This is a genomic window from Lachnoanaerobaculum saburreum DSM 3986 (genome assembly GCF_000185385.1).
GTDB classification, from domain to species: domain Bacteria; phylum Bacillota; class Clostridia; order Lachnospirales; family Lachnospiraceae; genus Lachnoanaerobaculum; species Lachnoanaerobaculum saburreum.
Genome location: NZ_GL622296.1, coordinates 2,562,497 through 2,611,284 on the forward strand (window position 1 = coordinate 2,562,497; position 48,788 = coordinate 2,611,284).

General features: G+C 37.2%; 46 protein-coding genes and 1 pseudogene. 6 read left to right on the forward strand and 41 right to left on the reverse strand.

What is annotated here, in order from left to right:
* From HMPREF0381_RS11860 to mtaB, 24 genes and pseudogenes are all read right to left on the reverse strand, one after another.
* On the reverse strand, positions 1-867 hold an 867-nt coding region (locus tag HMPREF0381_RS11860; protein WP_008752228.1), incomplete at its 3' end, for an RNA-guided endonuclease TnpB family protein.
* 70 nt (positions 868-937) lie between these two features.
* Positions 938-1,027, reverse strand: a pseudogene (locus tag HMPREF0381_RS16105) (IS200/IS605 family transposase); the annotation flags it as partial.
* 78 nt (positions 1,028-1,105) lie between these two features.
* Positions 1,106-1,696, reverse strand: a complete 591-nt coding sequence (locus HMPREF0381_RS11865) for a hypothetical protein (RefSeq protein ID WP_008752229.1) — start codon at positions 1,694-1,696, stop codon at positions 1,106-1,108.
* A gap of 228 nt (positions 1,697-1,924) precedes the next feature.
* Positions 1,925-2,371, reverse strand: coding sequence for a hypothetical protein (locus HMPREF0381_RS11870; RefSeq protein WP_008752231.1), 447 nt, complete (start codon positions 2,369-2,371; stop codon positions 1,925-1,927).
* A gap of 31 nt (positions 2,372-2,402) precedes the next feature.
* Positions 2,403-3,434 (reverse strand): hypothetical protein, encoded by a 1,032-nt coding sequence (locus HMPREF0381_RS11875; protein WP_008752232.1) that lies wholly within the window; start codon positions 3,432-3,434, stop codon positions 2,403-2,405.
* Between the two features lie 15 nt (positions 3,435-3,449).
* A complete protein-coding gene (locus HMPREF0381_RS11880; RefSeq protein WP_008752233.1) occupies positions 3,450-4,454 on the reverse strand; it encodes a hypothetical protein in 1,005 nt (334 codons plus the stop codon).
* A gap of 164 nt (positions 4,455-4,618) precedes the next feature.
* Positions 4,619-5,044, reverse strand: coding sequence for a Fe-S cluster assembly sulfur transfer protein SufU (sufU, locus tag HMPREF0381_RS11885; RefSeq protein ID WP_008752234.1), 426 nt, complete (start codon positions 5,042-5,044; stop codon positions 4,619-4,621).
* Positions 5,037-6,254 (reverse strand): aminotransferase class V-fold PLP-dependent enzyme, encoded by a 1,218-nt coding sequence (locus HMPREF0381_RS11890; RefSeq protein ID WP_008752235.1) that lies wholly within the window; start codon positions 6,252-6,254, stop codon positions 5,037-5,039. The genes sufU and HMPREF0381_RS11890 overlap by 8 nt, the downstream gene beginning before the upstream one ends.
* On the reverse strand, positions 6,235-7,302 hold the full coding sequence (locus HMPREF0381_RS11895; protein ID WP_008752236.1) for a SufB/SufD family protein: 1,068 nt from the start codon (positions 7,300-7,302) through the stop codon (positions 6,235-6,237). Before HMPREF0381_RS11895 ends, HMPREF0381_RS11890 begins: the two co-directional genes overlap by 20 nt.
* Complete coding sequence (gene sufB / locus HMPREF0381_RS11900) at positions 7,302-8,708, reverse strand: Fe-S cluster assembly protein SufB (protein ID WP_034772807.1); 1,407 nt, start codon at positions 8,706-8,708, stop codon at positions 7,302-7,304. The genes HMPREF0381_RS11895 and sufB overlap by 1 nt, the downstream gene beginning before the upstream one ends.
* Positions 8,708-9,466: a Fe-S cluster assembly ATPase SufC gene (gene sufC, locus HMPREF0381_RS11905; RefSeq protein WP_008752238.1), complete on the reverse strand. Its 759-nt coding sequence runs from the start codon at positions 9,464-9,466 to the stop codon at positions 8,708-8,710. Before sufC ends, sufB begins: the two co-directional genes overlap by 1 nt.
* Before the next feature lie 172 nt (positions 9,467-9,638).
* A complete protein-coding gene (gdhA, locus tag HMPREF0381_RS11910) occupies positions 9,639-10,973 on the reverse strand; it encodes an NADP-specific glutamate dehydrogenase (RefSeq protein ID WP_008753796.1) in 1,335 nt (444 codons plus the stop codon).
* A 150-nt stretch (positions 10,974-11,123) separates the two neighbouring features.
* Positions 11,124-11,768, reverse strand: a complete 645-nt coding sequence (gene recO / locus HMPREF0381_RS11915) for a DNA repair protein RecO (RefSeq protein WP_008752240.1) — start codon at positions 11,766-11,768, stop codon at positions 11,124-11,126.
* The gene (gene era / locus HMPREF0381_RS11920) at positions 11,765-12,664 is read right to left on the reverse strand and encodes a GTPase Era (protein WP_008753772.1); all 900 of its coding nucleotides are present in this window, start codon (positions 12,662-12,664) and stop codon (positions 11,765-11,767) included. The genes recO and era overlap by 4 nt, the downstream gene beginning before the upstream one ends.
* Positions 12,665-12,675: 11 nt before the next feature.
* Positions 12,676-15,648: an insulinase family protein gene (locus tag HMPREF0381_RS11925; RefSeq protein WP_008752242.1), complete on the reverse strand. Its 2,973-nt coding sequence runs from the start codon at positions 15,646-15,648 to the stop codon at positions 12,676-12,678.
* A gap of 11 nt (positions 15,649-15,659) precedes the next feature.
* The gene (locus HMPREF0381_RS11930; protein ID WP_008752243.1) at positions 15,660-16,466 is read right to left on the reverse strand and encodes a YdcF family protein; all 807 of its coding nucleotides are present in this window, start codon (positions 16,464-16,466) and stop codon (positions 15,660-15,662) included.
* A gap of 10 nt (positions 16,467-16,476) precedes the next feature.
* Complete coding sequence (locus HMPREF0381_RS11935; RefSeq protein WP_008752244.1) at positions 16,477-17,715, reverse strand: peptidase U32 family protein; 1,239 nt, start codon at positions 17,713-17,715, stop codon at positions 16,477-16,479.
* A gap of 1 nt (position 17,716) precedes the next feature.
* Positions 17,717-18,391, reverse strand: coding sequence for an O-methyltransferase (locus HMPREF0381_RS11940; RefSeq protein WP_242824428.1), 675 nt, complete (start codon positions 18,389-18,391; stop codon positions 17,717-17,719).
* Positions 18,348-18,770, reverse strand: a complete 423-nt coding sequence (locus HMPREF0381_RS11945; RefSeq protein WP_008752246.1) for an endolytic transglycosylase MltG — start codon at positions 18,768-18,770, stop codon at positions 18,348-18,350. The genes HMPREF0381_RS11940 and HMPREF0381_RS11945 overlap by 44 nt, the downstream gene beginning before the upstream one ends.
* A 10-nt stretch (positions 18,771-18,780) precedes the next feature.
* Complete coding sequence (locus tag HMPREF0381_RS11950) at positions 18,781-20,880, reverse strand: ribonuclease J (RefSeq protein WP_242824429.1); 2,100 nt, start codon at positions 20,878-20,880, stop codon at positions 18,781-18,783.
* 41 nt (positions 20,881-20,921) lie between these two features.
* A complete protein-coding gene (locus HMPREF0381_RS11955) occupies positions 20,922-21,194 on the reverse strand; it encodes a DUF1292 domain-containing protein (protein WP_008752248.1) in 273 nt (90 codons plus the stop codon).
* Positions 21,184-21,621, reverse strand: a complete 438-nt coding sequence (ruvX, locus tag HMPREF0381_RS11960; protein WP_008752249.1) for a Holliday junction resolvase RuvX — start codon at positions 21,619-21,621, stop codon at positions 21,184-21,186. Before ruvX ends, HMPREF0381_RS11955 begins: the two co-directional genes overlap by 11 nt.
* 142 nt (positions 21,622-21,763) lie before the next feature.
* Complete coding sequence (locus HMPREF0381_RS11965) at positions 21,764-22,021, reverse strand: IreB family regulatory phosphoprotein (protein WP_008752251.1); 258 nt, start codon at positions 22,019-22,021, stop codon at positions 21,764-21,766.
* 119 nt (positions 22,022-22,140) lie between these two features.
* The gene (mtaB, locus tag HMPREF0381_RS11970; RefSeq protein ID WP_008752252.1) at positions 22,141-23,520 is read right to left on the reverse strand and encodes a tRNA (N(6)-L-threonylcarbamoyladenosine(37)-C(2))-methylthiotransferase MtaB; all 1,380 of its coding nucleotides are present in this window, start codon (positions 23,518-23,520) and stop codon (positions 22,141-22,143) included.
* Positions 23,521-23,655: 135 nt separating this feature from the next.
* On the opposite strand from mtaB, the gene HMPREF0381_RS11975 reads away from it, so the two are divergent.
* Entirely contained in the window at positions 23,656-23,889 is a 234-nt protein-coding gene (locus HMPREF0381_RS11975) for an HPr family phosphocarrier protein (RefSeq protein WP_007593716.1), read from the forward strand.
* Between the two features lie 38 nt (positions 23,890-23,927).
* Here the strand turns inward: HMPREF0381_RS11975 and thiI are convergent, their stop codons facing one another.
* The 8 genes from thiI to HMPREF0381_RS12015 form a co-directional block, all read right to left on the reverse strand.
* On the reverse strand, positions 23,928-25,112 hold the full coding sequence (thiI, locus tag HMPREF0381_RS11980) for a tRNA uracil 4-sulfurtransferase ThiI (protein ID WP_008752254.1): 1,185 nt from the start codon (positions 25,110-25,112) through the stop codon (positions 23,928-23,930).
* A complete protein-coding gene (locus tag HMPREF0381_RS11985; RefSeq protein WP_008752255.1) occupies positions 25,112-26,266 on the reverse strand; it encodes a cysteine desulfurase family protein in 1,155 nt (384 codons plus the stop codon). The genes thiI and HMPREF0381_RS11985 overlap by 1 nt, the downstream gene beginning before the upstream one ends.
* Entirely contained in the window at positions 26,267-27,004 is a 738-nt protein-coding gene (locus HMPREF0381_RS11990) for a 16S rRNA (uracil(1498)-N(3))-methyltransferase (RefSeq protein WP_008752256.1), read from the reverse strand.
* Positions 27,004-27,969, reverse strand: a complete 966-nt coding sequence (gene prmA, locus HMPREF0381_RS11995; protein WP_040461438.1) for a 50S ribosomal protein L11 methyltransferase — start codon at positions 27,967-27,969, stop codon at positions 27,004-27,006. The genes HMPREF0381_RS11990 and prmA overlap by 1 nt, the downstream gene beginning before the upstream one ends.
* Positions 27,970-28,057: 88 nt before the next feature.
* On the reverse strand, positions 28,058-28,237 hold the full coding sequence (gene rpmF, locus HMPREF0381_RS12000) for a 50S ribosomal protein L32 (RefSeq protein ID WP_007593730.1): 180 nt from the start codon (positions 28,235-28,237) through the stop codon (positions 28,058-28,060).
* Between the two features lie 69 nt (positions 28,238-28,306).
* On the reverse strand, positions 28,307-29,509 hold the full coding sequence (locus HMPREF0381_RS12005; RefSeq protein ID WP_008753758.1) for an acetate/propionate family kinase: 1,203 nt from the start codon (positions 29,507-29,509) through the stop codon (positions 28,307-28,309).
* Positions 29,510-29,535: 26 nt separating this feature from the next.
* Positions 29,536-30,537 (reverse strand): phosphate acetyltransferase, encoded by a 1,002-nt coding sequence (gene pta, locus HMPREF0381_RS12010; RefSeq protein WP_008752259.1) that lies wholly within the window; start codon positions 30,535-30,537, stop codon positions 29,536-29,538.
* A gap of 177 nt (positions 30,538-30,714) precedes the next feature.
* Positions 30,715-31,365 carry a YesL family protein gene (locus HMPREF0381_RS12015; protein ID WP_008752260.1) on the reverse strand — a complete coding sequence of 217 codons (651 nt, stop codon included), beginning with the start codon at positions 31,363-31,365 and terminating at the stop codon, positions 30,715-30,717.
* A 175-nt stretch (positions 31,366-31,540) separates the two neighbouring features.
* Between HMPREF0381_RS12015 and HMPREF0381_RS12020 the strand changes: the two genes are divergently transcribed.
* The 3 genes from HMPREF0381_RS12020 to HMPREF0381_RS12030 are packed head-to-tail and all read left to right on the forward strand — an operon-like array spanning position 31,541 to position 33,884.
* The gene (locus HMPREF0381_RS12020; RefSeq protein ID WP_242824430.1) at positions 31,541-32,227 is read left to right on the forward strand and encodes a GntR family transcriptional regulator; all 687 of its coding nucleotides are present in this window, start codon (positions 31,541-31,543) and stop codon (positions 32,225-32,227) included.
* An 11-nt stretch (positions 32,228-32,238) separates the two neighbouring features.
* Positions 32,239-33,081: a 5-dehydro-4-deoxy-D-glucuronate isomerase gene (gene kduI, locus HMPREF0381_RS12025; RefSeq protein WP_008752262.1), complete on the forward strand. Its 843-nt coding sequence runs from the start codon at positions 32,239-32,241 to the stop codon at positions 33,079-33,081.
* Positions 33,081-33,884, forward strand: a complete 804-nt coding sequence (locus HMPREF0381_RS12030; RefSeq protein WP_008752263.1) for a gluconate 5-dehydrogenase — start codon at positions 33,081-33,083, stop codon at positions 33,882-33,884. The genes kduI and HMPREF0381_RS12030 overlap by 1 nt, the downstream gene beginning before the upstream one ends.
* A 131-nt stretch (positions 33,885-34,015) precedes the next feature.
* Here the strand turns inward: HMPREF0381_RS12030 and HMPREF0381_RS12035 are convergent, their stop codons facing one another.
* From HMPREF0381_RS12035 to HMPREF0381_RS12050, 4 genes are all read right to left on the reverse strand, one after another.
* On the reverse strand, positions 34,016-34,285 hold the full coding sequence (locus HMPREF0381_RS12035) for a hypothetical protein (RefSeq protein ID WP_008752264.1): 270 nt from the start codon (positions 34,283-34,285) through the stop codon (positions 34,016-34,018).
* Positions 34,286-34,507: 222 nt separating this feature from the next.
* On the reverse strand, positions 34,508-36,676 hold the full coding sequence (locus HMPREF0381_RS12040; protein WP_040461885.1) for a DUF6449 domain-containing protein: 2,169 nt from the start codon (positions 36,674-36,676) through the stop codon (positions 34,508-34,510).
* Positions 36,651-37,550, reverse strand: coding sequence for an ABC transporter ATP-binding protein (locus tag HMPREF0381_RS12045; protein WP_008752266.1), 900 nt, complete (start codon positions 37,548-37,550; stop codon positions 36,651-36,653). Before HMPREF0381_RS12045 ends, HMPREF0381_RS12040 begins: the two co-directional genes overlap by 26 nt.
* Positions 37,547-37,927: a GntR family transcriptional regulator gene (locus HMPREF0381_RS12050; RefSeq protein ID WP_008752267.1), complete on the reverse strand. Its 381-nt coding sequence runs from the start codon at positions 37,925-37,927 to the stop codon at positions 37,547-37,549. Before HMPREF0381_RS12050 ends, HMPREF0381_RS12045 begins: the two co-directional genes overlap by 4 nt.
* Positions 37,928-38,080: 153 nt before the next feature.
* On the opposite strand from HMPREF0381_RS12050, the gene typA reads away from it, so the two are divergent.
* Both typA and HMPREF0381_RS12060 read left to right on the forward strand, forming a co-directional pair.
* Entirely contained in the window at positions 38,081-39,916 is a 1,836-nt protein-coding gene (gene typA, locus HMPREF0381_RS12055; RefSeq protein ID WP_008752268.1) for a translational GTPase TypA, read from the forward strand.
* 166 nt (positions 39,917-40,082) lie between these two features.
* Positions 40,083-43,049 (forward strand): transglycosylase domain-containing protein, encoded by a 2,967-nt coding sequence (locus tag HMPREF0381_RS12060; protein ID WP_008752269.1) that lies wholly within the window; start codon positions 40,083-40,085, stop codon positions 43,047-43,049.
* A 75-nt stretch (positions 43,050-43,124) separates the two neighbouring features.
* On the opposite strand, the gene HMPREF0381_RS12065 is transcribed toward HMPREF0381_RS12060, so the two are convergent.
* From HMPREF0381_RS12065 to HMPREF0381_RS12085, 5 genes are all read right to left on the reverse strand, one after another.
* Complete coding sequence (locus HMPREF0381_RS12065; protein WP_008752270.1) at positions 43,125-43,913, reverse strand: ABC transporter ATP-binding protein; 789 nt, start codon at positions 43,911-43,913, stop codon at positions 43,125-43,127.
* Positions 43,900-44,799 carry an ABC transporter permease gene (locus tag HMPREF0381_RS12070; RefSeq protein WP_008752271.1) on the reverse strand — a complete coding sequence of 300 codons (900 nt, stop codon included), beginning with the start codon at positions 44,797-44,799 and terminating at the stop codon, positions 43,900-43,902. Before HMPREF0381_RS12070 ends, HMPREF0381_RS12065 begins: the two co-directional genes overlap by 14 nt.
* Before the next feature lie 8 nt (positions 44,800-44,807).
* The gene (locus HMPREF0381_RS12075; protein WP_008752272.1) at positions 44,808-45,866 is read right to left on the reverse strand and encodes an ABC transporter substrate-binding protein; all 1,059 of its coding nucleotides are present in this window, start codon (positions 45,864-45,866) and stop codon (positions 44,808-44,810) included.
* Positions 45,867-46,228: 362 nt separating this feature from the next.
* The gene (locus HMPREF0381_RS12080; protein ID WP_008752273.1) at positions 46,229-47,578 is read right to left on the reverse strand and encodes an MATE family efflux transporter; all 1,350 of its coding nucleotides are present in this window, start codon (positions 47,576-47,578) and stop codon (positions 46,229-46,231) included.
* Positions 47,566-48,788, reverse strand: a 1,223-nt coding sequence (locus tag HMPREF0381_RS12085) for an O-antigen polymerase (RefSeq protein WP_008752274.1), incomplete at its 5' end; no start/stop codon positions are given. The genes HMPREF0381_RS12080 and HMPREF0381_RS12085, both read right to left, overlap by 13 nt.

Sequence of the window (48,788 nt, forward strand, 5' to 3'; positions counted from 1 at the left end):
CGATACATCGCTTATAGATTTTGCTAAATTATGATTTTTCACCATATTTTTTATCTGTAAGTTTTCCGAAACTATCACTTGGTTTTCGTTTATAATTTCACTTGAAATCTTATGCAGATAATCTTTTCTTGTATTAGTTATTTTCTCATAGTATAGTGCTGTTTGTTTCCTTTTTTTCTGATAGTTCCTACTCCCCTTTGTTTTATTTGCTAATTGTCTTTGCAATTTTGTAAGCTTTTTCTCATATTTTTTAATTGTCTTCGGATTTTCATATTTCTTTCCATCTGATGTGATACATAAATCTTTTATTCCTAAATCCAATCCTATTTTCCCGTTTGTTTTTACAAGCGGACTATGTTCAGTTTCTACAAGAACAGACACATAGTACTTGCCGCTTGGTACCTTAGATATAGTTGCAGCCTTTATCTGACCTGAAAATTTTCTATGTAATTTTATTTTTACCCTTTTTAATTTTGGCAGCTTTATCCTTTCTCTATCAAAATCTACAGTTATATTCCCATTTGTAAAATTGGTTGTATATGATTTACGATTACTGTGCTTACTCTTAAACTTCGGATAACCTGCATGTTCTTTGAAAAACTTTTGATAAGCATTATCCATATCATAAATTGCATTTGTTAAAGCAAATTTATCTACTTCTTTTAGCCATTCATAAACTTTTTTCAGCTCTCTATTGCAATAATTATTACAATCTGTTTTACTGACAGACTTTTTTTCTTTTTCATAAGCATCTTTTCTGTACGCAAGGGTTTGATTATACACAAAACGGCAACAGCCAAATGTCTTTACTAACTGTATTTCTTGTTCTTTGTTTGGATAAATCCGATATCTATATGCCTTTAACATTAAGCTCACCCGCCTTTCTACCCTTGATTTTTTATATATTGCTTTAACATTTCTTCAGAAATATCGCATACATTTCTTTTAATGCTAAAAGCTTTTTTCTGTACTTACATACAAAAATAATATGATACTGTAATAAATATTTGTGTCTATTCTTTGATTTCTATACTCCCATAACGCCGGTTATTGTATCACAAATATCTATTTTTGCCACCTTAATCCACCGTCTAAAGCCAGTGGGTTAAGGTAGCATTATTTCAAAATATGTTTCATCTTCAATATTGATAAATACAGCCTTTCCCTTATCTTCATATCCATTTTCTATATCTTTGCTTGTTTTTTCAGATCGCACCATAATGTACGGTATACCGTCATATTCTAATGCCATTGCTTTATATGGTCTGTCAGGTTTTATATTATCATCATTATCAAAGATACTTTTCACATCTATTGTTTTGAGCTTTTCCCCTGTTTTAATATCATATATATCAACATTAAATTTATCAAGCTCCGTAGTTTTTAAATTAAATCCCAAAGGGTTTCCGTTTTCATCCCAAAAAGTATCCAAATACCTTCCCTGTAGGTCATTATCTATAGCGTATTTATTGGGAATTATATCATCATCCTCACCTCCCCATCCCATATTATCACCGACTCCATTATATAAATAGATTACATATAATGCATTGTTATCCTCATTAATTTCACTTGCATAATAACCGGTTTTATATGTAAGATCATATCCTCCTCTCTCAACCTTATCTGCTTTTTTAGTACAAGCACATAAGCATAGGCAAAGTAATATACTGATAAAAATTTTATTTTTTTTCATTTATTTCCCCTTTATTGTTTGAATTTCCCAATATCTCCATAAATGATATCCTTGATTTTGAGGTATCCTCATACTCGTTTTCCAAGATATGTATCTGCTCGAATTTTTTCCCCGGTTCTTCTAAAATATTACATCCACCGCTCCACAATTTTCTTCTAAGTTCCTTATCCTCCTCGGTACCTACATTTCCAAACTCAACAGTAGGATTTTTAATACCACACCCTACTCTTAACAGCTCTTTAAATCCTCTCTCATTACAGGTCTTATTATGCTGTTTAATGCTTTCTCAAAATTATCATTATCCGCCATACTTAATCTAAGAATATATTCCGCTATAAACTCTTTGGTTTCTTTCTTCTTTGGAACTTTCAAAAATGCCTTATCAAAATTTTTGTTTGCAAGTTCTATGATAAAATCGTCTTCATTACATTCTTTCAAAGAAGTATACATACCTGATAACTCCTGTGGTGAAAAACCCAAACTTTGTATTTCATTTATTTCACCATCTGTCAATTTATCTCTTAGTGAATCATAGTTACTTATATCACCGTCTATTTGCAGATTTGACTCAATGTATTTTACCTCAAATTCATATACCGGTCTATTATTCTTATTTACATAAAGGTATAAGATAACCAATACAAAACATGCAATAAAAAATATAACTTTTTTCATACACTGACTTCCTTTTTCATTCCTTAATCATCTAATTTTTACCGGATTTTATATATCTCCTTAACTCTTCCATGCTGTACACTTGATGATTAAAACCGTCATAAGAATCCTCCGCTTTTACTATAACGCCGTCAAACACAAGCTTATGACCTTCAGGACTCAGTAGTTCCAGTATATCCTCAGCTTTTATATCTTTCGGAAAAACAAATATAATATTTGCAAAAATATTTTTTCTTTTAAGATAAGCTACCTCATCTTTCAGTTTAGGAAACATTGCATACAATTTTTCGTTATTATATGGCAAACTCCTCACCGATGTAATTATTCTAATTTTATCATCGTAAATCGAATCATTTATTCTAAACATGTTTTTTACAGCTATATTTAAAGTAATTAGATTTTTAGGTAATAGCTTTTTGATTGGTATATATTCTTCTATACTTTCACTTGAATCTGAATATTCTACTTCATTAGGAAGCTCTCCGTCATAAAAACTCATATCATCAAGGCATAAATAAAATCTTCTGCTACTATCGGCGTATCTGTCTCCACTGAATTCAAAATTTTTTACCATAAAGCAAACAAAGTTTTTCCCATTGAACTTCGTTATAAAAAATTCTTGGTCTGAATCCGGTTGAATATTATCTAAACCCAATCTTTCAAATTTATTTTTCATATCTATTGTTCTTATTTTTCTACCTGTTTTTATATTATATACATCTACAGTAAATTTTATAAATCCATTATTTTCAACATAATATGTATCCGGCGCATCATTACCTGTATGCTTTCTAATTATTTTTACTCCTACTTTCGTATGAATATCAAATGTGTAGTTATTATCAGTATCAATACTTACTATATATCTGTCATCATATTTGTCGTCATATAATTGGATAGCATAACTGTTATTACCTTCTTTATCTGACTCACATGATACATATCCGGTATCTTTACTCTCAATATAATAACTTTTGTACGGTTCGACCAACTTACCGTTAAACCAAGGGCATACTATTATACCAATCAAAAAAATTATAAAATAAGCTTTTCGTTCATCCACTTATGCAGCCTCCTCTCACTTTAAAATATCCGACTCTATTATATCTATAATCTCATCATCACTTGGATTTCCACTAAGTACTATATCTAATGAAAAATCCTTATGATACTCATCACTTATTTTTTTATAGTTCTCCTTCAAATCAGGAAACATATAGTTTATTTTTTCATTATTTTCTATAGTGTTGTATACATCTGTCAGATGTATCTTTCTATAGCCTTCCCAAAACCCCAAATTTTCTACTGAATATCTTTCCTCACTGCTATGTGAATCAGAATTTCTTTTATTTTCTGCCATAAGACTGTTGATTTTTTTCATAAGAACAAAATTATCCTTATTTTTATTTTCAATTTGTATTCTCAAGTCCTCATATTTTTCTTCAAAAAGTTCACCGGATTTAAGGTCAATATATATTGTCTTTTTTGAATTATCATATACGTCATCAAGTGTTGTTGCTATGTCTTTCACATCAAAAGCCAGGCATGGTTTATCCTTGTAATTACATGTTGCAAAACCGGTACAATCAACCGGCATAACATTCAAATCATGCATTTTAAATATTTTGTCTATATATATAGTATTTAACAACTCTCCGGTTTCCAAATCAAATACTGAAGCAACAAATTCATCCATCTCTCTTTCTATGACAAAATCTCCGGACTTTCCTTCAGTCAGGTCTAATTCTCTTTTAGATACCATCTCAAGGTTCACTTCTACAGCGTATTCTTCAGGAACTGTCAACATATATGTTACTTCTGATTCTTCACTACCGCTGTCAATATCCTGTATTGTATAATAAGATCTTTTATCACTGCTTATCCCACTTGCACGGAATTTATTTTTTATACCCCAAGTTATATAATTCGGTAGATCCTCTGCATTCTTAAGGTCATGTACTCTTACATTCTCTTGGAATTCTCTATATTTTCTATTTTCTTTAGAATTATTCCAGTTTGTTATATAAATTACTATGCAAAGCGAAAATATCAATATTACTGATATCTGTATATCTCTTTTCATCCTGCCTCCTGTAAAATAAACTTACTCACGCCTAATCTTATTATACTTTTTATATAAATAATGTAAACCGTTAATATTTATTATGAATTTACTTTCATTGTTTCTACTATAATAATATTTTTTCACATAAAAAGACAGGGTTATTTATCCCTGTCTTTTTATATTTATTTTAATAACTCATCCATTGTATGCCAGCCCAGTACTGCGCATTTTACTCTGGCGGGCATATGTGAGATATCTCTTAAGGCTCCCGCCTCGTCAAGTTCTTCTATCTCTTCTTCACTTGCCTCTCCCTTTATCATTCGCAGGAAAATATCGGAAAGTCTCATAGCCTCATCTTTTTTCAGCCCTATTATCATATCAAGCATAATATCGGCTGAAGCCTGTGAGATAGCACAGCCGTCACCTACAAATGCACCGTCTTCTATGATGCCCTCATCATTTACTTTAAGTTTTAATGTAATATGATCACCACAGCTTGGATTGATACCGTCAAGTACAAGGTTTGCATCCGGCAAATCATGCTTATGATACGGCCTTAGATTATGCTCTGTCAGAATTTCATTATAAAAGGCTCTGTTATCACTCATCGTATCCCATCTCCTTTCTTATATCCGACAGAGCGGCTGACAATGCATCTATCTCTTCTTTTGTATTGTAGAAAGAAAGACTTGCTCTTGTAGTCGCATTTATCTTAAGATGCTGTAAAAGCGGTTGTGCACAGTGATGACCCGCCCTTACCGCAACACCCTTTGAGTCAAGGATTGTAGACACATCATGTGGATGCACGCCCTCCAATACAAAGTTGATTATTCCACTGTGTTTATCCGGATCCTTTGAACCGAGTATCCTTACATACTTATTCTTTGAAAGAGTCTCAATGGCATATGCACTTAATTCTCTTTCTATAGCCTCTATCTTGTCATAGCCGATGCTTTCTACATAATCAATAGCTGCCGCAAGACCTACCGCACCTTCGGCATTTACGGTACCGGCCTCAAATTTATGAGGAAGCTCTGCATATGTTGCCGTATCTCTGCTTACATACTCTATCATCTCACCGCCGCTAAGAAACGGAGGCATGGCATCAAGCAACTCTTTCTTTCCATAGAGTACACCTATACCCATAGGTCCGCAAAGTTTGTGGCCTGAGAATGCGAAGAAATCCGCATCTAATGCTTTTACATCTATTTTCTTATGAGGTATGCTCTGTGCGCCGTCTACCACCGCTACGGCACCCACACTGTGTGCTTTTTCAATAATATACTCTATAGGTGTAGGTATACCGAGTACATTTGAAATCTGTGTGCAGGCCACAATCTTTGTCTTTCCGTTAATTTTTGAGTCTATCTCGGCCTTTGTAATCTCACCGTCTTCCTCGCAGTCAAGGAATACAAGCTTTGCACCTGTAGCTCTTGCAACCATCTGCCATGGAAGCAGATTGGAGTGATGCTCAAGTATGCTTACCGCTATCTCGTCACCTGCTTTTATATTATTTAAGCCATAGCTGTAGGCTACAAGGTTAAGGCTCTCTGTCGCATTTCTTGTAAAGATAATTTCTTCACTGCCTGAAGCATTGATAAATTTTGCCACCTTGGTTCTGGCATTCTCATAGTCCTGTGTGGCTTCCACACTCAACTTATATACTCCTCTTAAAGGATTGGCATTGTGGCGCTTATAAAACTCATCTATAGCATCAATTACTACCTGCGGTCTTTGTGAAGTTGCCGCACTGTCCATATATATCACATCACTTGAATCTAAAAGCGGAAAGTCGGCTCTATATACGCTCTTGCTCATCTTCACTACCTCCCAGATAAACATTTATCTTCTCTTCAAGTGCCACATTTTCAAGCTTTTTTCCTATAGCATCTATTCTCGCTCTTGCCACCATCCTTGTAACACTTTCCTTGTCCATTCCCCTTGATGTAAGGTAGAAAAGCATCTCTTCATCAAGATTTCCGATTGAAGCACCATGTGTTCCGACCACATCTTCCTCGGCACACAATATTATAGGTATACTTTGATTGTGTATATCCTGACCTAAAAGCAGTACATCTTCACTTTCTTCTCCGACAGCTTCCTTTGCACCTCGTTTAAAATCTATCGTACCTCTAAGAAGCTTGCTTGAATTGTCATTCAGCACTCCCGATGTTATCATTTTTGATTTGCTTGATTTTGCTATATGGTCTGCCACATAGTTCAGATCTATCTGATCCTTTGCCTTGCCATAGTATCCAAGTTCGGACTCGAACTCACTTCTTTTTCCTACCAGACTTGTTCTGGCTCCTGCAAAGATTTTATTTCCGCCAAGTAAAAGTTGTACAAGTTCAAATGAAGCATATTTATCCACACTTGCACCGATATCATTTAGCGAAATATCACCGTCGGACTGTAATCCTGCCTGATAAAGCCTTACCTTTGCATTATTTTGTGCAAAGACAAATGTCTGTACAGCCAAAGCACCGCTGTTTTCTTCATTTGAAGCATAGTCCATCCACACGCTTACATCACTGTCTTTTGCCGCATAGATATATACTCTTACCTTTGCAAGGTTTTCCTTATCTCTGCATATACTTATATGATTTTTTGAAACTTGTCCTGCAAGTGTATTTATAATAATATTTTCGCTTCCTTCGCTCATAAGTTCACTCATACTTTCACCCATTCCTGTAGGCAGCAAAGTCATCTTTTCAATATTCTCATTTGAAAGCTCATTATTTGCATTTTCATTTAATACTTTTATGTTTGCGGTACTTGTCTCACTTGGAACAGATAAAGCAGTCTCATTCATCTTCAGCCATCTCCAGGTAAGAACCGGCATTTTATTTAAAATAATATCTTTCATTAACCAATACTTCCTTTCATCTCCAATTGAATAAGATTGTTCATCTCTACCGCATACTCAAGAGGCAACTCCTTAGATACATTGTCTGCAAATCCGCTTACTATCATTGCTCTTGCATCTTCTTCACTGATACCGCGGTTCATAAGATAGAACACGGCATCATCACTGATCCTTCCTATCCTTGCCTCATGGCCTATATCCGCATCTGCACATCTGATATCCATTGCCGGTACGGTATCCGAGCGTGATATATCATCAAGCATCAGTGACTCACAGGATACTGACGACTTTGAGTTTTTTGCCTTTTCAGATACTACTACAGCATTTCTGAATGTGGATATGCCGCCTGCTTTTGATATTGATTTTGTACTTATAACTGATGATGTGTCAGGTGCCGCATGTACTACTTTTGAACCTGTATCAAGATTTTGTCCTTCACCTGCAAATGTGATTCCGGTAAACTCCATTCTTGCACCTCTACCCTTTAGTATACTCATAGGGTAAAGATATGATACATGTGAACCGAATGAACCTGATACCCACTCAATTCTTCCGCCTTCTTCCACTACAGCCCTCTTTGTATTGAGATTGTACATATTTTTTGACCAGTTCTCAATAGTTGAATATCTAAGTCTTGCATTCTTTCCTACATACAGCTCTACACAGCCTGCATGAAGATTTGCCACATTGTATTTCGGTGCCGAACATCCTTCTATAAAGTGAAGGTCTGCGCCCTCTTCCACTATAATAAGTGTATGCTCAAACTGTCCTGCTCCTTTTGCATTAAGTCTGAAATAAGATTGCAAAGGAATATCCAGATGTACGCCCTTCGGCACATATACAAATGAACCTCCTGACCACACCGCACCATGTAATGCCGCAAACTTATGGTCATTCGGCTTTACAAGTTTCATAAAATGCTTCTGAATCATATCCGCAAATTCACCATGCATCGCACTTTCAAGGTCGGTATATACAACTCCCATCTGTGAAACTTCATCTCTTACATTGTGATATACAAGCTCTGAATCATACTGTGCTCCTACACCTGCAAGTGACTTTCTTTCCGCCTGCGGAATACCGAGCTTCTCAAATGTATCCTTTATCTCCTCCGGTACATCCGACCACTTGGTCTTCATATTTGTATTCGGTCTTACATAGGTAACTATATTGTCCATATCAAGACCTTCTATAGACGGACCCCATGGCGGAACTTCCATCTGATTATATATTTGTAATGCCTGTAATCTGAAATTCTGCATCCATGCAGGATCATTCTTTTCTTTTGAAATCTGAGATACAAGTTCAGGTGTAAGACCTGCGGCTATCTTGAAGTTGTCTGTATCTTCATTTCTAAAGTCATAAATGCTCCTGTTGATGTCTTCTACATATGTCTTTTCCTTCATCATTTGCTCTCCTGAATATACTTTTCAAATCCGTTCTCATTGATTTCGTCAACTAAGGAAGCATCCCCTGTCTTTATGATTCTTCCTTCCACCATAATATGTGTATAGTCAACTTTTAATGACTCAAGTATTCTGGTACTGTGAGTGATTATAAGAAGAGCACCGTCTTTTCTCTTTTGATATTCCTTAACACCTTCTGAAACTGTTCTTACAGCATCCACATCAAGTCCCGAATCCGTCTCATCAAGTATTGCAAGCTTTGGTGAAAGCATAAGAAGCTGCAAAATCTCGGCTTTTTTCTTCTCACCGCCTGAAAAGCCTACATTCAAAGCTCTGTTGGCATAGTCCTTGTCCATATTTAAGACTTCCATGTTCTTTTCAAGTTCTTTTTTGAACTGCATCATCCTTACTCTCTTGCCCGAAACAGCCTCTACCGCATTTCTTATAAAGCTGCTTAGAGGAAGTCCCGGTACCTCAAGCGGATTTTGGAATGATAAAAACATTCCCGCCTTTGCACGCTTATCTGCCGACTCATCAACTATATTCTTTCCGTCAAATATAATTTCTCCACCGTTTGTAATATACCTCGGGTTGCCCATCAGTGCATAGCCTAGAGTTGACTTGCCGGCTCCGTTCGGTCCCATCAGTACATGTGTCTCACCCTTTTTTATTTCTATATTTACTCCATGAAGAATCTCCTTTAAATTCTCATCATCTTCTATGGAAACTGTTAAATTATTTACATTTAATAATGACATCGATCTTTCCTTTCACTTATCCCATGAGCATGGGTAATCTTGTAACAGATCTATCTCTGTTACTTGCATAATGGAATTTTAAAGCTTAATTCCCAGTAAGTCAATAGGAATTAAAAAAAAGCCCTCATAAAAGGGCTTTTAAATGCTTATGTATTTAATTTTGTACAATATATTATACAATACCCTGTGCAATCATTGCATTTGCAACCTTCTCAAATCCGGCAATATTTGCACCTGCCACATAGTTGCCTGCCTGATTATATCTCTTGGCTGCATCATCCACCTTTTTAAAGATATCCTTCATGATGCCTTTAAGCTTCTCATCAACTTCCTCAAATGTCCATGAAAGTCTCATAGCATTCTGGCTCTGCTCAAGGCCTGAAACAGATACGCCGCCTGCATTTGAAGCCTTACCGGGCATAAACAGCACACCGTTATCCTGAAGATACTTTGTAGCTTCAAGTGTTGTAGGCATATTTGCACCTTCCGCTACGGCAAAACATCCGCCCTCTACAAGTGCCTTTGCACCGTCAAGGTCAAGCTCGTTTTGAGTAGCACATGGAAGATAGATATCACATTTGATATTCCAGATTCCTTTTCCTTGTGTATACTTTGCAGAAGGTACTCTGTTTGCATACTCTGAGATTCTCTGTCTCTTAACTTCCTTGATATCCTTAACAATATCTACCTGTATACCGTTCTCATCATATATATAACCGTTTGAATCACAAAGTGCCACCACCTTTGCTCCAAGCTGCTGTGCCTTTTGTATTGCATAGATTGCAACATTTCCTGAACCTGTAACTACTACAGTCTTTCCTTTAAGTTCCTTATTGTTTGCCTTAAGCATCTCATCAAGAATATATACAAGACCGTAGCCTGTAGCCTCTGTTCTTGCAAGAGAACCGCCAAACGGAATACCTTTACCTGTAAGCACACCCTCAAATAATGTTGAAAGTCTCTTATACTGACCGAAGAGATAACCTATCTCTCTTGCCCCTACACCGATATCTCCTGCCGGTACATCCGTGTCTTTTCCTATATGTTTATAAAGTTCACTCATAAAGCTTTGGCAAAATGCCATCACTTCTCTGTCTGATTTTCCCTTAGGATCAAAGTTTGAACCGCCTTTTCCTCCGCCCATAGGAAGACCTGTAAGTGAATTCTTAAGCACCTGCTCAAATCCCAGGAACTTTAAAATAGATTGGTTAACTGTAGGATGGAAACGAAGTCCGCCCTTATAAGCACCTATTGAGTTGTTGAACTGTACACGATATCCTTTGTTTACCTGTACATTCCCCTTATCATCTACCCATGGAACTCTGAATGAAATGATTCTCTCAGGTTCTACAAGTCTCTCCAATATACCGTTCTTTCTGTAAACTTCCTCATTAGCGTCTACAACTACCTTCAATGACTCCAAAACTTCCTTCACCGCCTGATGAAACTCAGGTTCATTCGGGTTTGCAGCTACAACTTTTTCTAAAATCTCTTCTACATATGACATAAATATACCTCCGAGGCTTTCTATACTTTGACAGTTCAACATACAAACTGTTCACAAAAAAAGGCAAAGACTCCCTATCTAAGCGTCTTTGCCGAACACAAGTCATTCTATCAGATATTTTTCAAATGTCAATAGTATTTAAAATATGTTTTATACAATATCCTGTAAAATTTCTAAAGAATGGAATTTTCTGTCAATATACTTTTTCATCATAAGATCCAGAGTCTTTTCTATTTCAGACAGTGCCTGTTCCGTTATTACAAAGGTAAAAAGCTTCTCAGGTCTTGTGCAAATGATATATTCCCATGTATATATTGCGGTTTTATCCTTCATCTTCGGGCTTGGGTTATAGTCACTGTTTAAAGCCATAATTTTTAACTCAAATATTCTTCTTACCAGTCTGTTTGGAATAGATTTTTTGGTAAGAGCAAGCAAAGTATAATATATAAGCTTCAAGCTCTCCATATCTACAAGTGCTTCTTTGGTATAGTAGTCAAGCATCTCCAAAAAATATGTACCGTAGCATGTACTTTCAATGTCATCACTTATTTCTTCAAAGTAGTTGGCTATATCGGCACTTATAATATTGTAGGAGTCTCTGCCCTCATACAGCTTAAACTTGCCATAGGCAAATATCCTGGCATAACCCATCATCTGGTTGTTTATCCTTCTGGCTCCTTTTGCAAAGGCATAGATTTTGCCTCTTTCTTTGGTAAATATAGTAACTCTTCTGTCAAAATCGCCGACAGGCATTGATTTTATTACAATGCCTGTCAATTCTATATTATCTCTCACATTATATCCTTCGGATTGTAACCGAAGTTTTTCATCTGTACATCTGAATCTCTCCACTTCGGTCTTACCTTTACCCACAATTTCAAATTTACCTTGCACTCAAGTAAGTTCTCTATATCTTTTCTGGCAGCACTGCCTATTTTCTTCAGCATACCGCCACCTTTACCTATAATGATACCTTTATGTGAGTCCTTTTCACATACAACAGCAGCCTCTATATCTACCATACCGCCGCCTTTTCTGTAGCTCCATGTATCTATCTCCACAGCAATACCATGCGGTATCTCATCCTGTAAAAACTTAAGTGCCTTTTCTCTGATAAGTTCCGATGCTATCTGCTTTATCGGCTGGTCTGTAACCGTATCTTCATCATAATACATCGGCCCCTCAGATAAGTATTTGAATATAACCTTCAGCAATTCATCTGTATTTGTTCCCTTTAGTGCGGATACCGGCACTATATCGGCAAAATTCATCTTAGATGAATACTTTGCTATCACCTCAAGTATATCATCTTTTTGTTTCAGTGAATCCACCTTGTTGACGGCAAGAATTACCGGTACCTCTACATCTGAAAGTATCTCAAATATATGCTCATCACCCTCACCTATAAAGGTACCCGGCTCTACCAGCCAAAGCACTAAATCCACATCACGCAAGGTTCTTGTAGAGACCTTTACCATGTACTCTCCAAGCTTATTCTTTGCCTTATGTATACCCGGAGTATCAAGGAATACTATCTGACCTCTCTCATCTGTGAATACAGTCTGTATTCTGTTTCTTGTAGTCTGTGGCTTGCTTGATGTAATAGCTATCTTTTGCCCTATCAGCGTATTCATCAATGTTGATTTTCCTACATTCGGTCTCCCTATAAGGGCAACAAAACCTGATTTCATATATTCTCCTATCAATCCTTAAACAGATGTTTTACCTCTTTGAAAAGTTTCTTATCCTTTTCTATCAAGTCTTCATTTCCGACAGCACAGATAAGCTTATCACTAAGTACCGCCTCAAGTAAAGGAGCCAAGCTTCTGATATCGGCTTCACTTGTATTTAATACCTCTTCTCTTTCCTTTTGCATATCCTCATGTCTTACCTTTGAGTAATATGCACTCAGCCCCTTCATACCCTCTCTGGCAGGTGTAAGCGGTATATCCATTTCACTTATAGCACCTATTACAGACTTGGTCATCTCTCTGTCACCGGCGGTAAAGTTCTTTGCATAGTCCACTATACCCTCATATATTTTGTTTGTATTGGCTACATTCGGGTCACGAAATGATACAAAGCCTGCATTTCCGCTTCGTGAAAAAACAGCACTACAGCCATAGGCACCACCCTTTACTCTTATATTGTTCCATAGGTAGTCATAACTTAACAGTACTTTAAACACTCTAAGTACTCCTGTATATTTGAAGCCATGATTTACAAAGTTACCGAATCTGGCGACATAGTTTACCATTGATGAAGTTTCAAAGCCCTCATTTTTTATCTCCGTTGTCAGACTTGATTTTTTATCAGGAGCATCACTTTTTTCAAGGCTGTTTGCAAAATCTTCAATACCGTCAAATGTATGCTTATATCCTTTGTCATCACATATTGTATGTATCAAAAGATTATTTATATTGAATGTCTTCTTTGACAGTTCACTTAATTTTTCGTAGAGCTTATCAAAGTCTTTTTCAAGGTCAATTGACTCAAGGAATTTAAGATATTCAATACCCTTTGTCAAATCATTGAAAAGCAACTCCTTTGAAATATATGAACCTGCTCTGGTAAGTGCAGTCATATGTCCGGATGATACCAATCTGTCTTTACCTGCCAGTACTTCAGCTATTATATCCTTGATTCTTTTCTTATCTTCAAGCTTTGATGTTGTAAGTACTTCAGCCACTATTGAATACAGCCAAGGCTCTTTGCCGTACAAAATCTTTGAGTTGACACAAAATCCGAATGTAAAATCAATAGGGTTTGCATTGGTGGCATATGCCTCAAGTGAGTATGATATACCGCCTGAATTTAAGTTTACATTGGTAGCCAGTGATGCATATGTCTCTTTTTTCGTATCAATATATCCAAGTATTTCCTTTAACAGTGCAAGGTACTTTATTTCTTCCTCATTCGCAAAATCAATATTGAAAATAAACTTCATATAGTTGATACCTGCTGTAAATACTTTGGAATGTACCACCTTTATATTCTTTTTGCAAACTTTCACACTGTCTTCTTCAAACTTTGGCATCTTCACTTCTGTGCTTATATCATCTCTGCTAAGCAGAGGAATCTTAAGCAGTGCTTCTTCGCTTGACGGTTCAGACTGATACTTTTTCAGTGCTACAGTATCATCATATATCTTTCTAAGCTCCTCCTTAGATAATCTAGCCCTGAAATCGGCAAGCTTTTCTTTAAGTTCATTATCTTTTTTTGTAGTAAGACCCTTTTTCGGTGTCATTGTGACTATTGCGGTATTCTTATTGTCAAGCAGGTATTTTTCTATCAGGTCTTCAAAATACCCCTTTTCAACTTCATCTCTAAGTGTCTTAAAGATATTTTCAAATCTAAGATGCATTGTCGGGTCCGCATCATACAGCCATGAATCAAAGCTTGAAAGACCGTACATAAGCCCCTTAGGATATGATCCGTAGTCGGCTTCTCTTGCTCTAAACTCAAATACATTGATAGCAGCTTTTATAGCCTCTTTATCAAGCCCTTCATCTGCAAGCTTTCTTAGAGTACCACCTATGACAGCCAAAAACTCGGACTTTCTGTCAAGATTGCTGTTCTTTGCAGTTACACCGAAATACGGTACCGATATACCGTTGGCATATCCTCCGTATACATCCTCACCTATACCGGCATCTATAAGTGCCTGCATAAGAGGTGCCCCAGGCGCATCTATCAGTACATACTCAAGTATCTGAAAGCCCATATATACTGTCGGATCAAGCTCACCGCCTACAAGTGTATTCCATGAAAGATAAGTCGCATTTTCCTCGTTCTGGCTTTCAGTAATAGGATACTCGAAGTTTCTTTCTTTCATCTTCTCAAGCGGTTTTACTTCCTCTATCTTTGAATCCACAAACTTGTATTCAAACTTACTTAGATATTCCCTGTCTATCCGGTCAAGTTTATTTGCCATATCCATATCTCCATACAGATAAATATATGAATTTGACGGATGGTAGTACTTTGAATGCATATCCAAAAAATTCTCATATGTCAAAGTAGGGATAATATCAGGGTCTCCGCCCGACTCCTCTCCATATGAATGTCCTTCAAATAGTGTCTTTGTAATGGACCTTTCAAGTACACTGTCGGCAGATGAAAAGGCTCCTTTCATCTCATTATATACTACACCGTTTAGAATAACTTCTCCGTTCTTATCAGGGCTGCCCTTATCATCCACTAATTCATAGTGCCATCCTTCCTGCATAAATATCTTCGGTTCGGTATATACATTCGGATAAAATACCGCATCCAGATATACTTCCATAAGATTGTCAAAATCCTTGTCATTGCAGGATGCAATGGGATAAACAGTCTTATCCGGATATGTGATAGCATTAAGAAAGGTATTTAGTGAACCCTTTACAAGCTCTACAAAAGGATCTTTTGCCGGGAATTTCTTTGAACCGCAAAGCACCGAATGTTCCAAAATATGTGCCACTCCTGTAGAATCCTTTGAAGGGGTTCTGAAACCTATAGTAAATACCTTGTTATTGTCATCGGTAAGCAATGCAAAAATTCTTGCCTTTGTTTTTTTATGCTCCAATATAACCGCTTTTGCACTTAATTCATCAATATCTGTAATATCCGCTACATTATATGTAGACAGTTTTTTTATTTTATTTACCTGTTCTTCAATATTGTAAACTTTCAATTTATTTCTCCTTATATGTATTCCAAAAATTTGTACTTAAAAATCGCAAATGTCTCTCTCACAAGCATATGTAAATATAAAACCCTGTTAGATCTTGCACTGATCGGATAAACTTGTGTATATCCTACTCTTTTTGCAATCAACATTGATCTGAAAATATGAAAATCGTTTGTCAAAATACCTATAGTTTGAGGTTTGTCTTCAACCTCAAGCACCGGTCCCATATCATTTACTATTGTAATATCCGTTCTTCTTTTGATATCGGAATTATACCTGTCAATCAACGCTTTAGAATATATCAAATTTTGTCTGGTATTATGTGACTGTATTTCGACCAAAATATTATTTTTATCTATACCGTTTTTTATAAGGTAATCCGCCATCTCCATAGACTCTATTTTTTTATCTCTACCGATTCCACCGCTTATAACTATTATTGTATCAGGATTATTGTCAATATATTCTATGGCCTTATCCAGTCTATATTTACATTCGCTTCCTTTCTTTTCTAAATCCGGCTTTGTTCCTAAAATAATCAAAAAGTCAAGCCCCGGCTCATCTTCTTTCGGCAATGAAAGACTTATCTGTATTGATGTTATAATAAAAATAAGAATTCCAAGAGTCGCCAAAGTATAGACAGATACCACAGACCACAATGGAATTCTCTTATTCAGATAAAATTTGATTAGTTTGCCCATAGCAAAAAATACAAATGCAAATCCATACCATATATAACTTTGTAATTCCACAAATCCTGTCATAGAAATAACAATCGTTCCATATATCCCACATAATATTGCCAGTATAAATGCAACCATTATACCTCCATTACTGCCCTTCAGGATTATAAACTCTTAGTATATCTCCTTCTTCGACTACCTGCTTATCAAATGTAACCTTCAAAAGTTGCATAGGATGCGGAGCACTCTCCATCTTATCATCCTTTTCATTTTCTATAGACTCTACTTTAAGTGATATATTTTCACCGTTTTTTTTCATAACTTCAATACTGTCGCCTACAAAAAATCTGTTCTTTTGATTGAATATTGCTCTGCCCTCTTTATCTACACTGTTTACAGTACCTATATATATGTAGTTCTTCACATAGGTATTGCTGTCATATATCTGTGTGTCACTGTCGGGCTTGCCGAAGAAAAATCCTGTGGTGAACTCTCTGTAGGTACACTTCCCTATCTCTGACTTGTACCACTCCAGATTTTCTTTAAAAGTTTGCACCGACTTTAAACAGTCATCTATAGCCTTTCTGTATGTCCTTGCTACTGTGGCTACATAGAGTGCAGTTTTCATCCTGCCCTCTATCTTAAAACTGTCAATCCCCGCCTCTATCAAATCCGGAATATATTCAATCATGCAAAGATCTTTTGAATTGAAAATGTATGTGCCTCTTTCATTCTCATATACCGGCATATATTCACCCGGTCTTTTCTCCTCCACCACGGAATACTTCCACCTACAGGAGTGAGTACATTCACCTCTGTTGGCATCCTTTCCTGTAAAGAAGTTACTGAGCAGACATCTGCCCGAGTATGACATACACATAGCTCCATGTACAAATGTTTCAATCTCCATTTGCTCAGGTATATTTTCCCTTATTTTCCTTATCTCCTCTAGTGAAAGCTCTCTAGCCGTAACCACTCTACTTGCTCCAAGCTTCCACCAGAAAAGATATGTGGCATAGTTTGTATTATTAGCCTGTGTGGAAATATGTATATCCACCTGTGGCCAGACTTCCTTTGCTATAGTGAATATTCCGGGATCCGATATTATAAGGGCATCCGGTCCGATTTCTTTTAATTCATTAAAGTAAGACCTTGCCGCTTCCAAGTCATCATTATGTCCAAGGATATTTGCCGTTACATAGACCTTTTTACCTCTGTCATGTGCATATTCTATACCTGCTTTCATATCCTCTTTTGTGAAATTTTTTGCCTTGGCTCTCAGGCTGAAAAATTCACCTCCTATATATACCGCATCTGCACCATAATCTATCGCCACCTTCAGGTTTTCAAGATTGCCTGCCGGTATCAAAAGTTCCAAATTTCTCAATTTACCTCCTGCTTCTACTCAGTAAAACTCCATCTCCTATTGAAAAAATCCATGAATCCAGTGTCTCATCATGTAAAAGAAGATATATATACTCTCTCATTCTCTTATATATTGTCTTGTCTCTTTTTCTTATTGCAAAGGAAGACTCCAATAAGTCTCCCTCTTGCAAACAATTATCTGAGAAAATCATTCCCGCCTCTTTTAAAAGTTCCTTTACTATGGGTAACCACATGATATACTGTGCCTTGGCGGCATCCATAAAGATAAAATCAAATTTCTTATGCTTATCCGCCAGACTCTTCAGTATATCATCGGCATCACCTTCCAATATCTTTATTCTGCTTTCAAAGCCGGCATATTTTATATTCCTTTTCGCTTCCTCAACTCTATCAGGCATTTTTTCAACAGTCCATATATTTGCATTTGAATTTTCAAGCATAACTATAGCTGAATACCCTATTGCACAGCCAATCTCCAAAATAGAACCGGGATTTTGCATCTTCAAAACAAACTTTAAAAGATTTTCAGTATCTCTTTTTATAATCGGTATATAGTTTTTTTTAGCCTTGGCTCTTATCTCTTCCGCCACACTTGAATTCAGAGGAGAGATAATATCAAGATACTCCAACACTTTAGGATTTGTTATCATTGTTCTTGTTCCCCGACTTACCGTCATCAATCATCTCAAGTATCTGTCTTGATGTCTGTGATGTGTTGAATGTATACTCACCTGAATGCATTCTGATATCAAAAAATTTAGCCTGTATCTCAAATGAGAGTTTATTTCCTATAACGCCGTTTTCATACAGCTTATCTGCCAATTTGCCGAAACTCATACCGTCTTCTATAGTCATTTCTACATTTCTTCCCGGAGGTGAGTCCACACTTGATGCATAAAATATACTATGTCCGAATTGGAAAGAAAACGGTATGCCCACCAGCATTATCAGCAACATTATATATGTTACAATTCTTCCCAAAAAAGAAGTTACTCTTTTTTTTGTCTTCTTTTTAGATATATTATTAGATATATCAGATGTAGTTTCTTTGCTCATTTAGTACCCTTTAATGTACCTCCATTATTATCGGCAATATTACCGGATTTCTCTTCATCCTCTTCCACAAAAATTCGCTCAAAGAATCTCTTACCACATTCTTTATCTTTGCCCAGTCTGTGATTCTGGCATGAAGACAGTCCGCTACCGCTTCCCTTACTACTGCACTTGCCTCATTCATCAAATCTGTAGACTCTCTCACATATACAAATCCTCTTGATACTATGTCGGGACCTGAGAGAAGTCTGTTGGTTCCATGCTCAAGGCTCATTGCAACTATTATTATACCATTTTGTGACAGGCTTTGCCTATCACGAAGTACAATATTTCCAACATCACCTACACCAAGTCCGTCTACAAAGACTCCGCCGGCTTCTACATGACCCACCGTCTTGCAGGAATATTCACTAAGCTCCACCACATCACCGCTTGACATTATCAGTACATTTTCACTTGGTATACCCACAGCCTCTGCAAGCCCTCTTCCTGCCATCAGATGTCTGTATTCACCATGTACAGGCAGTGCAAACTTAGGCTTTAAAAGTGAGTACATAAGCTTGATTTCTTCCTGACAGGCATGACCTGATACATGTGTGTCCTGAAAGATAACCTCCGCTCCCTTCATAGAAAGCTCATTAATGACCTTTGAAACCGCCTTTTCATTTCCGGGGATAGGTGTCGAACTCATAATTACAACGTCCTCGGTTGATATCTCCACCTTTCTATGTACAGAAGAAGCCATTCTTGAAAGTGCGGCCATAGATTCTCCCTGACTTCCTGTAGTGATAATAACTGTCTTTTCCTGCGGATAGTCCTTTAAGTGGTCTATATCAATAAGTGTACCCTCAGGAATGTCGATATATCCGAGGTCTGCGGCAGTTCCTATAACATTGACCATACTTCTGCCTTCCACCACCACTTTTCTGTCATATTTATATGCAGTATTGATTATCTGCTGCACTCTGTCCACATTTGAAGCAAAAGTAGCCACAATTATCCTGCTGTCCTTATGTTCGGCAAATATCATATCAAAAGTCTTACCTACAGTTCTTTCAGACATTGTAAAGCCCGGTCTGGTCGCATTTGTAGAGTCGCAAAGCATTGCAAGGCAACCCTGCTTTCCAATCTCCGCCATTCTTCCAAGATCCGCCGGATCGCCGAATACCGGCGTATAGTCCACCTTAAAATCACCTGTATGGAAAACGGTACCTGCCGGAGAGTGTATGGCCAGTGCCGCAGCATCCGCTATGGAGTGGTTTGTCTTTACAAATTCAACCTTAAAATCCCCAAGCTTTACCACATCACCATACTTTACTACATTTAATTTTGCAGTATCATCTATCTGATGTTCTTTCAGTTTCTTATCAATAAGCGCACAGGTAAGCTTTGTACCGTAAACCGGCACATTCAGTTGCTTTAAAATATATGGTAAAGCACCTATATGATCCTCATGACCATGTGTTATACAAAACCCTTTTACCTTCAAATAATTGTCCTTAAGATATGTGATATCAGGTATTACAAGATCTATTCCAAGCATATCGTCACTTGGGAATGCAAGACCGCAGTCAACCACCATGATACTGTCCTCATACTCAAATGCAGTGATATTCATACCTATTTGCTCAAGTCCGCCAAGCGGTATTATCTTTATCTTCTTACTTGTCTTTTTGATTCTGCCCCTTCTTTTTTTGTTGGTATTTTCCATAAGTATATTTGACACCTGCTCCGCCAAAGTCGGTACAACCCTGTCTGTAGGAGCTACATATCTGGCTACAGATTTTTTCATCTCACCCGATACCTCATTTGTATCAACCGTTTCCTTGTTTTCAGCATTCCTCACTCTTTTGGCGGCAGTTCTTCTTACAGGCTTTTTTTCAGCCAACTTTTCTTCTGCAATATTTCCTGTGCCGACTTCCGATGCATTTCCTTCATTGGCGGTGTTTTTTCTTCTAATCCCCTGTTCATGCTTTAGCCTCGCATTTACAGTTCTTTCTTTTTTGACCTTTTTTTCAGGTGTATCACCTGTTGTCCCGGCCTCACTTAATTCCTTGCTCTCTTGCATTATTCTTTGCATATTCAGCAAAGGATTTTTTTCATTCTCGTTCAAAACTTATTCCTTTCTAACTCTAATATATCAAAAGATACAGACTATCTTACAATATCTATATCATCATCATTCGTCATCTTTTCAAATATCTCAAATGCAGAATTCAGCTCTTCTTCATCTTCTACAAAGATATATTCGGCATCTTTTGCTTCACTGTTTGAAATATCCTTCATTATATAACATTCTCCGTTTTCATCTTCAAAGCTGTCTGTAACAAGTATATAGCTTATACCGTTTATCTTTGTTTCTTCTATAATGCTGAACTCAATATTTTCACCGTCTTCCGATAAAAAAGATATCCTGTTATTTTCCATTTTCTTTCTCCATATATTCTCTCAAAATAATACCTGCCGCAACCATATCAATAAACTGCTTTCGATTCTCTTTCTTTACGCCGGACTCATCCAGTATTTCATCAGCCTCCACCGTAGTCAGTCTTTCATCCTGCATTATAATAGGTACATCCACTCTTTGTTTTAACTTCTCTACAAACTCCAATGTAAGTGACACCCTTTTTCCTCTTCTACCGTTCATATTGACAGGCAGTCCTACCACTATTTTTTTTATATTTTTTTCTTCTACAATCTTTGCAATCTTTGCAAGAGATCTTCTAAGTTTATTTTCTTTACTTCTCTCAATGGTTTCAAACGGCTGTGCTGTAAGTCCCAATGAATCACTTATAGCTACACCTATAGTCTTTGAACCATAATCAAGTCCCATGATTCTTTCTTTTAAATCCACCTTTTTCTCTCCAAACTATAAAAAGAAGCCTACCTTCAAAGCAAACTTCTTCATACATCTTACCCATATTTAAAATATGTTTTATTGTATGACCCAGCCTCATAAGGTCCATCACGCGGCTTTAAGATTTATCTTAAAAAGTTCAGCTAAGATTTTTCTCAATATAACTTTTTAATAACTCTTCAACTATCTCATCACGCTCCACCTTCATGATAAGACTTCTTGCACTCTTGTGACTCGTGATATAAGTCGGATCTCCTGACATCACATAGCCAACTATCTGATTTAACGGGTTATATCCCTTTTCTGTTAAAGCCTTATAAACTCGCCTCAACACTTCTTTGACATCCATTTTATTTTCTTGTACTGCTCTAAAATATTGTGTATTTTGAACATCCATGTTATCACGCTTCCTTCTCTAATAAAGTTTATTTTACCACGATTGCAGGTTATATTGCAATATAATTTAAAAGTTCAGAAAACAGAATTATAGTATATGTATTTTCATACTATTATATGTTAATCCGCCTCTTTCTCCATCAACAGTATATCATCAGTCAGAAATTTTACTATTTTACCTCTAACAATATCATTTGCCTTAAGTTCACCCTTTAAAACGGCAACCTTTACATATTCCTTTGTATAACCTGTATAATACTCTATATTATCCTTTATGAAGTTCTCTTCACAGAGCATTTCATCCGCCTTACCAAGTCTAAGTTTTCTAAACTCTCTTTGATTGACGAGATTGATTTCACTTAAGATATTTGCCCTTTTTGCCTTTTCATTGCCGTCCACCTGCGGCATATTTGCCGCCTTTGTACCTTCTCTTATCGAGTACGGGAAAATATGTGTTTCATAGAATTTTACTTTTTCTATAAAATTTTTGCTCTCTTCAAAGTCAAGCTTACTTTCTCCGGGAAAACCTACAATAATATCTGTAGTGATTGCCGGAGAGTCAAAATATTTTCTTATAATTTCCACTCCTTTATAAAACTCATCTACACTGTACTTTCTGTTCATACTCTTTAGAGTTTTATCACATCCGCTTTGCAGGCTTAGATGAAAATGCGGGCAAAACTTATCTATATTACCAAGACTCTTTATAAAATCTTCTTTGATGATTCTCGGTTCAAGTGAACCTATACGAATTCTTTCTATGCCGTCTACTTCAGATATATTTTCTATCAAATTAAGCAACTCATTTTTTTTAACAAATTCCTCATCACTTTCCTCTCTTGCGGTAAGCCACTCCATTCTCTTATTATATGACTCATCTAAGAAGTCAATCCCATAAGAAGAAAGATGTATCCCTGTAAGCACAACTTCCTTATATCCTGAATCGGCAAACTTTTTCACTTCTTCTATGATATTCTCCATCTTTCTGCTTCGCACTCTCCCCCTTGTAAAGGGGATAATACAGTATGAGCAAAACTGATTGCAACCGTCCTGCACCTTGATAAAAGCCCTTGTGTGGTCATTTATCTTACTTATATGAAACTCCTCATAATCTGAACTTTTATTTATATCTATTATAAATTTATTTTCATTCTTGTCCTGCAAATACTCATTTATTATATTTACAATTTCATTTTTGTTATTGTTTCCTACAATTATGTCGATGCTTAGATCCTCATCAATTCTTTTCTTTGCAGATTCCACATAACATCCTGCCGCCACTACTATGGCATCCTCATTCATCTTTCTTGCCCTGTGAAGCATCTGTCTTGACTTTCTGTCTGCAATATTTGTTACGGAACAGGTATTGATAATATATATATCCGCTTTCTCGCCAAAATCCACACATCTATAACCTGCGGCTTCCATAAGCTGTTGCATGGCCTCTGTTTCATAGGTATTTACCTTACAGCCAAGTGTATGAAAAGCAACCGTTTTCATAAAAATCCTTTCTAACTTTTTCAAATATCATTGACTTTACTATAAAATTTATATAGGATATAGGCAGAACTAAATGCGCAAATACTTTTAAGTATCTGTTGCATTTACATAATATTTTTTATAATGGAGGATTATATGAAAACAGTTCAGATTTCCCTTAATTCTATTGACAAAGTAAAGTCATTTGTTAATGAATTGGCTAAGTACGATGTAGACTTTGACTTGGTTTCAGGAAGATATGTTATAGATGCAAAGTCAATAATGGGTATCTTCAGCTTAGACTTATCAAAGCCTATCGATCTTAATATTCATGCTGAGGATAATGTAGAGCAGATACTTGAGGCACTCTCCCCATATATCATCAAATAATATTCTTTCAGTCTGACAGATTTTTCTGTCAGACTTTTTTAGGCTTTCACTAAAATTCTTTCCTTACTTTCCAACGCCCTTTCTAAAAGTTCGTCTATAATTCCCTCAAGTTTTTCTTCAGACCTTTCGATATCAGCCAATATGGGCTTTGTCACCGGATGCTTTGCCACAAATATTGTACAACAATCCTCATACGGCTGTATAGAAGTCTCATAAGTACCTATTTTTTCTGAAATCTCCACAATTTCCTGCTTATCAAATCCTATCAGCGGTCTGAATACAGGCAATGTGGCAGCCGCATCTGTGCTAAACAGTGACTGAATTGTCTGGGATGCCACCTGTCCTATACTCTCCCCTGTAATAAGTGCCTGATCTCCGTTTTCTACAGCTATTCTTTCCGCAATCTTCATCATATATCTTCTCATAATGATTGTCAGCTCATCATGTGGACAGTTCTCATATATTGCAAGTTGAATATCCGTAAAATTGATTATATGCAAGTTGAGAGGTCCGTTGTACATTGCTACAAGCTGTGCAAGCTCTATTACCTTTCTCTTTGCTCTCTCAGAGGTATAAGGAGGTGCATGAAAATATACCGCTTCCACTCTCACACCTCTTTTTGCAATCATATATCCTGCTACAGGCGAGTCGATACCGCCTGAAAGCAAAAGCATTGCTCTGCCGTTTGTGCCTACAGGCATTCCTCCGGGTCCCTCTATCTCAAGTGAATATATATTGATATATGTCCTTATCTCCACCTTGATAAGTACATCAGGCTTTCTGACATTTACTTTTATTTCGGGAAAGGCATTTAAAATAACTTCTCCAAGCTCTGCATTTATGCTCTCGGAAGTTCCGGGGAAGCTCTTGTCCGCCCTTCTGGTATCCACCTTAAAGGTAAAGTTCTTGTCCGGATATACTTCGTCTACATATTCAACCACTCTTTTTTTCAGGTTTTCATAATCTTTTGATTCAATTCTTACCATCGGACATATACCGACTATTCCGAACACCCTGCCAAGTCTGTCTATGGTATCCTCATAGTCATAATCTCCGTCCGTATCCACATAGATTCTGCCAAGCTCCTTTGATACAAAAAATTTGCCGTCAACATCCTTTAGTGCAATTCTTATTTGCTTCATCAGAGCATCTTCAAACATATATCTGTTCTTGCCCTTTACACCTATTTCACCATATTTAATTAAAAATGATTTGTACTTCATTATTTCCTCACAAATTTTCTAAGAAGCGGCAAGAGTTCTCTTAAGTTCTCTATACAATACTTAGCCTCTTCCATATTATTGAGTTCTGATAGAGAAATCCTTATAGTCGCATCCAATAAATCTTCTCCGACTCCTACAGCCTTAAGCGTTCCCGATATACCCGGATGATTTGAAGAACAGGCAGAACCGCTTGAAACATATATTCTTCTGTCTTCCAAGGCATGTAATAAGACCTCTGCACGAATATCTTCAAAAGATACACTGATAATCTGCGGTGCAAAATTCTCACCTCTGCCGGTATTTAATACGGCTCCGTCTATTTTCTCAAGTTCATCCATCAGATAATACTTAAGACTCTTTATCTTTTCCACTCTCTTTTCAAACTCGTCATAGGCTTCCTTTGCCGCCACCGCCATTCCGGCTATTCCGGTGGTGTTTAGAGTACCGCTTCTCATTCCCCTTTGATGTCCGCCTCCGAAGATAATAGGATTTATCTTCACATTACTGTCAATATATAAAAAACCTACTCCTTTCGGACCATGGAACTTATGAGCCGATACCGAGAGCATATCAATTCCCTGTATTTTAGGATTTATTCTGAACTTTGTATATGCCTGTATAGCATCTACATGAAAGAGAGTATTTGCATTCCTGCTTTTTATTATCTTTGATATTTCATCAATAGGCTCTACGGCTCCGATTTCATTATTTACATACATGACTGAAACAAGTATAGTATCTTCTCTTATGCTTTCTTTTAATACCTCAAGGTCCACTCTCCCTGTTTTGTCTACAGGTAATACAGTCAACTCAAAACCCTCTTGTGACAGAAATGTTGCCGGCATATATACGGCAGGATGTTCTATTCCGGATATTATTATATGCTTTCCAAGTCTTTGTTTTGCCATAGCGGTGCCTATAATTGCCATATTATTTGACTCGGTTCCACCTGATGTAAAGATTATTTCATTTTTTTTTACTTTGAGAGTCTTTGCTATTGTCTCAGAGGCATCCTTTATATATTTTTCAGCCTCCACTCCCTTTATATGCTTTGCGCTTGTATTTGCATAGTCCTCTCTCATAGTCTTTAACATTATATCTATGGCTTTTTCACTTACTTTTGTAGAAGCCGAGTTGTCAAAATATGCGTTCATCTATTCTTCTTCCAATCTAATCATTATATTACTGAGTAATGCAAGTCCCGCCGTTTCAGTCCTTAGGATTCTTTTACCAAGTGTAATCACTTCAAAACCTGAGTCTGTAGACTTTTTTACTTCAGCCTCTTCAAAACCGCCTTCAGGTCCGATAAAAACAGCTATATTATTTTTGCTATTCAGACTGTTAAGTATATCCTTAGTCTTTTTAATCCCGTCTGCATTCTCATAAGGTAATAATTTTACACCATAATCCTTTACTATTTCAAGTGCATTATCAAGAGTCTGTGGATTTAATACTTTTGGAATAATACTTCTTTTTGACTGCTTTGCCGCACTCTGTGCAATAGCATTCCACCTGTTTACTTTGGCTTGTGTCTTCTTTTTATCTATCCTTACTACAACTCTGTTTGTCTTCACAGGTATTATTTCACTTACACCCAGTTCTATCGCCTTTTGTATTATCATTTCAATTTTATCCGATTTCGGGATACCCTGTAGCAATGTAAGCTTTATCGGCAATTCTCTTTGTTCCATACTCTCAAGTAATTTTAGGTTCACCCTGTCATTTTCTATCTCTTCTATTTTACAAAGATAATCCCAATCGCCTTTTACACTGATTAAAAGTTCTTCACCAATCTTCATCCTCAGGACATTTACTATATGATTTACATCACTGCCGGATATATATGCATTTTCACCATTTACCTGTTCTTCTTCTACAAAAAAATGATACATTATCCCCTCTTTTTTGCCACAATACTGACCCACTCTCCCAGATGATTTATATCAAGGATTTCAAAGTCCTCACTCTTTTTAAAAGCAAGTACTACATCAGCTTCCTTTGTATCTATTATTCCGGATGTAATGAATATTCCGCCTTTTCTCATATGTTTTGCTACGGTCTTTATAAGTTCTATGATAACCGGAGCTAAAATATTTGCCGTCACTATATCAAACTTTTCATAGCCTGCCATATCCATTATATTCTCATCAGTCAATATATCTCCACATACCGCTACAAATTCAGTCATGCCTATTTCATTGCTTATCATATTCTCCATGACAGCATCTATCGCCATATCATCAAGGTCCGTTCCGAATACACACTCCGCTCCAAGCTTTAATGCCGCAATACCGAGTATTCCGCTTCCGGTTCCTATATCAAGTACCTTAGCCTCAGGCTTTGTCCTAAGATACTTTTCAAGTGCCAGTATACACAACCTGGTGGTCTCATGTGAGCCTGTACCGAATGCGGTTCCAGGATCTATCTGTATAATTGTCTTATATTTTGCACCTTTCGGTATCTCTTCCCATGTAGGCTTTATCAGTATATCACCTACAAAAAAAGGCTTAAAGTACTGTTTCCAGTTGTTTATCCAGTCCTTGTCCTCAGTTTCAGACTTTATAAGCACACCGTCACCGATATCACAAAATTCTTTAAGTTCTTCCAATGTATTTTGGATATCTTCCAAAAGTCTTGTATTGTCCGCCTCAGAGTCCAGATAAAAGCTTACCTTTGCTATACCTTCATCCTTTGGAAGCTGCGGCAAAATATCTATAAACATTCCCTTTGTTTCCTCGGCTGTCAGCGGTACATTGTCTTCTATCTCAATACCTTCCACACCTACATCTCCAAGTGATGCACTGATAATATCCACCGTATCAGTCTTTGTAATAAGAGTATACTTCTCCCACTTCATATAAGCTGTTTCCTCTCTTTTAATCATGCCATAAAAGAATAACAGGGTTGCCATGTGGCAACCCTGTTATTCCAATCAGTAGAAAATATCAGTCTACTGTTACTATTTCACGCTTGTTATATGAACCACATGCCTTACAAACTCTATGAGGAAGCATTAACTCTCCACACTTAGGACATTTTACAAGACTTGTAGCCGACATCTTCCAGTTAGCTCTTCTCTTATCTCTTCTACCGCGAGATGTTTTATTCTTTGGACAAATTGACATTCTTTCACCTCCTTATCTCGAGTCACAAAACTTGTTTCATTATAATAGTAAAGGTTTCTCTTGTCAATATTATTTTTTTGCCAATCTGTAAGCGTCTCTGGCTATAGCCAATTCCTCATTTGTCGGCATAAGGATAAGCTTAATCTTAGAGTCGGGAGTTGAAATCATAGTTCTCTTGCCGCGAACATCATTCGCCTTCTCATCAATCTTGGCACCGAGATATCCGAAAGCATTTCCTACAATCCTTCTTGTTTCCTTATCATTCTCACCTACACCGGCAGTAAAGCAGATGGCATCCACTCCTCCCATTGCCGCTATATAAGCACCGACATACTTGATAATTCTATATCTGAATGCTTCAAGTGCCACCTGTGCAAGCTCATTACCGTCTGCTGCGGCATTCTCCACATCTCTGAAGTCTGATGATATACCGCCGCTCATTCCGAGAACACCCGATTTCTTATTAAGAATATCAAGTACCTCATCAACACTTCTGTTCTCTTTGTCACATATATACTGTACAATTGCAGGGTCGATATCACCTGATCTTGTACCCATGATAAGACCCTCAAGCGGAGTAAGACCCATTGATGAATCTACACATTTACCCCCGACAGATGCTGAAATTGAAGCACCGTTTCCGAGATGACATACTATAACTTTTGCACTGTCTTTGTCAAGATTTGCAAACTCAACCGCCTCATGTGATACATACATATGGCTTGTACCATGGAATCCGTATCTTCTGATATGATACTTGTCATAGTACTCACTTGGAATAGCATACTTATACGCTTTCTGTGGCATTCCCATACCGAAAGATGTGTCAAATGCCGCCACATTTGTAATTCCCGGCATTGCCTTTTCTACAGCTTCAATGCCCATAAGGTTTGCAGGATTGTGAAGCGGTGCAAGGTCACAGTACTTTTTTATCTCCGCCTTTACCTCATCATCGATAACAACAGACTCGGGATACTTTACTCCACCCTGTACGACTCTGTGTCCGACAGCGGCAATTTCACTTGCATCTTTTATTACTCCATGCTCCTTATCTGTAAGTGCCTCAAATACAAGTGCAATAGCTTCCGTATGATCCTTTACATCTTTTTCCACAATATACTTATCCCTGCCGATAGGCTCATGTGTAAGCTTTGATCCGGGGATTGCTATTCTCTCAAATAATCCCTTTGCCAGAGGCTCTTCATTTTCCATATTTATAAGCTGATATTTAAGTGATGAACTACCACAGTTTATAACTAAAATATTTTTCATAAGAAACTCCATTCCTTGTATTTAATTTATTTATCTTCTCCGGCAGCCTGAATTGCTGTGATTGCAACTACACCGACTATGTCCTCAGCCGAACATCCTCTTGAAAGATCATTTACAGGCTTTGCAATACCTTGACACATCGGTCCGTATGCATTTGCCTTTGCAAGTCTTTGAACAAGCTTATATCCGATATTTGCGGCATCAAGATCAGGGAATACAAGTACATTTGCATGTCCCGCTACAGGTGAACCCGGTGCCTTTGCCTCTCCTACCTCGGGAACAATTGCGGCATCAAGCTGAAGCTCTCCGTCAAGACAAAGATTCGGGGCAAGCTCTTTTGCAATCTTTGTAGCCTCTACAACCTTTGTTACATCATCATGCTTTGCACTTCCTTTTGATGAATGGCTGAGCATTGCAACCTTCGGTTCTTTTCCTACCAAAAACTTAAAGCTTTCCGCTGATGAGAGTGCAATAGCTGCAAGCTTCTCAGGGTCGGGATTTTGCTCAAGTGAACAATCCGCAAATACAAATACACCGTTCTCACCGAACTCACAGTTCGGCACTTCCATCACAAAGAATCCCGAAACAAGTTTTGTACCGGGTTTTGTCTTAATTATCTGTAATGCAGGTCTTAATGTATTGGCTGTTGAATGACAGGCACCGCTTACAAGTCCGTCCGCATCTCCCGCCTTAAGCATCAGACATCCATAAGTTGTATAATCACTTAACATTTGCTTTCTTGCATCTTCATGAGTAAGTCCCTTTGACTTTCTAAGTTCTACAAAGAGATCCTCATATTCTTCTGTTTTCTCATAGGTATTCGGATCAATTATAGTTGCTCCCGTAATATCAAACCCTTTTGAATACTCCTCCACTTCCTGCGGTGTTCCTATAATTATCAGGTTTGCCAAACCGTCTTTCAAGATTGTTTGGGCAGCCTTGAAGGTTCTCTTATCCATTGACTCCGGTAATATTATAGTTTTCTTACTCTTTTTTGCTCTCTCTCTTAGTTGATCCATCATTGACATATGACATATCCCTTTCCGTTAACAGCATATAGCTGATGTTTATCCCGCTTTATTGCAGGGCAAAAGCTCTCACAAGCTAATATATCTTATAGTATAGTAAAAAAAAAGCCACAATACAAGCATTAAGATTGGTTAATAAAATAACAAAATGTCTAAAATCATGTACATTACTCTTTTTTATTCATTCTCTTCATTTATATATTTATCAAAAACCATATTGAACTGGCTTGCCTGAAACAATGATATTCCTGAACCCAGTACCAGCACAAGCATAGACATTACTCCGGGCAATCTCATTATCAGATAATACACAACTACAAGTATAACAATACTTCCTGAAAGTATTATTACAGTTCTTACAAGATGCTTGATTGACATAAACAGCGCAAGCTTGAAAGTCTGTTTTATCGGATTGATAAACTTTGCCTGTATAGGAAATACATATAGAAATATAAATAACCATAACAGCATCAAAAAGCAGGTGACTGTAAATATTATCATTCTTATAAATGTATTTTGTATAGGTGCGTAAATACTGAAAAACCTTATATCAAAGAAAAGTATACCGCCTGTCACAGCCATTATTATCCAGATGAGAGTAGACTGCTTTATATTGTCTTTAAAGCTGTGAAAGAACATCCTAAACATTCCTCCGCTGTCACGGTCTTTTGCTACTTTTAAGGTGCAGTAATACATTGCTGTTGTAGCCGCTCCGAAGGTTATTATCGGTATAGAGCATATCACCCAAAGCAAGTTTAAAATAAACAGATCCCATATTCTTCCCACAAATCTCCATACAGGATTATCATAATTAAAAAATCCGCCCATATATTTCTCCTTGTTAAAATTTATCAAACAGTTATTCCGGTTTCTTGGATACAAGTTTATTTAAATCTTGGATACAAGTTTTCGATTGACTTATTAAAATCTCTGTTATATTATGGTCTTATAAGCCTGTTAATCATAGCATAAAATAATGCTTGCATACAAGGTTAATTTGTGTATGAAAGGGGGTATGAGTATTTCTACCGTTCAAAATATATACTCGGAAATAGAAAATGATATATTGATGTTAAACTTAAAGCCCGGCAGACTTATAAGTGAAAACAGCCTATGTACAAAGTACAATGTTTCCAGAACTCCCATACGTGCAGTGCTTTCAAGGCTTTCCGGAGCGGGGCTTGTAGATATTATTCCAAAGAGCGGTTCAAGGGTATCCATGATAAATATGGAAATAGTCAAGCAGATAATCTATGAAAGATTTGCACTTGAGAGCATGGTACTCAAAGATTACATTGCTGTTGCTACAGACAGTGATATAAAAAAACTTGAAAAGACCGTTATCAGACTGGTTAAAAGCTATGAAAACACTAAAAACTTTAAGCCGGATAAATTTAAGGAAATCGATTTGTCTATGCATGAATTGTGGTATAAGAAAACCGGACATACCTATCTGTGGGAACAGATAAGAAAATCCGACTCCAATTACACAAGATTTTGCATGCTTGATATGCTTGAATGTGAAAACTATGAGCATGTAATACTTGAGCATAGACAAATGTATGAGGTAATTAAAAGCAGGGATACCTCTAAGATAGAGGAAATAGTTAAAAAGCATCTTTATGGCGGTATTGAAAGGGTCAATGCAGCCTTAAATAACAAATTTGATGAAATGTTTACAGCATATTAAAGGAGGATTTTATGGACATACGTTATTCAGCAAATCAAAGAGACTTTAAGCATTACACAACAGGTGAAATAAGGGATGAATTTCTTATTGAAAATCTTTATCAGCCCGATAAGGTAGTTGCGGTTTATTCACATGTGGACAGAATGGTAACTCTTGGATGTATGCCTGTTAATGAGGCGGTGCCTATTGATAAGGATATTGATATATGGTCAAATTTCGGTACAAAGTATTTTCTTGAAAGAAGAGAGATAGGTATTTTTAATATCGGAGGAAAGGGCGAAATAGCAGCAGATGATGAAACCTTTACACTTGACTATAAGGATTGCCTCTATATCACTAAGGGTACAAAAAATGTTACTTTCAAAAGCCTTGATAAAAGCAATCCTGCAAAGTTTTATATGGTAAGCGCTCCTGCACATATTTCATATAAAACAAAATTTATATCAATAAAGGATGCCGCCAAAAAGCCTCTTGGAGATAATAAGACTTCAAATAAGAGAGTGATAAATCAGTTTATACATCCTGATGTATTACAAACCGCACAGCTTTCTATGGGTATGACCGTTCTTGATGAGGGAAATGTATGGAATACAATGCCTGCACATACACATGAGAGAAGAATGGAAATTTATATGTACTTTGAGGTTCCAAAGGACAATGTTATCTTCCATCTTATGGGTGAGCCTAATGAAACAAGACATGTTGTAATGAAAAATGAAACGGCAATCATATCTCCTTCATGGAGTATACATTCGGCAGCAGGTACATCAAACTATACTTTTATCTGGGCAATGGGCGGCGAAAATCAGGCATTTGATGATATGGATGTTATTAAAAATGAGGATTTAAGATAATGGAAAATATTTTAAAAAGTTTCAGACTTGACGGAAAAACGGCCCTTGTCACCGGTGCTTCACATGGGATTGGATTTGCAATGGCAAAGGCACTCTATGATGCGGGCGCGAAGATAGTGTTTAACAGCAGTTCAGAAGACGGACTTGAAAAAGGTCTCACATCATATAGAAAAGAAAATATTGAGGCTCACGGTTATATATGTGATGTAACCAATGAAGAAGAAGTAAAAAAGATGGTAGCCGATATTGAAAAAAATATCGGCGAAATAGATATTCTTATAAATAATGCCGGAATAATAAAAAGAATCCCTATGACCGATATGAGTGTCGAGGAGTTTAATTCAGTTATAGATGTAGATTTGATAGCTCCATTTATTATGGCAAAGGCTGTTTTACCCGGTATGGTAAAAAGAAGAAGCGGAAAGATTATAAATATCTGCTCCATGATGAGTGAGCTTGGCAGAGAAACCGTTAGTGCCTATGCAGCTGCAAAGGGCGGTTTAAAAATGCTTACAAAAAATATTGCTTCAGAATACGGTGTATACAATATTCAATGTAACGGTATAGGCCCCGGGTATATTGCCACCTCACAGACTGCACCGCTTCGCAAGATACAGCCTGACGGCAGCAAACATCCTTTTGATTCCTTTATACTTGCAAAAACTCCTGCAAACAGATGGGGAACACCTTTTGACCTTGCAGGTCCTGTAGTATTTTTAGCTTCAAGTGCTTCAGACTTTGTAAACGGACATATACTATATGTGGACGGCGGAATACTGGCATATATAGGAAAGCAACCATAAAAATAAAAAAGGGACTGTGGAAAACTGACAGCTTCAATATATCAAAGCTATAACCAATTTTACCCACAGTCCCTTTAGTAAGTACCATTCACCTCTACTTTAGAAATGCTTATTTGTATCGGTTAATGATGTTACCTAAAATACCTGATAAGGACAACACTCTGTAATATAATACTTATAATCCCAACAATTAATCTGAAAATAACCATATTCTTACCGATATTTGTTCCCAAAATGATTGACCTTATTCCTTCATAAGCAACAGAAACAGAATACAAGAACAGTACTGCCATGGTCACCTTTTCTCTGATATTTAATGTATTTACAAAAAATATAACTATATCAAGAGCAGAAGTTATAACCCATAGTATACTTACCAATATATTAGCTTTTCTATCCATAAATTTATTATCCCTCTTGAGAATATACTCTCTTTACAACTGTCAACAATGTATATTATTTTTGTATAATTGTCAATTATTAATATCTTAAAATACTTTTAATAAACAAATATTTAAGATATTGTCTTTAAATGTGTAAAATATTATTTCATTGTATATTTTTATAATTAATTCTTTTATACTTAGATAATTTTTAATACAAAGTGAATAGTTTCTATGCCCTTACTTTGCTATATTAGGTACATTCCCCTTTTTAAAGTGATATGATGTTGAGCCTCCATAAGGATTATCTTTATCGGCCTTCAGATAAATATAGACATTAAGATCCATATCTTCATTCAGGCTGTCCTTATACGGACTGTCACAAAAAGCCAAGGCACCAAGAATTTTATCTATATCTTTTGCATCTTTAAAGACTTTCACATTGTCCTCATTGTAATACTCATCTGCCCGACTTGGTGTATAATAACGGCTTACTTCTATTCTGTCTATATCCTCTATAGGAAGTGTTTTTGCGGCATCAACTCCCATTTCATTAAGTATGGATATTGTATCCTTAAACTCAGGATAGACGGGATAATATCCCACCTCCTCCATTACATTCGGATATTTCTTATCAATTGAATCATAACCGTCGTTGGAAATACGAATATAGTCTTCCAAAGCTTTTTGCATATATTCATTATTAAATCTGATTGAGGATATAGGATAACTCTTCATTCTGGTATCATAGCTTAAACCAAGCAAATCTTTTTTGTATGCATCCATAAGTCTGTTTTTTAAGTTATTATCCTTTAATGCTATATGACCGTCATTATCCTTTATTCCGTTTAAGTCTATACTTACTATATCATCGTTATCCTCTGTAAGTATGGGATAAATACTTTTTTTATAGCCTTCATCATCATATATTTTTGACAGCTGTGAAATCATATCTTGAAAACCTATATTATAAGCTCTTTGTACAGTTCTTCCCGATTTCAGCTTATATGATATTACCACTCTCTGTGAGTCCTCATAATAATCACTCACTGATGCAACTCCAAGTTTTGCCAGCTCAAGTACGGCTTCCTTATTTCCTATATCCGTCTTACTTAACAATGATGATTCTATACTGTCGGTATCTGCATAGTCCACATATACATTCTTGCCGCCGGCATAGAAAGAATCCTTGCCGACTTTAATTTTATTATAGTATAGTGATTCATTGCTTTCCAAAATATCAGATATTACAGCCACACTCTTTATATCCGATACCTTAGGTATATATCTGTCATATCCAAGCAAATCCATTTGGAATATACCGACAAGAATAAGTGAAATCACTATACAGATAAGCATCTGTATTTTTTTTGCAAAAATCTTCTTAAAATCCTGATTATAAATTATTTCCATTGTACAGTGAGTAATTACTCCGCTTACAACCGCTCCGAAAATACCCCATGCCGTGCTTTCCATCATAATTTCATATGCAAGCAGATACATCATCATACTCATAAAAATCACTGTCATAAACTTTACAGGTACTTTTATTATTGTGAAACTTATACTTTTACCCGCAGTTTCCGAAGCTCTCTTCCTGTACAGCAACAGGTTTGCAAACATTAGAAGAATACCGGCAATCAGTGAAATCACAATTTCACTGATTTCACTAAGCTTAAATGCATTGAATGCGATCATAACGCTTGATACATTCGGTAAAAACTTTTCAAGGAAGGAACCGCAATTGTAACAGGTCTTTAAAAACATTTTTTGATATTCCATCAAAATAAATGAAAGTGACGGGAAATAAAAGTCAAAAAATACACATGCCAAAATTCCTATAAGCATATTTCCTGTAAGCATTATTGCAAGCAACACTACAGAATAGTTCAGAAAAAACACCAGTGACCATCCGATAATTCCCCATATGGTTGCCATAATAACACTTGGCTGTGCTGTATTTATAAATATCATCAAACAGGCGATTAAAGCACATACAATAAAAGGTACAATTGCTATAATAATTCCGTTTATTGCCTTTATAAAAAACAATGTTTCTCTTTTTACAGGCAAACTGTGATACATATCCACTTTCTTTTTTGAGTACAGATATGAAAATCCCGACAGAGCCGTTACCATTGCAAGACCTATAAATACAAGTGAAAAGAAGGGATTTGTAATACTTATATATTTACAAAAAGCTTGAGCAAACTCAATTTTGCTTAACTCTACATCACTTGCAATACTTACATATTCGTATATTCCGCTGTTACTCATATGCATGCTTATCATCATAGCCGTCGCTACAATCACTGAAAAGAAAAATGTAAGGATGCTTACAGCAAGAGTCCAAATCCTTATTTTAAAATCCTCTTTCAACAATCTAAAAAATAAGCTTTTTGATGTCATAACCATGCACCTCCGTTTCACTTATAAAAATCTCTTCAAGGCTAAGATCCATTAACTCATAAAACACCGGATTAAGTTGCTCCATCTTAGCTTTTACCTCATCTTCATCACCCTTCACAGTGATTGTATATACACGACCGCTGTTTTTTATCTGCATGATATCAAATGATTTTAATCTGTCCATATCAAAATCATTTTCAAATACACATTGTATTTTATGAATATTCAGCTTCATATCGGATACATCCTTTGAAAGAAGTATTCCGCCTTTGTGTAAAAGTCCCACATGGTCACATATATCTTCAAGTTCTCTCAAATTATGTGAAGCTATTATAGGTGTCAACCCTCTCTCATCCATCTCCTTTGCAAAGAGGCTTTTCACCGCCTGTCTCATCACAGGATCAAGTCCGTCAAATGTCTCATCACATAGCAGATACTTTGTATTTGACGCCACTCCCATTGCAATACACAGCTGTTTTTTCATTCCTTTTGAGAAAGTATTGACCTTTCTGTTAAGTCCCAAATCAAGAGCATTTAAAAGACTTTCGCATTTCTTTACATCAAAACTTTTGTAAACGGATGAATAAAATTTTATCATCTCTTTTGCAGTCGTATTTGCAAAGAAATATTGCTCATCACAAATATAAAAAAACTTATCTTTTGCTTTTATATTTTCAAAGACATGTTCATTATCAATAAGTATCTCTCCGCTGTCAGGCTTTAACACTCCTGCAAGTGTCTTTAAAAAAGTACTCTTTCCTGCTCCGTTGGTACCTATAAGTCCGAAAACATCACCGTCTCTTATACTTGCATTGATATTGTCAAGTGCTTTGATGTCTTCAAAACTTTTACTTAAGTTCTTCGCCTCTATCATGCTCCCTCCTTTACTTCATGTCTTAGATAAAATTCCTCTACTTTTTCACAAAATTCTTTCTTGGCTACAATCTTCTTTGCCTTTTCTATAAGCACTTCAAGCTCATTAAACAATACTCTTTTCTTATTTGTCTTTATTGTATCCATATTTGACACAAAACTTCCGATACCCTTCACACTGTATACATATCCTTGATGCTCCAGTTCAATATATGCTTTTTGTATTGTATTCGGATTTATTGAAAGTTCCATCGCAAGACTTCTTACAGACGGCAGTTTATCGCCTTCCGACAACACACCCACAAGCATTAAATCGGACAACTTGTCCACTACCTGCTCATAGATAGGTCTTTTATCCCTTGAGTCAATCACAATCATAGATTTCTCCTTTAACTGTATTATCCATAATAGTACAGTTAATATAACATTTTTATGTCTTTATTGCAATATATAAGTAGCAATTTTCTATATGGCAAATCCGTCAGAATAATGCTATAATAGGTACTCGTAAATTTTTATAAGGAAGTATATATGATAACAACAAGAGAAGATATAAGAAATATTGCCATTATCGCCCATGTAGACCATGGCAAGACTACACTGGTTGACCAGCTCCTAAAGCAAAGCGGTGTCTTTAGGGCGAATCAGGAAGTGGCAGAAAGAGTAATGGACTCAAATGATATAGAAAGAGAAAGAGGAATAACCATTCTCTCAAAAAATACCGCTGTACACTATGGTGATATAAAAATAAATATTATAGATACGCCGGGACATGCAGACTTCGGAGGCGAAGTTGAACGTGTTCTGAAGATGGTAAACGGTGTTGTACTGGTGGTTGATGCCTATGAAGGTGCTATGCCGCAGACCAAATTCGTACTTAGAAAAGCGCTTGAGCTTGACCTTGATGTACTGTGCCTTGTTAACAAATGTGACAGAGAAGAAGCCAGACCTTTAGAGGTGGTTGACGAGATCCTTGAGCTTTTACTTGACCTTGATGCCAATGAACGACAGCTTGACTGCCCGTTTTTATTTGCAAGTGCCAGAGGCGGTTGGGCAAGATACAATATTGATGATCAAAATATGGATATGAAACCTCTGTTTGAAACCGTTATCAAGCATATACCTGCACCTACAGGTGATGAGGATGCACCGCCGCAGGTACTTATCAGTACAATCGACTACAATGAGTATGTAGGCAGAATAGGTGTCGGTAAGGTTGACAACGGTATTATTAAGGTGAATCAGGAAGTGGCTTTAGTCAATCACCATGATCCTGATAAATTAAAAAAGGTAAAGATTGGTAAACTCTATGAGTATGAGGGACTGAACAGAGTAGAGGTAAATGAAGCAAGAATAGGTTCTATAGTAGCTATATCGGGTATCCCGGATATACATATCGGAGATACGCTTACATCGCCTGAAAGCCCTGAGGCAATACCTTTCCAAAAGATTTCAGAACCTACCATTTCTATGAATTTTATGGTAAATGACTCTCCTCTTGCAGGAAAAGAGGGAAAGTTCATTACATCCAGACATTTGCGTGAAAGACTCTTTAGAGAGCTGAATACCGATGTCAGCCTCAGAGTGGAGGAAACCGAATCTCCTGATTGTTTTAAGGTATCAGGCAGAGGTGAGCTTCATCTTTCAGTCCTTATCGAGAATATGAGAAGAGAAGGCTTTGAGTTTGCAGTCAGCAAAGCTGAAGTTATTTACCGCTATGATGAGAGAAATCAAAGGCAGGAGCCTATTGAACTGGCATTTGTGGATGTTCCTGATGAATTCTCAGGTGCGGTTATACAAAAGCTTACTTCAAGAAAGGGTGAACTTCAGGGAATGAGCCCCACACATGGCGGATATACAAGACTCCAGTTTCTTATCCCGTCTCGCGGTCTTATAGGCTACAGAGGGGAGTTTATGACTGACACAAAGGGAAACGGTATACTGAATACCGAATTTGAAGGATATGCACCATATAAGGGTGATATGTTCTACAGAAAAACCGGCTCCCTTATAGCATTTGAAAGCGGTGAGTCTATCACCTACGGTCTTTTTAATGCACAGGAGCGAGGTACTCTATTTATAGGTCCCGGTGAGAAGGTATATGCCGGCATGATTATAGGAAAAAACGGCAAGGCTGAGGATGTGGAGATCAATGTCTGCAAAACAAAGAAGCTTACAAACACCAGATCATCAAGTGCGGACGAAGCACTCAGACTTGTTACACCTAAAATAATGAGCCTTGAAGAATCTCTTGAGTTTATCGATACGGATGAGCTTTTGGAAGTTACTCCTAAGAGTCTTCGTATCCGAAAGAAGATCCTTGACCCTACACTTAGGAAGCGTTCAATGATCAAGTCAAAACAGTAATATATGGCATCCACATCGGATGCCTTTTTTTATATTTACTAAATCTGATAAAAAAATAAAGATTATTTAAAGCTGATAGCCTATATCAAACTAATGTTGTATAATCTAGTCTAAGAGTGAGTACTCTTAGTTACTTTTGTAAATTTATTTTGAAAAGGAAAAAGTGATGAATAAAGAGAATGAAAATAATACTCCCAAAAAGAACACTGTATCATCCGGTTCAAAGAAAAAAAGATATATAAATAAAGCCATATTTAAGGCGGTAAAAACATTTTTTCTTGCATTACTGGTAATAGCGGTTCTCGGTGGTGCCATGGGTATAGGCATGATAAAGGGTATCATTGACAATGCTCCCGATGTGGATGTTGACAGTATTGTACCGCTTGGATATGCCACTACAATATACAATGCCTCAGGGCAAGTCACAGATACTTTGGTAATGGCAGGCTCAAACCGTGAAGAAGCCACATATGATGAATTGCCGAAAGTACTTATTGACGCATTTGTCGCCATAGAGGATTCAAGATTTTGGAAACATAGAGGTATAGATACCAGAGCGATACTGAGAGCAATCAGCGGTGTAATCACCGGCAAAAGTTCTTCCGGCGGCGGCTCTACCATTACACAGCAGCTTATAAAAAACAATGTATTCAATGGCGGTAGAGAAAGAAGCTTCGGCGAAAAAGTAGAGAGAAAATTCCAGGAGATGTATCTGGCGGTAAAGCTTGAAAAACAAATGGACAAAAAGCTAATCCTTACAAACTATCTGAATACTATAAACCTTGGAAGCAATTCACTTGGTGTAAAGGTGGCGGCCAGAAGATATTTCGGAAAAGAGGTTTCAGATTTAACTCTCTCGGAAGCAACCGTTATTGCGGCTATAACCAAGGGACCTACAAAATACAATCCTATCACAGGTCAAACAGCAAATTCGGACAGAAGAAAAATAATTCTTCAATATATGTACGACCAGGGCTATATCACCAAGGAACAGCAGGAAGAAGCACTTGCAGATGACGTATACTCAAGGATTCAAAATATAAATACTCTTGCAAAGGAAAAAAACAGTCCGTACAGCTATTTTACAGATGCACTGATTTCACAGGTAACACAAGCTTTTATTAATGAAATGGGCTATACCGAAACACAGGCACATAATCTTTTATACAGCGGCGGTTTGTCCATATATACCACTCAAGACCCCAACTTGCAGCAGATAGTTGACAGTGAAGTAAACAATCCTGCAAACTACCCCGATACAAAGTACTCACTTGAATATAGGTTGACTGTCACCGACAGTGAGAAGAATACACATAATTATTCTGAAAAAGATATCAATAAGTATCATAGCGAGACTCTTAAGGACGGCTTCAACGGGCTTTACCAAACAGAAGAAGCGGCAAAAGCCGATGCCGAAAAATATAAGTCCGCCATATTAAAAGACGGCGATACCATAGCAGGTGAAACTCTAAAGACCGTACTTGAACCGCAGGTGTCATTTGTGCTTATGGATCAAAAAACCGGTACGGTAAAAGCAATCAATGGCGGTAGAGGTGAAAAAACCACTTCACTTTCACTTAACAGAGCCACTGATACCACCAGACAGCCCGGTTCCACCTTTAAGGTGATATCATCATTTGCACCTGCACTTGATACCAGCGGTGCTACTCTTGCCACTACCTATTATGATGCCGAATATACTCTGGGAGATAAAACTTTCAAAAACTGGTATGATAAACAAGGTTATCTCGGATGGTCAAGCATTCGTGACGGTATCATATATTCTATGAATATCGTAGCAATAAAGACACTTATGGAAACTGTAACACCCAGAGTCGGTGTGCAGTATGCCACAGACTTCGGTATAAGTACACTTACCGATCAGGATTATAATGCTTCACTTGCACTTGGCGGTCTTACAAAGGGTGTTACAAATCTTGAACTTACAGGAGCATTTGCAACTATAGCCAATCAAGGTATATATACAAAGCCGATGTTCTTTACAAAAATTGTAGACCACAACGGTAAGACAATCCTTGACAACACTTCGCCTCAAACACATAGAGTTATAAAGGATTCCACTGCATTTCTGCTTACTGATGCTATGGCAGCATCTACACAAAATAACAGAAAGTTTGCAAGCAGCGGAATCAATGTAAACTCTACATCTACCAGGGCACATCTTGACCATATGAGTGTCGCAGGTAAATCAGGTACCACATCAAACAATGTGGATGTCTGGTTTGTAGGTTTTACACCATATTATACAGCCGGTGTATGGGCAGGATGTGATGAAAATCAGACTCTTTCAGACAATGGAGGTACAAGCTTCCACAAAGATATCTGGCGAAAAATAATGAACAAGGTTTCAGAAGGCGCACAAGATATAGGTTTCCCTGCACCTGACTCTGTAGAAACAGCTGTAGTTTGCAGGAAATCCGGCAAGCTCCCTATTCCGGGAGTCTGTGAACATGATCCGAGAGGGGATTCTACATATACCGAATACTTTGCAAAGGGTACCGTACCTACCGAGGTCTGTGACCACCACACTACAGTTACAGTTTGCAGAGACAGCGGTCTTTTGCCGACACCTAACTGTCCTACCACTACAAGAGTGGCTCTTATAGTTCCAAGCGGCCAGCCAAAAACAGATGATTCACAGTATGCCGCACCGTCTGCCACCTGCAATATACATGGCGGTGTCAACCCTATAATAGACTCCTCTGCGCCTACTTTAGGTGATGAAGGGGATGCAGGTGTAGGTGTGGCTCCAAAGAGCAGCCATCCTATAGTAACACCCAGACAAACCGGCAATGCCCCTACAAGTGCAGACACTAATAATGAACATGTGGGTGCGGCTCCAAGTCCCGTTATTAAACCTACAAAACCTGATAAAAAGAATAAGTCTAAGGAACAGCCCTCAGAAGCCACAGCTCCTGAAACCACCGCTTCTTCACATATAAAGACGACCGCTCCTACAAAGAGTGATACCGATTCCGATGTACTACATGGACCCGGAGTGACCAATCCGCGAAATGACGGACCTGTTGCAACTCCCGGACCTTCAGTATCCACTGACGGTCCCGGCGGTCAGGCATCACCTATACTTATAGGTCCCGGTGGAGGAGAATAAAACAAAAGGACTAATTCTCACATATCAAACCGTGTGAGATATTGGTCCTTTTATTATAGAAGTTTTATAAACTTTTTAACCGAGTATCATCTTATCGCTAAGCATGGCATCTGTACCCGAATACAATTTCATTACATCCGCAATTGTCATATTCTTTCTCATATCTCCCTCTAAAACAGTCAGTATACTTCCGCCGTTCATTACTATAGTCTTGTTGCCGAAATCAAGTGCATCTCTGATATTATGTGTTATCATAAGCGTTGTAATATGATTTTCAGACACAATCCTGTTTGTTATTTCCATTATTTTCTTACTTGTCTTAGGGTCAAGTGCGGCGATATGCTCATCAAGCAAAAGTAACTCAGGTGTCTCCATAGTCGCCATCAAAAGTGTCAGTGCCTGCCTTTGTCCGCCGCTAAGTCCACCTACTTCATTCTTTAATCTGTGTTCAAGACCGATACCAAGCTTTGCACAGACTGATTTGAAATACTCTCTGTCACTTCTTCTTACTCCGAAGCCGAATCGTATATTCTTGCCGCGGCTGTAAGCAAGTCCCATATTCTCCTCAATGGTCATATGCGGTGCCGTACCTTTTAAAGGATCCTGATAAAGCCTTCCTATAAATCTTGCCCTCTTATGTTCCTTCATATATGTAATATCCTGACCGTTATTATATATTCTGCCGCTCTCCACCTCTATATTTCCGGCTATCGCATTTAACATAGTGGATTTTCCGGCTCCGTTGCTGCCGATAACAGTGGCAAAATCACCGTCGTTTAGTATAAGACTCAAGTCACATAATGCTTTCTTTTCATTTACAGTATCCTTATTGAATATGACATTTACATTTTTAATTTCCAGCATGTACCTTCCTCCATCTTACAAGTGCAGGTTTTATTAAAGGTATACTTATTGCAAGCACCACTATAACCGCTGAGAAAAGTTTTAAGTATATTGCAGGCAATCCGAGACCGAATGCAACAGCAAGCATTATACGATATATTATCGCACCTGCCACTACGGCAATCAGATGCCTTAGCATCCCTCTCTTTCCGATAACGGTTTCACCTATTATTATACTTGCAAGCCCAAGTACCAACATTCCGGTTCCCACACCATGTGTAGCGGTCATATTGTACTGTGCATATATAGCACCTGAAAATGCCACTAAAAGATTACAAAGTGAAAATCCAAGTATTTTCATTGCATCAGTGTTGATACTTGAACTTCTAACCATTGCTTCATTATCACCTGTGGCACGAAGTGACAGACCTATCTGAGTCATCAAAAATAATTTGAGTCCCGCAACCAATACCGCCACTATAATCAAAAGCAATATAAGCTTTCCTATATCTACTCCGGCAAGGAAAAACCTGCCTTCAAACGGAGTAAATACAGTCTTTGCACCATAAAAGAAAATACTCGGCTTATCACCCATTAAAAATAAATTTATGGAATACAGTCCTGTCATGGTCAATATTCCGGCAAGTATGGCATGTATTTTTAATTTTGTATGCAGTATACCTGTTACGATACCGGCAAACATTCCTCCGATTGCTCCTGTTACAATTCCCATAAGCGGATTTTCAGCTACAGACCACACCGCACTGTATGCAAGTCCTGTAACAAAACTTCCGTCTACAGTCAGATCCGGTAAATCCAAAATTCTAAAAGCTATAAATAATCCAAGTGATAATATTGCAAATATCAGTCCAAGTTCAATACTACCCAGTAATGTTGACAGTGTCATTTTTTCCCCTACTTATTTGATTTGATTTCCACAAACTTCTTATCATTCTTGATGCTGTCAGGTATCTCTATACCAAGTGCCTTGGCCGTATCGGTATTTACATATATAAAAAGGTCATCCTTAAATACTTTTACAGGGATTTCATTTACAGGTTTACCTTTTAATATCTCATCCACCATCTTTGCGGTCTCCTTACCGAGATCGGTATAATCAATACCTACTGTAGCAAGACCTCCGTCCATTACCATTGAGTCGGCACCTACATATACCGGCTTTTTTGCCTTTATTGCCTCTGATGTAAGTATAGGCATCGCTTCCGCTACCGTATTGTCGTTTGACACAAAGATCATATCCACCTTCTCAAAAAGTGATGCGGCAGCAGTCTGAAGATCTGCACTTGTTGAGATACTTACCGTCTCAAGTTCAAGATTTTTCTCCTTTACATACTTTTCAAGTAAACCGAGATTGGTCACTGAATTATCCTCTCCGGGATTGTAAATAAATCCTACTTTCTTTACATTTGGAGTAATTTCAAGTGCAAGATCCATTATCTTATCTATCTGTACAGCATCGCTTGTACCTGTCATTCCCTTATCAGGCGCATTCATATCTGTAAGCACACCCGCTCCTATCGGATCCGTTACTGCCGAGAATACTACCGGAGTTGTTTTTGTAAGACTCATAGCCCCCTGTGCTACAGGTGTTGCAATACCTACCACTACATCCTGCTTATCTCCCTCAAATCCCTGAACAATACTTGTAATATTTGACATATCTCCCTGTGCATTCTGAAAGGTAATCTTTACATTCTCACCGTCCACATAACCCAGATTTTTCAGTTCATCTTTAAATGAATTGTATATTATATCAAGTGACTTATGCTCTACAAGCTGTATTACACCGATTTTTTTCATATCTTTGTTTGTATCCGCTGTCACACTCTCCGTCTTAGATGATTCTGTAGTCAAACTCTCTGTACCGCTCTGTGTTGTGGCGGACTTCGGTGTGCAACCTGCCATAAGCATTGCACCTATTGCTATAATTCCAAGTTTCTTTATTAAATTCATTTCTCCTCCTTAGGCATCTTATATAGGGATAAATTTACCACATGATAACGGCAGTGACTTATGCACTAAAAAACGCAGGTTTGTCATCCCAAAGGACAAGCAAAGCCTGCGATACCACCTTCATTAGTAAAAATACTCTCTCTACAAAAATGCCGACACATTTTCTGCCTGATAACGGAAGCTGCCGTCTTAGCTACTTGTTTCCTTTCACCTTGCCCTCATAGGTCCATATTAAAATCGTCATCTCTATCGGTTCTCAGCACCTCCGACTCTCTGTAAGTAACTAATTTCTTTTCTCCTAATCAACGGTTTATTCTTTTATACTTTAAAATCAATAAATTGTCAATATTTACCAATGAAATTTATGCATTTATTTTCTTAAAGAACCCCAAAATCAAAGGCAACACTATAATAAATGAAATTATATCAGATACCGGTTGAGCCAGCTGTATTCCATATATTCCAAAGAACCTCGGAAGTACGGCAACCATCGGTATAAAGGTAATTCCGCTTCTTAAAAAAGATGCTATTGACGAAGCGAGGTTTTCACCTGCCCCCTGAAACATCATACTTGCGGCCAATGTAATAGGTGATATAAATAAAACTATACATTGTGCTCTAAGTGCAAAAGTTCCTATTCTTATAACATCCGCATCATCTCTGAAAAGCCCTATTATGTGACCTGAAAAAATAAGTGAAAGCACACTTAAAACTCCAAGGATTATCATACTTAGCCCACAGCAAAATACAAACGCCCTCTTTACACGCTTAAACTTCTTCGCACCGTAGTTAAAGGCGGATACGGGCTGAAAACCCTGTGATATACCTAGCGCGATGGCAAATATGAAATTACAAACCCTGCTTACAATACTCATTGCGGCGATGGCTGCATCACCATACGGCATGGACATATAGTTAAGCACCATTGTAGACACACTCATCATTCCCTGTCTGATAAGACTTGGCAAGCCTGTATATAATATATTAAGAATATCCTTTATATCCCATGAAACTGCTGAAAACCTAAGTCTTGATACGGTTCTGTCTCCTCCGAACATAAAAAGCAAAACAAAGAAACTTATGACCTGTGAAACGGCTGTAGATATACCGGCTCCCAAAGTACCCATATTGAGTCCGAATATAAATATCGGATCTCCTATAATATTCAAAACACCTCCCAGAGTAAGTCCCACCATTGCAAGAACAGCTTTACCTTCATATCTGAGAACATTATTCAGCACACAGCTTGCTGTCATAAACGGAGCGGATAACAGTATACATATACCATAAGATTTTGAATATGGAATTATGGTATCCGTACTGCCCATTATCCTAAGCAGAGGCTCCATAAATATTATACCGGTAATCATTATAAGTACACCCAAAAACAGTGACATGAAAAATCCGGTGGATGCAAACTTGACAGCCTCATCTCCCTGCTTATTTCCAAGTTTTCTGGATATATTGGAGCCGCATCCATGACCGCACATAAAGCCAAGTGCCTGATTTATAGTCATAAGTGAAAAAACTATTCCTATAGCGGCGGATGCACTTGTTCCAAGCCTTCCGACAAAGAATGTATCCGCCATATTATAAATATTTGTAACAAGCATGCTCACAATAGTGGGAACACTCAGTCGCAGAATCAATTTCTCTACAGGAGTCTCAGTCATTTCCTTATATTGCCTGTCCAAAACGCTCATATTGTCCATAACTTACCTACCCTCTTCTCACAAATAAGGAATATCACTACAGTTGCACTAAAATAAAACCATGTGGCAGGATTTGAAAACCATGTAGTGAAAAATGACAGTGCAAGATATACAAACCATTGTGCATATATCATATAAAAAACTGCATGCCTTGTGCTTCTTATCCACTTTTCAAAGAAAAAACTTACCGCTCCGAGTATGGCGGAAAATGCTCCGACACCGACTATACCGAAATCATAAAAAGCGTCATAAAACAATGTTACAGTTGTAAGCTCGGTCTTATTTACAAAGATAGGAAAATCCACAAGTTTAGGATATATAAACTTCAGTCCTGAAAGTGCCCACAGCGGAAACAGCCCCTTAAGTCCGAAGCTGTGCTTAGGCAATTCCTTAATCAAAGTATCCAAATTGTCATAATTATTTGCAATATAGATATATGGTTGAGTTATAAAAATCGGCAAATTGTACTTCATCTCGAAAATACCGTTAAGATACTCTACATTATGACTTCTGGCTACCGACAAAAGCAGATATACCGGCACTATAATCACAACTACCGCTATAAAATAAAGCGGTCTTATCTTTTCTCTTTTTAGAATAAGCAAGGTAACAAACGCCATCAGTATTGCAAACATAAATTGAAATCTTGACACACAGAGTATCGGTATCAGCATGGCAACAATATTTGCAAGTACAAGAAATACTGATTTTACAATATTCAAATTCCTCTCCTCACTTAGATATATTATACTGAGTGAAGGTACCAATATGCAACTGACAGTAAAATAATGTACTCCTGAAATATGAAAATATGAGTATGCGTGAGGTACTCCTCTCAAAAGAAAGGGTATAAAGCCAAGCTTAATAGCCTCAATATTAAATGCAATTACAGAAATCATTGCAAGTATAACTATACATACATACAACCTGTTCTCATTATTCTTTTCAATGATTCTTTCTTCCTTATTTTTATAAGGGTTTCCAAGATATCTTTTTAACCATTCAAACATCATATAGAAACAGCCGAAAGCCAGACAAAGGCAAATCCATGTAGTATCACTCCATGGTTTTGCCAAATGTGACAGTTTCAGTGCGGAAATCCCCTCTCCGCCTACAAATGCTAATGAAAATATTCCGCGAAGATTGACCAAAGAATTTGAATATCTATATTCTTTAATATAAAGATATAATGCCACCAAAAAAAGAACAG

Coding starts and splice junctions, on each gene's coding strand:
- HMPREF0381_RS11865 (WP_008752229.1), bottom strand. CDS start 1,696: ATGAAAAAAAATAAAATTTTTATCAGTATATTACTTTGCCTATGCTTA.
- HMPREF0381_RS11870 (WP_008752231.1), bottom strand. CDS start 2,371: ATGAAAAAAGTTATATTTTTTATTGCATGTTTTGTATTGGTTATCTTA.
- HMPREF0381_RS11880 (WP_008752233.1), bottom strand. CDS start 4,454: ATGAAAAGAGATATACAGATATCAGTAATATTGATATTTTCGCTTTGC.
- sufU (WP_008752234.1), bottom strand. CDS start 5,044: ATGAGTGATAACAGAGCCTTTTATAATGAAATTCTGACAGAGCATAAT.
- HMPREF0381_RS11890 (WP_008752235.1), bottom strand. CDS start 6,254: ATGAGCAAGAGCGTATATAGAGCCGACTTTCCGCTTTTAGATTCAAGT.
- HMPREF0381_RS11895 (WP_008752236.1), bottom strand. CDS start 7,302: ATGAAAGATATTATTTTAAATAAAATGCCGGTTCTTACCTGGAGATGG.
- sufB (WP_034772807.1), bottom strand. CDS start 8,708: ATGAAGGAAAAGACATATGTAGAAGACATCAACAGGAGCATTTATGAC.
- sufC (WP_008752238.1), bottom strand. CDS start 9,466: ATGTCATTATTAAATGTAAATAATTTAACAGTTTCCATAGAAGATGAT.
- gdhA (WP_008753796.1), bottom strand. CDS start 10,973: ATGTCATATGTAGAAGAGATTTTAGAAAAAGTTGTAGCTGCAAACCCG.
- era (WP_008753772.1), bottom strand. CDS start 12,664: ATGAAATCAGGTTTTGTTGCCCTTATAGGGAGACCGAATGTAGGAAAA.
- HMPREF0381_RS11930 (WP_008752243.1), bottom strand. CDS start 16,466: ATGGTTGCATTTATACTGGCAATATTATGTGGGATATATGGAACGATT.
- HMPREF0381_RS11940 (WP_242824428.1), bottom strand. CDS start 18,391: ATGACGGTAAGTCGGGGAACAAGAACAATGATAACAAATCCTAAAGTG.
- HMPREF0381_RS11945 (WP_008752246.1), bottom strand. CDS start 18,770: ATGAGCAAAGAAACTACATCTGATATATCTAATAATATATCTAAAAAG.
- HMPREF0381_RS11955 (WP_008752248.1), bottom strand. CDS start 21,194: ATGGAAAATAACAGGATATCTTTTTTATCGGAAGACGGTGAAAATATT.
- HMPREF0381_RS11965 (WP_008752251.1), bottom strand. CDS start 22,021: ATGGATGTTCAAAATACACAATATTTTAGAGCAGTACAAGAAAATAAA.
- mtaB (WP_008752252.1), bottom strand. CDS start 23,520: ATGAAAACGGTTGCTTTTCATACACTTGGCTGTAAGGTAAATACCTAT.
- HMPREF0381_RS11975 (WP_007593716.1), top strand. CDS start 23,656: ATGAAAACAGTTCAGATTTCCCTTAATTCTATTGACAAAGTAAAGTCA.
- thiI (WP_008752254.1), bottom strand. CDS start 25,112: ATGAAGTACAAATCATTTTTAATTAAATATGGTGAAATAGGTGTAAAG.
- HMPREF0381_RS11985 (WP_008752255.1), bottom strand. CDS start 26,266: ATGAACGCATATTTTGACAACTCGGCTTCTACAAAAGTAAGTGAAAAA.
- HMPREF0381_RS11990 (WP_008752256.1), bottom strand. CDS start 27,004: ATGTATCATTTTTTTGTAGAAGAAGAACAGGTAAATGGTGAAAATGCA.
- prmA (WP_040461438.1), bottom strand. CDS start 27,969: ATGAAGTGGGAGAAGTATACTCTTATTACAAAGACTGATACGGTGGAT.
- rpmF (WP_007593730.1), bottom strand. CDS start 28,237: ATGTCAATTTGTCCAAAGAATAAAACATCTCGCGGTAGAAGAGATAAG.
- HMPREF0381_RS12005 (WP_008753758.1), bottom strand. CDS start 29,509: ATGAAAAATATTTTAGTTATAAACTGTGGTAGTTCATCACTTAAATAT.
- pta (WP_008752259.1), bottom strand. CDS start 30,537: ATGTCAATGATGGATCAACTAAGAGAGAGAGCAAAAAAGAGTAAGAAA.
- HMPREF0381_RS12015 (WP_008752260.1), bottom strand. CDS start 31,365: ATGGGCGGATTTTTTAATTATGATAATCCTGTATGGAGATTTGTGGGA.
- HMPREF0381_RS12020 (WP_242824430.1), top strand. CDS start 31,541: ATGAAAGGGGGTATGAGTATTTCTACCGTTCAAAATATATACTCGGAA.
- kduI (WP_008752262.1), top strand. CDS start 32,239: ATGGACATACGTTATTCAGCAAATCAAAGAGACTTTAAGCATTACACA.
- HMPREF0381_RS12030 (WP_008752263.1), top strand. CDS start 33,081: ATGGAAAATATTTTAAAAAGTTTCAGACTTGACGGAAAAACGGCCCTT.
- HMPREF0381_RS12035 (WP_008752264.1), bottom strand. CDS start 34,285: ATGGATAGAAAAGCTAATATATTGGTAAGTATACTATGGGTTATAACT.
- HMPREF0381_RS12040 (WP_040461885.1), bottom strand. CDS start 36,676: ATGACATCAAAAAGCTTATTTTTTAGATTGTTGAAAGAGGATTTTAAA.
- HMPREF0381_RS12045 (WP_008752266.1), bottom strand. CDS start 37,550: ATGATAGAGGCGAAGAACTTAAGTAAAAGTTTTGAAGACATCAAAGCA.
- HMPREF0381_RS12050 (WP_008752267.1), bottom strand. CDS start 37,927: ATGATTGTGATTGACTCAAGGGATAAAAGACCTATCTATGAGCAGGTA.
- typA (WP_008752268.1), top strand. CDS start 38,081: ATGATAACAACAAGAGAAGATATAAGAAATATTGCCATTATCGCCCAT.
- HMPREF0381_RS12060 (WP_008752269.1), top strand. CDS start 40,083: ATGAATAAAGAGAATGAAAATAATACTCCCAAAAAGAACACTGTATCA.
- HMPREF0381_RS12065 (WP_008752270.1), bottom strand. CDS start 43,913: ATGCTGGAAATTAAAAATGTAAATGTCATATTCAATAAGGATACTGTA.
- HMPREF0381_RS12070 (WP_008752271.1), bottom strand. CDS start 44,799: ATGACACTGTCAACATTACTGGGTAGTATTGAACTTGGACTGATATTT.
- HMPREF0381_RS12075 (WP_008752272.1), bottom strand. CDS start 45,866: ATGAATTTAATAAAGAAACTTGGAATTATAGCAATAGGTGCAATGCTT.
- HMPREF0381_RS12080 (WP_008752273.1), bottom strand. CDS start 47,578: ATGGACAATATGAGCGTTTTGGACAGGCAATATAAGGAAATGACTGAG.